A 57,671-nucleotide genomic window follows, 5' to 3' on the forward strand; every position below is an offset into this window, starting at 1 on the left:
CCCCCACGCAATCCCAGCCCAATGTTCTCCATCTCACCCGGCATCAACAACGAGACTCTGTTGGCGCACGCCTGCGAATCGTTGGCCTCGGCGAGTGTCATGACCAATGACTTTGCTACGTTTCTGGAAGGCAGTCAGCGCAATACGGCATTGGCGATCGCACAGATCATCATGCTGGCTGAACTGGCGGTGAATCGTGTGCTGGATAACCTCGATCCGCAGGATTAATCGCGGAAACTGTGGCGAGGGAGCTTGCTCCCGTTCGGCGGCGTAGCCGTCGTAAACCATGACATTCGGTGTACCAGATCCACCGGGAACGCAGGTTTTGGGGCCGCTTCGCAACCCAGCGGGAGCAAGCTCCCTCGCCACAATGGATATGTGTCTCGCTTATGTACTCTCCCGCACCTTCAACTCAAACCCCATGTCCTGCACCGGCTTGGCCACAGTGTTGCCGGCCATCAGCGTCAGCATCTGCTCCGCCGCGCGGCGGCCGATGGCTTCGCGCGGGGTGTTGATGCTGCTCAGGCGTGGGACCATGTGTTCGGACATGGGCAAGTCGTTGAAGCCGAGGATCGCCACCTGTTCGGGGATCTTGATCCCATTGCGCATGGCTTCGAGCAAGGCGCCCTGGGCCAGGTCGTCGTTACCGAAGAAGATCGCATCGACATCCGGATGACTGGCCAGCAGTTGCAGGAACAGCTCACCGCCGAGGCCGACGGAGGATGAGCGGGGGGTCAGCACTTCCAGGTCCGGGTCATACAAGCCGGCCTTTTGCAGGGCTTTGCGAAAGCCTTCGCCGCGCAACAAGGTGCGCTGATCCAGTTGCGCGCCGATGTAGGCCAGGCGCTTGCGGCCGCGAGACAGCAAGTGTTCGGCAGCCGTTTCGCCGGCCGCCAGTTGCGAAAAACCAACGCAATTGAGCCCGGCCGCGCTGTCCAGTTCCATCATGTACACGCAAGGAATGTTGCTGGCTTCGATCATCCGCCGCGAACTTTCGGTGCGGTCGAAACCGGTCAGCAACAAGCCGCGCGGCTGATAGGCCATGTAGTTGCGCAACAGGTTTTCTTCTTCATCGCGCGAATAATGGAAGTTGCCGATCAGCACTTCGAAACCCTTGGGGCGCAAAACCTGATGAATGGCTTCCAGGGTATCGATGAACAGCAAATTGGATAATGAAGGCACCAACACCACCACCGAATGGCTCTGGGCCGAGGCCAGGGCACGGGCGGCGGGGTTGACCACATAGTTGAGTTCCAGCGCCGCTTTCTGCACTTTTTCCACCAGTTCGGTGGCCACGGTGCTGACGCCCCGCAAGGCGCGGGAGGCGGTGATCGGGCTGACGCCGGCCAGTCGGGCAACTTCGTTCAGGGTAGGGCGGCCAGTGGTGCGGGTATTTTTATCGTTCTTGGTTGTGTTCATCGACGGCTTGCCAAACAAAATTCAAGGCACTAAGGTAGCGCTGTCTCGATGCAGCTGCAAATGCGTGAGCGAGGGTTCGCCTGATCCTTGCTTTTTGGTGTCGGGACCTAACCTGCTGCAACCCATAAAATGACAAGAAAGGCGTCGGCAACTTCTGCTTTTGGTCTAGTGTCATAACTGGCAAAGGTAGCGCTGTCTGCGCGCTGAGGTGTTACATGAATCATCCCATCACCGCCCTGGTCATCATGGGCGTTGCCGGTTGCGGCAAGACGTGCGTCAGCGAGGCCTTGTGCCACTTGAGCGGCGCCACTGCCATTGAAGGCGACTCTTTTCACCCTGCCGCCAACATCGAAAAGATGAGCGCGGGTATTCCCCTGAACGATGAAGACCGTGCCGGCTGGCTCGACAGCCTGTGCGATGAACTGCGCCGTGTCGACGCCATGGGCCAGCGCCCGGTGCTGACCTGTTCGGCGCTCAAGCACGTCTATCGCGAACGTCTGCGCAGTGCCTTGCCGCGCCTGGGCTTCGTGTTCCTTGAGTTGACCCCCGAAGTCGCCGCCGACCGTGTGTCCCATCGGCCAGGCCACTTCATGCCGTCGACCCTGATCGACAGCCAGTTCGCCACCCTCGAATCGCCGGTCGGCGAGCCGTTGACCCTGGCGCTGGATGCTTCGACCCATAGCGTCGAACAACTGGCAGCCCAGGCTCATGTCTGGTGGCAGGCGCATGGCCTGAAGCAGGCGGTATGACTGTGTTTGCAAAGACAGCGCTGTCCTCACGACTTCTGATCAACCCGCTTTAATAACAACAACAACCAGGAGACACCCCTAATGTTTGGCATGTCCCACGAGACGTTCCTGCTGCTCGATGCAGTGGTTACGGTGATCGGGCTTATCGTCCTGATCACCAAGTTCAAGTTGCACCCATTCCTCGCACTGATCATCGCCGCAGCCTTCCTCGGGCTGACCTCCGGCATGCCGATCGGCACCATCATCAAGGCGTTCCAGGACGGCTTCGGTGGCGTGCTTGGCTTTGTCGGCATCATCCTCGCGCTGGGCACGATGCTCGGCAAAATGATGGCCGAATCAGGCGGTGCGGATCAGATTGCGCAGACGTTGATCCGCGCCTTCGGCAAGGACAAGGTGCAGTGGGCGATGATGTTCGCCGCGTTCCTGGTCGGCATTCCGCTGTTCTTCGAAATCGGCTTCGTGCTGCTGATTCCGCTGGTGTTCATCGTGGCCCGCCGCACCGGCGTGTCGATCATCAAGATCGGTATCCCGCTGCTGGCCGGTCTGTCCGCCGTTCACGGCCTGGTGCCGCCGCACCCGGGTCCGTTGCTGGCCATCGGCGTGTTCGGTGCCGACATCGGCAAGACCATTCTGTACGGCCTGATCGTTGCGCTGCCAACCGCCATCATCGCTGGCCCGATCTTCGGTACGTTCATTGCCAAGCACATTCCCGGTCATCCGAACCAGGAGCTGGTGGATCAACTGGCACGCGAAACCGATTCGGCTGAACTGCCGAGCTTCGGCATCACGCTGGTGACCGTGCTACTGCCGGTGTTCCTGATGCTGCTGAAAACCTTTGCCGACGTGGTGCTGCCCGATGGCAACATCTTCCGCGCTTTCATGGACCTGATCGGTCACCCGATTTCGGCGTTGCTGCTGGCATTGCTGCTGTCGCTGTATACCTTCGGCTACAAGCAGGGCATCGGTTCCAGCCAAATGATGAAATGGCTGGATGCGAGCCTCGCGCCGACCGCCGCGATCATCCTGATCATCGGTGCCGGTGGTGGCTTCAAGCAGATGCTGGTGACCAGCGGCGTGGGTGACGTGATTGGCCACATGGCGGTGAACGCACAGATCTCGCCGATCCTGCTGGCCTGGCTGGTGGCGGCGGTGATCCGTATCGCGACCGGTTCGGCGACTGTGGCGACCATCACTGGCGCCGGCATCGTGGTGCCGGTGGTGGGGATGATTCCGGGTGTGAACCGTGAGCTGCTGGTGCTGGCCACCGGTGCAGGTTCCCTGATCCTGTCCCACGTCAACGACGCCGGTTTCTGGCTGGTCAAGCAGTACTTCAACATGACCGTGGCCGAAACCTTCAAGACCTGGACCGCGATGGAAACCATCCTCTCCGTGGTTGGCCTGTGCTTCATCCTGCTGTTGTCGCTGTTCGTCTAAGCGATTCGACAGACACAAAAAAACCGCAGCGATGCGGTTTTTTTGTGGGTGAAATAGATCTCTGTCAGTGGATGCATTTTGTGGCGAGGGAGCTTGCTCCCGCTCGGCTGCGAAGCAGTCGTAAACCCGTCAACCGCATCTCTATGGCGAAATGAGGTGCCCGGATTGGGGGCCGCTTCGCAGCCCAGCGGGAGCAAGCTCCCTCGCCACAGGAATGTTGTTGCCACAGGTTTTTGTGTCAGGCGTTGGATTTGTTGACTAGCCCATCCGCCCTGAACATCCCGCGAATCCCGCGCACGGCCTGACGAATCCGGTCCTGGTTTTCGATCAGGGCAAAGCGCACATGATCGTCGCCGTACTCGCCAAACCCGACGCCCGGCGAGACACACACCTTGGCTTCGGCCAGCAGTTTCTTGGCAAACTCCAGCGAGCCCAGGTGCGCATAAGCCTCGGGAATCTTGGCCCAGACGTACATCGAGGCTTTCGGGTTTTCCACCATCCAGCCCAGTTCATGCAGGCCTTTGACCAGCACGTTACGCCGCTGCCGATACTGCTCGGCGATGTCGCGCACGCATTGTTGGTCGCCTTCAAGCGCTGCGATGGCCGCGACTTGCAGCGGGGTGAACGTGCCGTAGTCGTGGTAGCTCTTGATTCGCGCCAGAGCGTTGACCAGTTCCGGGTTGCCGACCATGAAGCCAATGCGCCAACCGGCCATGTTGTAGCTCTTGGACAGGGTGAAAAACTCCACCGCAATGTCCTTGGCCCCCGGCACCTGCATGATCGACGGGGCTTTCCAGCCGTCGTAGACAATGTCGGCGTAGGCCAGGTCGTGCACCACCAGCACATCGTACTGCTTGGCGAGGGCAATGACTCGCTCGAAGAAATCCAGCTCCACGCACTGGGCGGTGGGGTTGGACGGGAAGCCGAGGATCATCATCTTCGGCTTGGGGATCGAGCCGCGAATGGCCCGCTCCAGTTCAGCGAAGAAATCCACGCCCGGCACCAGTGGCACCGACCGCACTTGGGCGCCGGCAATCACCGCGCCGTAGATGTGAATCGGGTAGCTCGGGTTCGGCACCAGTACGGTGTCGCCTTGGTCGAGGGTGGCCAGCATCAAGTGCGCCAGGCCTTCCTTGGAGCCGATGGTGACAATGGCCTCGCTTTCCGGGTCGATGTCGACCGCGTAGCGATCCTTGTACCAGTTGGAAATCGCCCGGCGCAGGCGCGGAATGCCCTTGGAGGTGGAGTAACCGTGGGTGTCTTCGCGCTGGGCGACCTGCACAAGTTTTTCGACGATGTGCGGCGGCGTGGCGCCGTCGGGGTTGCCCATGCTCAAGTCGATGATGTCTTCGCCACGACGACGGGCGGCCATCTTCAGCTCGGCGGTGATGTTGAAAACGTAAGGGGGGAGTCGATCTATGCGCGCAAAGCGGCGCGGCGAACCTTGTTCGGCCATTGTTGCCTCGGATAACGTAAGCGCCCGGAACCGTCCGAGCGACGCAGGTCTGCGGTGACCTGTGGCGGAATGTAAGGGCAGCTGTGGCAGACTGTCCAGCCTCAATGTAAACAAATTTGTCCGAAGGATAGGGTTCGATGGAATTTACCAGCGGCTTCTTGCTGAGCCTCTCGCTGTGCCTGGATATCGGTGTGGCCAACATCGCGATGATCACCCTGGCCATGCAGCGCGGCTATTTCCAGGGCTTTGCCCTGGGGCTCGGGACCTGCGTCGGCGACCTGATCTACGCGGTACTGGCGCTGGCCGGCATGACCGTGTTGCTGCAGTACGAAAGCGTGCGTTGGGTGTTGTGGATCGGAGGCTCGGCGCTGCTGGTGTACTTCGCAGCGAAGATGATCTATTCGGCGATTCACCACGAGGCGCTGCTGGCCGAGACGGCGGAGGTCGGGAACAATTCCCACCGCAAGGAGTTTTTCCGCGGGATTTTCCTGGCCATGTCTTCGCCCAGCGCGATTCTCTGGTTCGCCGCGGTGGGCGGCACCTTGATCGCCCGTTCCGGTGGCGGTGGCCCGCTCAGCTCGGCACTGTTTCTCGGCGGTTTCCTCTGTGCCGGGCTGCTCTGGTCGGCCGGGCTGTGCTTCGCCGCGAGCCATGGCGGCAAGTTGCTGGGGGACAAGCTGCTGCGTTATTCCTACATGGCATCGGCGGCGATCTTCTGCTATTTCGCGGTCTATGTGATTCTATCGGGTTACAACGAGTTCGTTGGCGCCGCTGCCGTCGAGCAATTGCACGCACTGTAATTGGGCGAATCGGGTTTGGCTTCTATACTCCCAGCCGAACCCATTTTTATGCGTCAGGAGTCGAGTCATGGATGAGTTAGCACGCGTCGAACTGACGCAACCGCGCTTCGAACACGGGCACTTCCTGCTGATTGCAGGGCTGGGCGGACAATTTACCCAGCAAACCACCCAAGGCATTCCCGATCTCTGGGAAAAATTCATCCCGCATATGGGCCACATTCCTGGCCAAAAAGGCGAAGTCACCTACGGCGTCTGCTGCAATTTCGACGGCAAGGGCGGCTTCGACTACATCGCTGGCGTCGAGATCAGCAAGCTCGACGACTTGCCGGAAACCTACCGCTGGGTAGAAGTTCAGCCGCAGCAGTACGTGGTGTTTGAACACAAGGGACCGCTGGACACCCTGCCGCAAACCTTCCAGTACATCCATGGCACGTGGCTGCCGCAGTCCGGCCATGAGCTATTGGCGGCCCCGGAGTTCGAGCGCTACAGCGAAGACTTCAACCCCAAGCTCAACACCGGCAAGCTGGAAATCTGGCTGCCGATCAAGGCGTGATACGTGTATCGAGAGGCGGATCAGCCGATTCGTCTCTCGATGTCCCACGGCGGCTGATTTATCATCCCCAGCCTTTCCCACGCTGATTCCGAGCTGCCATGAACACCGTCATCCGCAACGTCACCCCCGCCGACCTGGACCGCTGCTTTGCCATCGAAACCCTTGCCTATGAAGGGGACGAAGCCGCGACCCGCGAGAAGATCGCCACCCGCATCGCCACCTGGCCCGAGGGTTTTATCGTCGCGGAAGTGGACGGGGTTGTCGCCGGATTCATCAATTCCGGTGCGGCGTTCCAGGTGGAAATGTCGGACGAGGCGTTCAAGGAACTGATCGGCCACGACCCGGCCGGGCCGCACGTGGTGATCATGTCGGTGGTGGTGCACCCGGATTATCAGGGCCAAGGCCTGGCCAAGCGCCTGATGGGCGAGTTCATCGAGCGCATGCGTGGGATGGGCAAGGTCACCATCAACCTGATGTGCAAGGAGCGGCATATTCCGTTGTATGCCGGTTTCGGCTTTGCCTACGTCAAGCCTTCGGCGTCCGACCATGGCGGCATGGCGTGGCATGAGATGGTGCTCGAACTCTGATCCGACGTAGATCCCCTGTAGGAGCGAGCCTGCTCGCGAAGGTGTGTCAGCATAAGTGGTGTCGACTGACACTCCATCGCGAGCAGGCTCGCTCCTACAGGGGGCGGTGTTGTATCAGTAATGTCTGCAAAAAACTAACGCGCAGTCAAAACACCAACCCCATCCGCCGCTCATAACCGATCCGGCCCTTGTACGCCTCGCCGCTGTCGACAAAGCCAAACCTGGCGTACAGGGCGATCGCAGCCTCGTTGTCGGCATCTACCGACAGCTCCAGCCCCCTGATTTCCGGCCAGGCCAAGCGTGCCGCTTCGGGCAATGCCTGCAGGCAGGCCTTGCCGTAGCCCTTGCCCTGGGCACGTTGGTCGACTTGCAGGGCATGCAGCGTGGCGCTGTGCTCATCGGCCCAGGCCGGCAACACCGGCGGGCGCTTGAGCAGCAGGAAAGCGACAGGCACATCTTCGGCCAGCAGGGCGAAACCCTTGACTCCGGGGCCGGGCTTGGACAACAAGGTGTGCAAGGCGCCGTGGATGTCACCCGAGAACTTGATCTGTTCCGAATGCACTTCAATAGCCTCGACCTGCTGGCGTTGCAGCACATTCAGGCTTTCATAAGGCACAAGTCGGGCTGTCACTGGCGTGTCCTGTTTCCAACTGAAAATGAGCCTCGGATTCTAGCGAGTTTGGCTTTATGGTTTATTTTTATTTCGTCTGTCGATTTGCCGGATCGCCGGACGACTAAGGGTGTCTTCCAATAAAAACCACGGAGAACCACCATGAATGCGCAAACCCAGATCCAGAACCTGATCGAAACCTATCGTCAGGCCATGATGGCCAAGGACGTAGATAAAATCATGACCCTGTATGCCGACGACATCGTCTCCTTCGACGCGGTCAAGGCCTTGCAATTCAAGGGCAAAGAGGCGTACCGCGCGCATTGGGAAGATTGCATGAAAATGTGCCCTGGCCCGCACATTTTCGAGTTCCAGGACGTCCGCATCGAGGCGTCCCAGGAGATCGCCTTCGCCCATTGGCTGGCCCATTGCGGCGGCACCAACGACAAGGGCGAAACCCAGGCCTGCTGGATGCGCGGCAGTGCGTGCTATCGCCAGGAAGACGGGTTGTGGCAGATCGTCCATGAGCACTGGTCGGCGCCGTTCGACATGATGAGCGGCACCGTCCTGTTCGATCTGAAACCCTGATCGATGTTATTTGTCGGGGCGCCGCGCCAAATGGCCAATCCACGGCCATAGTTGATCCGTTCGAATCAGGAGACGTTCATGAAGTATTTATGCCTGGTCTACAGCGATGAGCACCTGCTGCATTCGCTGCCGGAAAGCCCGAAGGACGAAGAGTGCATGGCCTATGCCGAGTCGATCCAGGGCAGTGGCCGGATGGTCGCCGCCGAGGCGCTGGAGTCGGTACAGACCGCCACTACGGTGCGCATGCGCAACGGCAAGATGTCGATCACCGATGGCCCGTTTGCTGAAACCAAGGAGCAGTTGGCCGGTTTCTACCTGATCGATGCCAGGGACCTCAACGAAGCCATCCAGGTCGCCGGGAACATTCCGGCGGCCCGGGTCGGCAGTGTCGAAGTGCGCCCCGTTCGGCAGTTGAATCCTTAAGATGCCGGGGCTGCCGGTTCAGGCGCAGGTCGAGCGGGTCTATCGCGAAGACTCGCGGCGGATTCTTGCGACTCTGATTCGCTTGCTGGGGGATTTCGACCTCGCCGAAGAGGCCTTGCACGAGGCGTTTTTCATCGCGGTCGAACGCTGGCAGCGTGATGGCGTGCCGGACAATCCGCGGGCCTGGCTGGTGTCCACCGGGCGCTTCAAGGCCATCGATGCCTTGCGCCGGCGCGCGCGTTTTACCGCGTCGCAGCCCTTGTTGATCGCGCAACTGGAGGCGCTGGAACAGGCCAACTGGAGTGATGAGGACGTGGAAGACGATCGCCTGCGGCTGATCTTCACTTGCTGCCACCCGGCCCTGGCGGCCGACGCGCAAGTGCCGCTGACGCTGCGGGAAGTCTGCGACCTGACCACGGAAGAGATCGCCCGGGCCTTTCTCTCGGCCCCGGCCACCATCGCCCAGCGCATCGTGCGCGCCAAGGCGAAGATTCGCGACGCGAAAATCCCTTATCAAGTGCCGACACTCGCCGAGTTACCCGAGCGTTTGGACAGCGTATTGCGGGTGATTTACCTGGTGTTCAACGAGGGGTACTCGGCGTCCATCGGGGCCGAACTGATCCGCGAGGATTTGACCCGCGAAGCGATCCGTCTCGGCCGGTTGCTGGTGGAACTGCTGCCGGAGCCGGAGGTGATGGGCTTGCTGGCGTTGATGCTGCTGCACGAGTCGCGCCGCCCGGCCAGGACCTCGGCGAGCGGCGAGCTGATTGTGCTGGACGAGCAGGACCGTTCGCTGTGGGATGCCGGGTTGATCAGTGAAGGCTGCACGCTGGTCGAGCGGGCGCTGACCATGGGACGATTCGGGCCCTATTGCCTGCAAGCGGCGATCGCGGCGGTACACGCCGAAGCCCCGACGGCGGGGGAAACCGATTGGCCGCAGATTGTCGGTCTGTATGACGTCCTGCTGCGGGCGGTGCCGTCGCCGGTGATCGAGTTGAATCGTGCGGCGGCGATTTCGCAACGCGATGGTCCACTGGCGGGTCTGACGTTGGTCGACGCCATTCTGGAGCGGGGAGAACTGCTCGACTACCACCTGGCGCATTCGGCGCGGGCGCAGTTCTGTCGGCAACTGGGCCGCAAGCAAGAGGCGCGGGCGGCGTGGGAACGGGCGCTGGCGTTGACCCGACAGGAGCCGGAGCGGCGGTTTATCGAAGAGCGGCTCAAGGCACTGGATTGATGCGGCCGTACTGGCCTCATCGCGAGCAAGCTCGCTCCGAAAGGGATTGATGGCGTACTCGATACCTGTGGGAGCGAGCCTGCGCGCGAATGGCCGCGCCGCTATTCCAGCATCTTGCCCAGCAACCAGCTCCCCGCCGGCCCCGGCGGATTCAGACGCGACCACAACGCATCCACCGACACCGTTTTCGGCCAGCCGCGCACCACCAGTTCCCGCAACGTGTCGGGCCCGAACCGCTCGACCAGCCAGCGGGGCAACGGCGCCCAGCCGAATCCGCCCTGGGCCATTTCCAGCAGCATCAGATAACTCGGCGCCGACCAGACGCGGCCCTTCGCCCGACTTTCATAGGGATTGATGATGGTGGCCAGACGCAGCTCGCGGTGCTGCTGCAGTACGTCCCGGTCGACATAGTCCACTGTCGCCAAGGGATGTGTCGGGGACACGAACAAGGCGATTTCCGTACGCTCGTCCACTGTCGAGCTGACCAGGTCCGGCGGGTAGCTGTCCTGCATTTCGGCAAAGGCAATCTGCGCTCGTCCGCTTTGCACCAGCGACATCAGGTCATCGCATTCGGCGATCAGGCATTCGAGCTCCAGGTCCGGATAACGTTGCTCGAAGGCACTGAGGGCGGCTTCGAAGCGGTCCGACTGATAGGTGTCGGACAGCGCCACCGTCAGCTTCGCTTCCACCCCTTGCGACAGCTGGCTGGCGGCTATTTCCAGGCGACTGGTGGCGGCCAGGATGTCTTCGGCCCGTTGCAGCATGACGTGCCCGGCCGGGGTCAGGCCGGGTTTGCGGCTGCTGCGGTCGAACAGGGTCAGGTTCAGGTCGATTTCCAGGCTGGCCACCGCCGCGCTGATGGTCGACTGACTGCGGCCCAATTTGCGCGCCGCGGCGGAAAACGAGCCTTGGGTCGCGGCTTCGACAAATGCCAGCAACACTTCGTGAGAGGCCATAAACTATCGCCTTGATCGATGGTTATTGGTTATGAAGTATCGGTGTGATGACGGATCATGGCAACCACACAGTCACTCAAGGGAATTCGGCCATGAGCGCCAACAAATCCATTACTGAACGTATTTTTCAAGCCATCGGCTTCGAACTGCTGGCCATCCTGATCTGTACCCCGTTGCTGGCCTGGATCATGAAGAAACCGATGATGGAAATGGGCATGGTCACCGTCCTCATCGCCGGCCTGGCCCTGGCCTGGAACGTGGTCTTCAACGGTATGTTCGATCGGCTGCTCAAGCGCCTCGCCATCGCACACAACGCCTGGGTCCGCGTGGTGCATGCGCTGTTGTTCGAAGGCGGGCTGGTCGCCCTCGGCGTGCCGCTGATCGCCTGGTGGCTGAATGTCAGCCTGTGGCAGGCGTTCCTGCTGGATATCGGTGTGTTGCTGTTCTTCCTGCCGTACACCTACGTCTACCACTGGGCGTATGACGTGGTTCGGGAGCGGATGCTGGTGACTCGCGAGGTTTGCTAAGTACCGTTTTTGTGGCGAGGGCGCTAGCTTCCTCGCCACAGGGGTTAGCAGACGTTAATAATCCTGCTGCTTGCGAAACGCCCAGCGCCCGGCGATCACGGTAAAGGTCGCGACCAGCGCCACCAGGATCCAGAAACCCTCCGGATCACCGGCCAGCGGAATACCACCGACGTTCATGCCGAAGAAACCGGCGATGATGTTGATCGGCAGCGCCAGCACTGTCACCACCGTCAGGGTGAACAGCGTGCGGTTGGTCTGTTCGTTGATGTTGGCGGCGATCTCTTCCTGCAACAGCTTGATCCGCTCACCCAGCGCCGTGAGGTCGTTGATGATCAGCGCAAACTCCTCGGTGGATTTGCGCAGCTCCTTCACGTCTTCCTTTTGCAGCCATTGCGGCGGCCGGTTGAGCAGGCGCAGCAACGAGCCCGGTTCCAGCGCCAGCAGCCGTTGCAATCGCACCAGCACCCGGCGATTGGCGCCCAGTTCGGCGCGGTTGGTCGACAACCGCGAGGACAGCAATTGGTCTTCGATCTGGTCCACGCTCTGGCTGGTCTTGCGCACGATCTGGGTCAGCACTTCACCCTGGTCGCGCAGCAAGTGCACCAACAGCTCCAACGGGGAGCGAAAGCACTCCCGGGCCTTCACCGACGAGCGCAATTTGTCCACCGAGTGCAGCGGTTGCAGGCGTGCGCTGATGATCAATTGGCTGCGGGCGCACACCCACAGGGTCGATACATCCGAGGAGACAATGTTGCTGAGGTTGAACACCACGTCGTTGACCACCGCCAGCAGCGCGGAGTCGACATGCTCGATGCGCGTCGAGCGCGAGCCTTCGTGCAGCGCTTCGAAAAATTCCTCGGGCAATTCCAGATGGCTTTTCATCCAGCGCTCGCACGCGGCGTGGGCGAGGTTCAGGTGCAGCCAGAGAAATTGCTCGTCGCTTTCCGGTTGTTGCAGGTACTGCAAGGCCTCGGCGGAATTGATTTCCCGACCGGCCTCACCTGGGCGAAAACTGAAACCGTAAAGCAGGCCGAACAGATCCGTGTCGCGATGGCTTTGATCGATGCTGTGGTTCATGAGGACTCGCAAGGGGAGGCGCCTGTCACGTGTTTTACAGGTTCACTTGAGCGGCATCATCGCAAGCGGGGGTGACGCTTTTGTGACGCTACACATGGCTGCGTACCGGGTTGCTTACCGAGTCGGTACACAGTCGATCTCAAGTGCGGGCATGGGGGTGATGATGACGTGGTGAACATCAGCCCTATTGGAGTCAGACCATGGTCAGGATCTGGACCTGAATCCCGAAAACGCAAAAGCCGCACGATGTTCCCATCGTGCGGCTTTTGTCTGTTTCGGGATTACTTGTCCTGTTTGTTTTCCAGGACCTTGCCGTTGGAGGCATCGATTTCCACATCCCACTCGACGTTCTTGGCGTCACGCAGTTCGATTTCGTACTCGTAACCGTTGAAGTGGTTGTCCAGCTCGGTCTTGGTAATCGTTGCACCCGGGTGCAGATCCAGCGCGATCTTGTTCAGGTCTTCCAGTGGCTTGATCTTGCCGTCCTTGACCAGTTGCGGGATCTGATCGACCCGCACATCGGCTTGGGCCAGGCCGGCGGTGAGCGTCAGGGTTGCAGCGGTAAACAAAGCAGTCAGAGTCTTCATGGGCTTCTTTCCTTGGGTGATTCGTTCAAGTGAGATCAGGTTACCTTGTGTAACTTAATCCACCCTTAAAACCCCCGACATGTCCTGCATCAACCCTCTGAGGGAGTGAGCCTGCTCGCGATGCAGGCACCTCGGTGTCATGCCAGGCAAGGCTCAATAGCCGTTGTTCTTCAACACTTGATCGACACTCGCCGCCGGGCGTTTATAGAACTTCAACAACTCACTGGCACGATTGGTGAAGATGCCGTCGACACCGGCGTCCATGACTTTCCGGTAGTCCACCGCATCGTCGATGGTGTAGACGTGCACCAGCAGGCCCTGGTCGTGGGTGTACCGGTTCATCCAGGGTTGCACCAGATCCGAGTAACTCTGGTCGCCACCCTGGGTCAGAGCGGCGGACGGGCCAGTGCCAATGGCGCCCTGGGCCTTGGCGTAGTCGACCCAGTTCTGGAATTCGGCTTTGTCCTTCGGTTGCTGTCTGGCGTAGTAAGCGGCTTTATCCTTTTCGCCGGACTCGGCAAATGTCACCTTGGACTTGGGCTCGATACTGCCTTCGCCGACCCACAACAGCAGGATTTTCGGCACCTTCGGCATCTCCTTTTGCAGCAGTTCGAGGCTGCTCTTCTCGAAGGTCTGCAGGACCACCTTGCCTTTGCCCTGGCCGACCGCCAGCTCGCTTTTTGCCAGTTTCGAAGCGGTCGGGCTCAGCCAGCCCCGGTCCTGAAGTTTTTCCCTGAGGTCGTGTTCGATGCCGGGGAACTGCTTGGGCTCCTTGGTCTCGATGTACAGGCCGGGCTTGTGCAGGCTGTTGCCCTCGGCGATGTCGATGATTTCATCAAGGGTCAGAATCTTCAGGCCCGCGAAGGCCTGACGTGCGCGATCCGGGTACGCGGCATTGAACCAGCTGCCCGCGTCCAGGGTTTTCAGTTCGGCCATGGTGAACGCATTGGCGGGGCTGTCCTTGCGCTCGGGGAATTTTGTCGCGACGTCGGTGGTGCGTTGCAGATTGTTGTCGTGCAGGGCAAACAGCACGCCATCCTTGCTGCGCTGCAGGTCCAGTTCCAGGTAGTCGGCGCCCAGGTCGCGGGCAGTCTTGTAGGCGGCGGCGGTGGATTCCGGCGCATCAAACGACGCGCCACGGTGGGCGATCACCGCTGGATGCGGAATGCCCAAACGGGTCGCGAGTGCCGAGGGGGCGGGTTCGCTGGCGGCCTGTGCGTGACCGAGGCCGAGCAACAGGCTCAGTAACAGGGCGCTTTTGGTAAAGGTTGCGGGCATGGTCGAGATCCTTTCGCAATAAGTGAGCGGTCCCTTTTAACAACTCATCTTTGCAGGCGCTATCGTCAGACCGACATAAACCTGTCTAAAGCTGATTTTCGTCAGCGTTTTTGTGCGCCCGTTTGCAGTACGCTGGGGCCCTGCAATTTCCCCGGCAGAGGGAAACGCAGGCCCTGCGTGCAAACCAATGATCACCATTGCGGGGTTTACCATGCGCATCACTTCCCAGCTCATCTGCCAGGCTGCCGACCAACTCAAAGGCTTCGTCGGCCTCAACCGCAAGACCGGGCACTACATCGTGCGCTTCAGCGAAGACTCGTTTGGCATGGACGTGGCGGACGACGGCATCATCCCGACCAGCGAATTCGTCTGGGCCGCGGGGCCCGAGCAGACCATGATGCTCAAGCGCGAATTGATTCAGTTGCTGCTGGACCAGAACATCGATGACCGGATCAACATCACCGAGCCTTTGCGGGTGTACATGAACCGGCGTGAAGTGCCGGAGATTTCGGCGGTTCGCAGTTTGGTTCGGGGCTGAGTTTTTGCACTGACTGTTCTGGCCTCTTCGCGGGCTTGCCCGCGAAGACGGCCTAAATAACACCCCATCATTTACAGACTGAACCCGTAAGCCCGCTCAACCCGGCACACCCGCGTATGACACCGCGCATACCAGGTCGAGCGCCCACGCTCGCGAATCGCACTGTGCTCAGGATGAAGCTTCCACGCCAGAATCGCCGCTTCACTGGCCCAGTACGACACCGTAATCCCAAGCCCATCCTCGCCCCGAGCCGATTCCACGCCGAGAAACCCCGGCTGTTCACGGGCCAGTTCCAGCATCCGTGCGGCCGCTTCGGCGTAACCCTGGTCACCCTCGGTGCGCAGTGAGGTGAAGATCACTGCGTAATAAGGCGCAGCTGGTGTATCGGCGATCATGACGAGTGCCCCGCACAGGCTTCGACAAAGGCGCCAACCAACGGCGGCAAGACGCCTTTGAGCGCAGCCCGCTCGGGCTGGAACAAGGTCGCGACAAAAAACGGATGACCGCTGAGTTCGACCGCGCGCAGTCCGTGTTCCGAATCGTGGCCGACGGCGTGAAGTTCGCGCTTGAGCAGCTCCCCCTCGAATTGCGGGTTCACACCATAACGACAGCGATAGCCTTCCCGAATCTCGGTGTTTTCGTACGCCTGGGCGAGCATCGAACCCTCAAGCAAATGAATCGTATCGACCGCTTCCACCAGCGCGCACGACAGCGGCGTCAGCAGTGCCCGTGCTGCATCGGGATTTGTCTCGCCGTGTTCGGCATCCGACCAGCCCAGCACGTTGCGCGCATATTCCAGCACCGCGTGTTGAAAACCACCGCAGGTGCCGAGGAAAGGTCGCCGCTGTTCGCGAGCAAAGCGAATCGCCAGCAATGCACCGTCCATGCTCCGGTAAGGGCTGGCCGGCACACACCAGAAACCGTCGAATGTGTGCAACGGTGTCTCGGCGTGGATTTCATCGGTGGCCAGCCATTGCCATTGCACGTTCAGGCCACTGTGTTCAGCGGCCTGTTCGAGGGCGACGGGAATGGCCTGGTGGGCGGTGACTTGCGGGTCGTAGTCGCCGATCAGGGCGATGCGAATCGGGCGGGTTTCCATGTGGGGCCTCTGCACTTGTTGATTGCTGGTGCCCACTATAGATTGGCGTTCACGCACTCAATATTGGCGTTTTCCCAAGTGATCAATGCAGCAACGCACTATCGACTGGACTACCCCGACCTGGCCCTGATCCTCGCGCTGGTGCGCGGCGGCTCTCTGGCCCGGGCTGCGCAACTGCTGAAGGTGGATGTCTCGACGGTGTTTCGAGCGGTGCGCCGGCTGGAGGCTGCGCTGGGTCAGCAACTGTTCGAAAAAAGCCGCGCCGGTTACCTGCCCACCACCCTGGCGCAGTCCCTGGCGGAACAGGCCGAGCGCGCTGAGCAGGCGCTGGAGGCGGCGCGCATCGGTGTGGAGCAGGGCGGTGAAGTGATCAGCGGCGTCGTGCGCCTGACCTGTACCGATTCGGTCCTGCAAGGTTTGCTGTTGCCGGCGCTGGCGCAGTTCATGCCGAACTATCCTGCGCTGACCCTCGAACTCAGCACATCCAATGATTTTGCCAACCTCAGCCGTCGAGATGCCGATATCGCCCTGCGCCTGACCCGCACGCCACCGGAGCATCTGGTGGGACGGCGGCTGGCGGATATTTCCTACCGCGTGTGCGCCAGCGAGCGATACCTGCAATCGGTCAATAGCACTGACCTGGCCTTATTGACCTGGATCGCCCCGGATGACTTCCTGCCTGATCACCCGACCGTTACCTGGCGTCGCCAAGCCTTGCCGGGCGTAACGCCGGGCTATCGCTGCAACAGCATGCTGTCGGTGACCGAGTTGGTCAGGGCGGGGCTGGGTGTAGCGGCGTTGCCGGACTTTTTGATCGGCGACGGATTACAGCCGCTGAGCGAACCGTTGCATGGATACGACACCGCGCTGTGGCTGCTGACCCGTCCCGACTGCCGCGCCTTGCGCTCGGTGGTCACCTTGTTCGATGAGTTGGGGCGGGCGCTGAAACTGCCGTGAAACTGTTCAGGTCTTGGGCTCATCCTTGCGCACGAAGTGCTGGTGCATTTCCGTGGTCAGGTTTTCGATGCGCTCGGTGAGGGCCTTGGTCATCTCCGTGAGCCGGGTGTTCTGCTCAAGCAACTCCAGCAGTTGCGCGGTGTTTTTCGCGGCTTGTGCCTGTCGCTCACTGTTGGCGGTCGCCAGCGCTTCGCGGTGCTGCGCATCGGCATCGGATTGGGCTTTGTCCCGTGCGGCCTGACGCGTCTGGGCCAACAGAATCAATGGCGCGGCATAGGCCGATTGCAGGCTGAAGGCCAGGTTGAGCAGGATGAACGGGTACACATCGAAGTGGGTGAAACCGGACACGTTGAGGCATACCCAGGCGACCACGATCAGCGTTTGTGCACCGAGAAAAGTCGGTGTGCCGAAGAACCGCGCAAAGGCTTCGGCGCGCAGGGCAAACTTGTCATTGCCAAAGGTCGGTGCCAGGTGGGCATGAGGGCGATGGAAACGCAGGTGATCGACGTGGGGGGCGGTTTCGTGGCTGGTGGTCATGATGCTCTCTGTCTGGCGCTGGGACTGAAGCTCACTATAGCCTCAGCGCCGGTTTCATTCTGAAACACATCGCACATTCAAATCAGAGCCATCAATCCGTCGCCACCACCGTCGAACTGGTCATTTATTGCAACTGATAGCAGGCCAGAAACATGTCCAGCGCGGACTCGGCCACCTGGTGTTGTTCTTCCGGTGACAAGCCAGGCTTGCCCATGGAAATCTGCGGCCAGAAGGCAAACGACTTGAGCAGCCCCTGCACCTGTTGTGCGGCAAAATCAGGGGCAATGGCTTTCAACCGACCATCGGCCTGAGCGGCACGAATCCAAACCGTCAGCCCTTCTTCGCGTTCGCCCATTCGCGCCACCATATCCTGCGCCCGCTCCGGGGAATGAATCGTCGCCGCTATCGCCACCCGCGCCAGGTCGAGAAAATTGTCATCGCCCAACATTTGCAGCTTGGCCATGAGCAATCCGCGCAATTGCTCGCGCAATGGCAGGTCGGGACGGTAGGCCGTTTCCTGTTCTGCCGTCACCCGGATCCATAACTGATTGAGGATCTCGGCGAACAACTCTTCTTTGCTGGGAAAGTGGTTGTACACCGTGCGCTTCGACACCCCGGCAGTGGCAGCAATCTTGTCCATGCTGGTGATCTCGAAACCGTTGTCACGGAATTCGTTGATCGCGGCTTGAATGATCGCTTGGCGTTTTCGGTCGGTGAGGCGCTGTGGAGCTGTCATAAGTACGCTTCGGCAGGGAGAAGGGGGAATTACACTCAGCAGTTTACTTGTCATCGACTTTGATGCAACCTAGAAACTACACTGTGCAGTGTAATGTTTTGTTAATCCTGCCCAGCAAAAATAGAAAGTCCGGCTGATGCGTGCGTGCCTTGGCCATTTATCGTCCCAAAGCGGAAAATCGCGTCATGCGCGGTTTTTCTGGAGTCATTCAGTTATGGCCAATTCAAACTCCCCGGCGGACAACGCCTCCACACCTGAAGCGTCCCGACAGGCTCAAGGGCAGTATCAAAACTTCACACCGGTTCAACGTTTAAGCTTTGGCAAAACCATGGGCATCCTGTGGAACGCGCTGTTCCACAAACCGCAAAACACCCGCCCAAGTGCACCCGTCCCGGTGCAAGCCCTGACTCAAGCCGCGCTGATCGCTGCGCCGAACCACAGTGTCTATCGCCTGGGCCACTCCACAGTGTTGCTCAAGCTGCGCGACAAATTCTGGATCACCGACCCGGTCTTCGCCGAGCGTGCCTCGCCCGTGCAATGGGCCGGCCCCAAGCGATTCCACCAGCCACCGATCAGCCTGGAACAATTGCCACCGATCGAAGCGGTGATCCTGTCCCACGACCACTACGACCACCTGGATTACCAGGCTGTGCTGAAGCTCGCGGACAAGACCAAACACTTCCTTACCCCATTGGGCGTAGGCGACACCCTGATCAAGTGGGGCATCGACGCCAGCAAAGTCCGCCAACTGGATTGGTGGCAAGGCACGGAAGTCGATGGCATCCAGTTCATCGCCACCCCGTCGCAGCACTTTTCCGGCCGTGGCCTGTTCGACAGCAACAGCACCCTCTGGGCCTCGTGGGTGATGATCGACGGCGACACACGCATTTTCTTCAGCGGTGACAGCGGCTACTTCGACGGCTTCAAACGCATCGGCGAACAGTACGGCCCATTCGACCTGACCCTGATGGAAACCGGTGCCTACAACGTCGACTGGCCGCACGTGCACATGCAACCCGAACAAACCCTGCAAGCCCACCTCGACCTCAAGGGCCGCTGGCTACTGCCGATCCACAACGGCACCTTCGACCTGTCGATGCACGCCTGGTACGAACCCTTCGATCGCATCCTGGCCCTGGCCTGGGAACGCAACGTGTCGATCACCACACCGCAGATGGGAGAAGCGTTCAACTTGATGCATCCTCGGCGTGGTGGGGCGTGGTGGCTGGCGGTGGAAGGGGAGAGTGATCGGGTGGTGGTGCAGAACGCGTAAAGTTGTGGTCTCGGCCGGTCTGCGGACCGGCTTGGGAGCTCAACTAAATCAGTTAGCCACGCTAGTTCTTTAACTGCTCAAGGAACCCCGAGATCTTTTCCACGCTCAGGTCGCGAAACTTCCCTCGCAGTATTTCGTTTAGTTCTTCGGCAGACAATCCGAGCTTCTGCGCAGCATCAGTCTTACTCAATCGACCGCTTTCCAGCAGAAGGCCGATCTTCATAACGCATTCAGATTTGGCTCGCATATCACCAGCATCGGGAATGCCCAGTGCCTGATAAACGCAGTTTTCGCCATCGTCGATTTCGTTCATCTGTTGATCCTCACTCCACCATCGCAAAATCCGCCCGACCAACCGGATTCGGCGTCGACCCCTTCACATTCATCCCTCGACCCGGCGCAAACCCCGGGAAGAACACCAACCCTTCCGATTCGAAGCGATAGGCCAGCGCCAGGCGCGTGACATCCAGCACCTCCTGGCGTGCCTCGAAGCGTTGAATGGCATCCACCGAGACCCGGGATTCGCGCGACAGCTCTTGCACACTCCAGCCCAGCATCGCTCGGGCCTGGGCGCAGTGGGCCGGGGTGAATTGGAAGAGGGCGATACGTTCCAGGGTGATTTTCATCGCTTGAGAGGCCATGGTGTTCTCCGGGCTCGAGAGTGTTGGTCAAAATATACTGTGTTTTTGTACAGTTGTTTTGAGCCCGGATCAAACGCATTTTTTGATTTTTCTTTTCAGCCAGACGAACGGTGACTGTCCCGGTGCGTGGGGAAACTGTCGAAGTCGCCAGGGAATCACAACTTGATTTGAGGGTTGGTAAAGGCAGTTTTTTTCGTAAGAATAGGGGCGCACTGTTCAGGTTTTCATGCAGGAGAATCTCATGCCGATCCTCGAAAGCGACTGGAAGAAGTTCAAGGAACTGCGCAAGATTGCGCTCGACCGTTTCTGCCAAGGTGTGCTCGCCGATGCCAAGGCTATTGCGCAACATGGTGCATTATCAGCTCATGCTCGCTATGGCATGCTTTACGGCCTGATCCATGATCGAAACAGGGATATGGCGCAGGTGTTCGACGATAACAGCCAATCCCGCTCCAGTGCGCTCCACGGCTTGAGTCTAATGGTTATGCATGACTTGCTGACTGAGGCAGAACTATCAGTGCTCAGTGAAGATGCCCTGAGCTACATAAAAGGGGTTGTCCGTCGTCCCTATGAACTCGAATGGGTCGACGAGATCGTCCCGCAGGACTGACCAACCTTTACCAGAGAACCAGGGATGCTGATTTTCAACTGTACCGAAGCGGCCAGCAAATTCTTCAGTCGTGTGCACAAGGGCAAGAAAATCACCAGTGTGGAAAGTCCACCATCGCCCGTCATTGAAGACAATGAGCCTGATGAGTCCGCCGAACAGTGGCTGGTCCACGCCGTCACTGTTCAACGCAAACATGTGCTGTTCGCCATTCACATCCCGACTCGTTACTGCATGATCTTCGCCGATGCAAAAAAGGCCGACGCCGAGGGGGTTGTTCAACGTTTTGCTGATCGCTGGATTAACGGCCTGATACGCCATGCAGGGCAGTTCGATATCCTTCAGTGGGTCGATGACGAGCCGATGATGGAGCGCTTTCAGGAAAGCAGCAGCCAGTTCCGCCTGTACCGACGCAGCCATCGCAGCGCGCAAAAACACATTGATGAAATCGCCTGGATTTTTCAGGATGTGCCGCTGAACGGGGCTCTTTACCCCCGGACGAGTTCTCGGCATGCCGCTTTGATGGCGATATGAATGACTGCCCAAGAAACAGCAAAGGCCATAAAGATTATTACTTCCCGGACTCGGAAATGATGGCCCACTGGTTACGTCGATACTGCGGCCTCGACGAATCAGGCGTCCAGACTGCACTGGATCGACGTATGGAGGTGAAACGGGAAACCTGGGCATTGCAAAGGCAACTCGACGCGCAATGAACCAACGCTGCGTTTCGTATTACTTGCCCGCCAACCCCGGCGCTTCCCGCACAATAAAGTGATCCAGATTTTCAATGTTGGCGCTGAACACCCCGAACGTCTGCTCGGGTTTTTTCTTGCTCGGCACCTGCTTCAGTTCGGGCGTCACGCCATAAAAGAAGCAGTACAACTCCCGCCCGCTCTCGATGGCGTGCTTGATCTCCTCCAGGAACGCCTTGCGCTTGCGGTAGCTGTCGATGAGTTTCTTGCTCAGGTAGACATTGACCGAGTAAGGCTTTTTCTCGAACCAGACCTTCTTCTCGAAGTCGATGCGAAAGCTCTGGGTGTAGTCCTTGATCTCTTTGACCTTGCCCCAGTAAATCAGCCCCTTGTTGTCTTGCAGGTACTCGATCTTCTTGAAAAACGACCCGTAAGGCGCGGTGTGCTCGCCAATCTTCAGTGACACGCGCTTGAGCAAGTCCTTGTCGTCGAAATTCGACACGAAACACTCCACCGGATGGGCGAAGACGCTGGTCTTGTCCGGGGCCGATTCCCTACTCGGTTGTTCGATATTGCTAGCCGCCTTACGCGCCAATGGCTCATCCCGAACCTCATCGGCAATCACCACCGGGCTGGACGGCTTACGCACATACTCACGCCGAGTCAGTAACAATTCCGACGGGAAATTTTCCTCGCGGCTGTCATCCGTTTCCGCCTCGTCCACACCCGACGCCGGCGTCTTCAAGCTGACATAAGGACACCCCTCGACATGCCGCGTACTCGGCAGGTTCTTGAAGTGCGGCGTGCGCACATAGTTCACATTCTTGGCGTTGAACGTGCCCAGCTCATTGGTGGCATCGAACGCCAGGCGACAGGCATCGTTGGGGCACTGGAAGTGTTCCCTGGCGGAGTCGAAATCCATCGTCTCGTCGAAATTCAGATCCCGCACGTCGTAGATCGACAACTTGTCGTTGAGGCTGAGGCAATAGGCGAGGTCGAATTTCATGTCGGCTTCCAAATCCTTTAGATGAACAGCTTCCAGTGATGGCGCATTCGAAGCAATAGCTACACTGAGATCACTTCGATATCCCGGAGTTTGCACAGTCCATCAAAGAGCGCGGTTCATGAGCCAAACAGATGCTTCGCCCCCGCTCCCGGAGCCGGGCCGGATAGCCCGCCGGGATGAACAGACCGGTTGGCGCCGTTGGCTACCGGGGCTGGGCATGCTGCGCGAATACCAATGGGCATGGTTGCGTTACGACCTCGTGGCCGGCCTGGTGCTGACCACGATGCTGGTGCCCGTCGGTATCGCCTATGCGGTGGCATCGGGTGTGCCCGGCATTTATGGCCTCTACGCGACCATCGTTCCGCTGCTGTTCTATGCCTTGTTCGGCCCCAGCCGCATTCTGGTGATGGGGCCGGATTCTTCCCTGGTGGCGGTCATCCTTGCCGTGATCATTCCACTCTCCGGCGGCGACCCGCAGCGTGCCGTCGCCCTGGCGGGGATGATGGCGATCGTCTCGGGAGCGGTGTGTATCCTGGCCGGTATGGCGCGCCTGGGTTTTATCACCGAGCTTCTGTCCAAACCGATCCGCTACGGCTACATGAACGGCATCGCACTGACCGTATTGATCAGCCAGTTGCCCAAGCTGTTCGGCTTTTCGATCGAATCCGACGGCCCATTGAGAAACATATGGGCCATCGCCTCGGCGGTGATGGAGGGAAAAGTCAACTGGACCACCTTCACGGTGGGCGGACTCACCCTGGCGGTGATCCTGCTACTCAAGCGATGGCCGCGACTGCCGGGCATCCTGATCGCCGTGGTCGGCGCGACAGTCGCCGTGGGTGTACTCGACCTTGCGACACGCGCCGGTGTGTCGGTCCTCGGCTCGCTCCCCCAAGGCTTGCCCGGATTCGCCATCCCCTGGATCACCAGCGCCGATATCGTCCCGGTGTTGATCGGCGGGTGCGCCGTCGCACTGGTCTCGTTCGCCGACACCAGCGTGCTCTCCCGTGTCTATGCGGCGAGGACCCGAACCTACGTCAACCCGAACCAGGAAATGGTGGGCCTCGGCATTGCCAACATGGCGGCCGGTTTTTTCCAAGGCTTCCCGATCAGCAGCAGCTCGTCACGCACGCCCGTGGCCGAGGCCGCCGGCGCCAAAACCCAACTGACCGGCGTCGTCGGCGCACTGGCGGTTGCCTTGCTGCTGCTGGTGGCACCGAACCTGCTGCAACATCTACCGTCCAGCGCCTTGGCGGCGGTCGTGATCGCCTCGGCCATTGGCCTGATCGAGATCGCCGACCTGCGGCGGATCTATCGCATCCAGCGCTGGGAATGCTGGCTATCGATCGTCTGCACGGTCGGCGTGGCCGTGTTCGGCGCGATCGAGGGCATCGGCCTGGCCATCGTGATTGCGATCGTTGAATTCCTCTGGGATGCGTGGCGCCCGTACTCCGCGGTATTGGGCCGCGCCGACGGGGTCAAGGGCTACCACGACATCAAACGCTACCCCGACGCGAGCCTGATCCCCGGCCTGGTCCTGTTTCGCTGGGATGCACCCTTGTTCTTCGCCAACGCCGAGCTGTTCAGCGACCGCGTGCTGGACGCCGTGGCGGCATCGCCCACGCCCGTGCGCTGGCTGGTGGTCGCCGCAGAACCGGTCACCAGCGTCGACGTGACCTCCGCCGACATGCTGGCCGAACTGGACGATACCCTGCACGCGGCGGGTATCGAGTTGTGCATTGCCGAGATGAAAGACCCGGTCAAGGACAAACTCAAGCGGTTCGGGTTGTTTGCGCGGTTGGGGGAGACGGCGTTTTTTCCTACGATTGGGACGGCTGTGGATAGTTATGTGGCGAACTATCAGCGGGAAGATGAAGGGAACCGATTGCCGTGAAACCCACGAGATCGAAATAGAGACTTCACATCAAGGAGCGAACCATGCCGAACAACTGGCCCGCAGGGATTGAGCACGTTGTCGTGCTGATGATGGAAAACCGTTCGTTCGACCATTTGCTGGGGGATTACACAAGCATCAATCCCGCGTGTGACGGTATCAACCGCAAGGCGCCCAGCACCAACCCGCTGAAGCTGGCCAATGGCAATTCGACGGTGATCACCCAGGCCTCGGAGTTCCCGGAGAACTACAGCCTGTGGGCGCCGCCGCCCCCTCTGCCTCCGGCACTGCCGCCGAGCAACAGCGAGGGTTTTGACCTTGGCCACGAGTTCGTCAACGTGGAGAAACAACTGGGCGTCTCTTTCAAGACCAGCCCGGCCAACCCCACGCTCAATGGTTTTGCCCAGGACGCCTACGACAAGGCCCGCACCGACCTGAAGGTGTACAAAACCTGGTCGCAATCCATGGCTCAACGGGCGATGAACTACATCCCGTTCGGCGCTACGCCAGCGAAGGATACGCTGCCGGCCATCCACGGATTGGCGCGCAATTTCACCGTGTGTGACCGCTGGTTTTCTTCGGTGCCAGGCCCGACCTGGCCGAACCGTTTTTTTGCCATGCTCGGCAGTTGCAATGGTCATCTGCTGATGCCCTCCACCGGCACGGTACTGGCAGGCATCAAAAGCCTGATCGCACAGTTCGGTGGCGAGAGTATTTTTTCGCTGCTGCGCAACAATGGCCACGACGCGCGCATTTATTCCGATGGCGCCGTGCCGCTGGCGGCGCTGGTCAAGGGTGGTTTGCAGCACCTGAGCATCGAGGATTTCAAGTCGGACGTCGCCGGCAACAAACTCCCCGAACTGTCCTGGATCGAGCCGAGCTATGGCCTGCTCAACGGAAAACTCGGGCCAAACGTGTCCCATCATCCACCTGAAGATTTGCGCTTTGGCGATCAATTTGTCGGTGAGGTGTTCAATGCCTTGTCGGCCAATACCGCTGTCTGGAGCAAAACCTTGTTCGTGCTGTTGTACGACGAACATGGCGGCTTCCATGACCACGTGGTGCCGCCAACTTGCGTGGCGACCGGTTCAACGGTCGATGTGCCCTGGAAGAACCCCTTCACCCGCCTCGGTGTGCGTGTACCGGCGATCCTGGCTTCGCCGTGGCTCAAGCCGGGTTTGATCCCCTGGACGGGCGATGTCCAGGCGCAGCACTACGATCACACCAGTTTGCTGGCCTTTCTTTGCGATCATTTCAAATTGCCCCGCAGTGCCCTCGGCCCACGGGTGGTCGCCGCGCAGCACTTCGGCAATGCAGCCATCTGGCGTGCCGCGCCGAGCGTTACGGCTGCGCCGACATTGGCAGCCACCGTGGTGCCGAGTCGCGCCGGGTTGCCATTGATCGAGTCCGAACTGGCGACCCAAAGTCGACAGGTGGTGGACAGCGCCACCGGTTACCTCGACGGACTCGATCCAGAGCAGATCTGGAAGAGCAGCGCCCAATGGGTCAGCGGTTTTCTCGGCAATCGCAGCCGCGCCTTGGCTGATCCGGGGCAGGCGGCACTCACGCCTGCCGCGCCCAGTGCGGACAGCCTGGAGGCGAAACTGCGGCGCCTGCAGGATCTGATGGTCACCGCCCAAGGGCAAACGGTTCCTCCGATTGCGGCGCCGGCCAGCAAAGCCTTGGTCGAGCCGGGAGCGGATGTCGCGCCAACACGGCTGCGCGTCCTGTGCCTGCCCGGCGTTGGGTTCAGCCGGGCAACGGGCGGGCAAGGCGGTATCGATGCGAACTGGCAGGAACAATGGCGCACCTTGATCCGTACTCAACTGGCACAGAGCGGGCGCCTCATCGATGACCAGGACATCGACTTTCTTTCCTTCGATGAGCAACTCAAGGAAGGACCGGACTTCGCCCAGATCACCCGAGGCCTGGCGATGCTGAGGGCCGACGCCAGGGGCAAGGCCGACGAGAACTTCGGCAGTTGGGGCCTGCCGGTCAACCAGATGTTGCGCACCACGGTGGGCGCCCTCGTGCAATGGATCGAAGACGCCGACTTGCGCACGGAGTTGACTCAACATCTGCTGGCAAAGATCGAGGCATTCAATCCACAGATCATCTTCGCCCAAGGCTTGGGCAGCCTGATCGGCTACGACGCCCTGCGCCGTTCGGTGGCGAAAAAAGGATCGGCACTCAAGCGCATCGATGGCCGAGTGTTCGTCAGCTTCGGCTCACCGATCGCACTGCCGCTGGTGATGCGCGAGGTGTGGGGCGGGCGGGTCCTGCGCCTGAGTGAAAACGGCCGAGGCATCCGCCGCTGGTTCCACCTCCATAACCCCAACGACGGCTTGCTGACCCGGCCGATCACCTCGCCGGATTCCGCGCGAGTCGACCTGCAAACCGAATTCACCTTGCCATTGCGCGATGACCTGCTCGACCTCAATCACGCCGCCCAGGCCTACTTGTCGTCACCCACCAGCCAGACCGGCCTGTGGCCGCAACTGGCCCGCGACGTGGTGGCGGCACGGGCACTGGAAGTGCCTGCGTTCCTGTCCCGCAGCGGCCAACGCAAACGCCGCGCCCTGGTGGTCGGCATCAACGATTACCTCGACCCGAGCGCACGCCTCGACGGCTGCATCAACGACACCTACCTGATCAGCCGCATGCTCCAGGAAAGCGGCTACGACGCCGGCGACATCCGTTTGCTGCACGACGCCCGAGCGACCCGGGCCAACTTCGTCGAGCGCCTCGAATGGCTGGTGGAAGGCGCCCGTGCCGGGGACGAGCGCGTGTTGTTCTACTCCGGCCACGGCACCCAGTTACCGGTCTACAGCAGCAGCGGCGAAGCCGATTGCATGGACGAAACCCTGGTACTCCACGACTTCGACTGGGACGACGACAGCACCCACTTCACCGACAAACTGTTCCGCCAGTTCTACAGCCACCTGCCATTCGACCCGGACGGCCACGGCGCCAAACTCACCGTCATGTTCGACTGCTGCTACGCCGGCGGCATGACCCGCGGCAACGGCCGCGTGCGCGGCATCACCCCACCCAGCGACATCCGCCACCGCATGCTGCGCTGGGACCCCTACGCCGGCGACTGGGACCGCCGCGTCTACGCCGTCGACACCGACCGCCGCGACTTCAGCGAACAAGACAACAAAACCCGCGGCCTCACCCGAACCCGCACCACCCAAGGCGCCGCCACGGGCCTGCGCCCCGAGAAAAAAGCCCAACTGCTGCGCCAAGGCAAACTCTACGGCCACCACGGCCCGTACATGCCCCTGATGCTCTACGCCGCGCGGGAGAACGAAAAAGCCAATGAGTATGAGGTGGGGTCGAATAGCTATGGCGCGTTCACTTATGCCCTTGTTGAGCAGCTACGCAAATTGCACCAGGAGGATGCGACGTTGGGGTTTGATCAATTGATCGAGCGGGTGGGGAGTGTGTTGAGCGCGAGGTCGTTGGGGCAAACACCGGAGATTGTTGGGCCGAGCGGGGTGAGGGCGGCAGTGTGTCCTTGGCGGATTAGTGGGTTGGGGAAATGATGTTCTAGCTTTATTGCAGGCAAAGAAAAGGGCCGCTGGAAAAATCCAGCGGCCCTTTTAGCATCGAAACTCTAAAGCCTGCCCCAGATCCCCTGTGGGAGCGAGCCTGCTCGCGATTCGCAAGACCAACGCAGCAACCAAGCCAGCCACCAACCTTGTGGCGAGGGGGCTTGCCCCCGTTGGGCTGCGAAGCGGCCCTAAATACTGCAACTTGGGAGCATCAGACAAACCGAATTGTAAGGATTGACGACTGCTCGCCTCAAAAACTGGCTGTCTGAAACTCGGACAACCAGTTTTTTGAGAGGGTGAACAATCAATACCCACGCATCACTCGTGAAGCCTTCCGCCACCACGATTCACGCCGATTGAATGGATCATCCGCCAGAACACACGGCATATCCCGCAACCGAATCCAGGGTTCATTCTGCCAGTGCAGCATACCGAGTGACATTTGAGGCCAGTCCAGCACACTCAGCGTTGGCCGCTCCACCATGCGCAATGGTCGCGCATCACGCAGCGCAGGCACCACCTGATGAGTCAGCCACTCTCGCAGCAATCGATTCTCAGGGCAGTAGTGATAAATCAACAACGCATACACACCTGACTCACTCACCATCAAGCGCTCTTTAGCAGCGCCATAGAGCTCAACCAGCATCATTTGCCTCTGGTCCGCATCGAGCTTGCGTGTCGCGCGTTCATCAAGGTATTTGCCCATCAGCCGTCCGAGATCATATGCACAGAACCAGGCCTGGTTCTCCAAAAGAAGGGCATGCAGGTGGACGTTGTGACGAGTGAAAAGGGTGGGTTTGAGTGATTCAGGCATGGTGGGCCTCCTGAAGCGGAAGCGCGTGGTCGGATCTGTGGGTACGGCGTTTCACCTTCATCGTGAAGGTCGGATGGTCAGGCATTTCCTTTACCTCTGGCTGCTTTCTTAGGGCATTCGTTAAGGGTGTCGGGAGCTAAGAAACCCACCAGAGACGGGCCGGACATATTCCCCTTTCGGGTCTTGTATTCGCCCACTCCCGACATAACGGGGATTTTCTCGCAGGCGTAGAGAAACCGCAGACGAAAAAAAGCCGCATGACTGTCGGGTGCGGAGAACCGCTCTGGTTTAAGGCGTTTCTTAGGCGCCGAATCGAAAGCCTAGAGGCTCAGTGCCGCAGGGTCAACCTTTCAAAATTGGACATGATTATTCAATCGAATATATCTGGAGCCTAAGCACTCAAACCGAATATCTTCCGGATTTCAGTGCGTAGGAACTCTCTGTTTTTGGTGTGGCATTCCCAGATGATCGCCACTCTCCATCCCCGCGTGTGTAGCGCCTGCAGTGCATCAGCATCTCGCTCCACGTTCTTCGCCAGTTTTGGCAGCCAAAAGTCCAGCCTGCTCTTGGGCGTGTACGCATATTTGCAGTCAGGGTGTCTGTGCCAAAAGCAGCCATGGACGAATATACATAGTCGGTGTTTGGGGAACACCAAGTCAGGTTTTCCCGGCAGATCCTTCCTATGTAGGCGATAGCGAAGCCCCATTTCATGACACACCGACCGCACGACCATTTCAGGCTGAGTGTTTTTGCCCTTGATCATGGACATGATCTTGGAACGGTGTTCTGGGGAGACTATGTCTGCACTCATTCAATGTATGCGTCCGGGCTTGTCCATTAACTCAACTTTTTGATCGAGACTCTCGACACGGCATCAACTGTGCCACCAAGGCACGCAAACAGATAAGCACAGTGCAACAGTACCGCACCGGACACTGCGACCACTCGCATCAGCGTACCGACACACGGTGTCTCTGGCTCAAGATTCTCTCGAACCATGGTCAGTTTTTACTCTGGACCTGCGTCGGCGCCGCTCTTCCTTTACGTGTTTATGACAAGTGGATATTGTGAATGGCGTTGCGCCACTGCAAGCTGCTTCAGTGACAGATCGACATAAGTGTTTTTTGAAAGGTCCCCCGCCACCTTCAATCACTTTCTCGTTGAGGTCATCTTATTGCCACCTTTAAGTGGGGGCTTGAGTTTGTAAGTGGAACATGGACAAGGAGTCGGCCCTGAAAATAGATAGATGTAGAAAACTCATTTCTCGAATCATAGTTGCGGAAGCCACTTATGAGGCGGGCGCATGGGCATGTGGACAGTGCCGTGGTTAAACTGAATCCATTGCTCCGCATGGCGACCATTGCCGGTGTCGAGGTCGCGGTCAAACTCCACATTGCGCGGGGTGACGACCTCGACGCTCGCGACGGGGGAGGTGCTACTCCGCTGATGCTTGCCTCCGCCCGAAAGAAAAAGGGCATTGTGCGGCTGCTTTTGGACGCCGGAGCAAAGCCTGAGTTGCTCGACCCCGAAGGTAGGAACGCTCTCGCATACGCGGAGATGGGTGAGTGTCCCCAATGTATCGCTCTGTTGAGAGATGCTCTTGGTTTTTCCGACCAAGTAAATGAAAACGACGTCAACGATGAAGACTCGCCTCAGTCTGACGTGAAAGCGGTGGAGTCCTTTCATCCCACCTTATTGAGTGAATCGTCATGTCACGATGTGGAGGATGAAACAGCTGAGGTGGCATCTCAGTTCGATGAAAAAGTAGTTGTGTCCGACGCCCACCCAGTTCTTGTGCCCGCTATCTGCGAGGAGCAGCCTTGCATCCGAGCTGTCGAGCATATCGTCGTGGCCGCCGAGGCGGAGGCGCACTCAAATCTGATCGACCTTGACGACGAGCCACTCGATTTTGGATTCGAAGGTCACTGGGTGGCGGAGTCCGAAGCGGTTGCCCCAGAGGGGGACATAACCGTAGCTGAAGAAATCAGCGCACTTCAAGGAGCGATAGGTCGACACAAGGCGATCGACACTGATGTGGAATGGGACGATGTCGATCTGTTTCTTCCAGAAAGGGCGCTTCCCTTAGCGAGTGATGATGGCGAGGGCATCCGTGGCTTGCTCTTCCAGGGACTACGCGAGGGTACAGTATCTGAGACAGCTCTTATCGATGTATGTCGAGACGCTGACATCACCCGCAATGAAGAAGCTGAACGTCTTCTGACTTTCGTTTTAGGCGATCTCGGCGTTGTGATCGATGAGTGGACGGGGTTGGCCGAGCAGTCGGATCTTCTCGAGCCGACAACTGATGAAGAGTTGAGGTTGTCAGAGGCCTTGGAGTTCGTAGAAGACCTGGCATCAGGTCGCAACGAGCCGCTGAGATTTTACGCAAAGGGGTTGCAAAAAGACCTACTCCTGGCAGCAGAGGAAATCGCTTTAGGTCGAGAGATGGAGGATGCAAGGGGCCAGGCACTGGATGCTCTCTCTTGCTGGCCCTCTGGCCTTAGTGCCGTTTTTGAGGCCGCCGACAGGGTAGCCAGCGGAGAGGCAGGTCATGAGGCATTCACCTCTCGACATGATCTTGTTGGCGAGGGCGGAGGTGACGAGAGCGCCAGTGAGGTGTCGTCCGGTGATGAGGCCGAGTACGAGGAAGACAAATTCGGACTCGATACGGACGCAGCAGCCTTTGTATCTGCAGTTTCAGCTGCGCGCTCTGCCGGCAATGACTCCGTGAAGGTCCGTGATGCGCTTGCGGCCGCCAATCTTTTCCGAGGTTTTCTGCTCGAGCTTTCGAGGAAGGCTGATTGCGATTCCGCAGGTGCAGACTTCTCCTCTGCAATTCGACGCCAAGAAGCTGCGCGGGAAAGGATGACTCTCTCAAACCTTCGCCTGGTGCTTTCTATAGCGAAGAAATATCGCTGGTCTGAGCTTCCTTTTGATGATCTTGTGCAGGAAGGCAACATCGGACTTATTAAGGCTGTCGAACGCTTCGACTGGCGCAGAGGTTTCAGATTTTCTACTTATGCGACGTGGTGGATTCGTCAGCAAATCTCGCGCGCAATCGCTGATAAGGAACGAGTAGTCCGTGTTCCAGTTCACATGCAGAGCTTGGCAAGGAACATTCTGCGTGAGCGGGATGAGTTCGAGACTGAGTTGGGGCGTCCTGAAAGCGAGCGCGAGACATCACATCGAACGGGAATAGCCCTAGATAAGCTCAAGCTTCTTTTGACCGTGTTCGAGAAAATCGGCAGCTTGGACGAACACTTTGCCGGGTCCTCGACATCCTTGCTCGATTTTCTCTTAGAGGTGGAGTCATCAGACCCGGCGATTGCCGCAGAAGTCGCTTCCCTGCGGGAGATTTTGCTCGACATGATTGGAGAACTTGACGAACGTTCTGCTGAGGTCATCACCCTTCGTTTTGGTTTGGGCCAAGAGGATGCCATGACGTTGGAGGAAATTGGGCTCCGATTCGATGTCACCCGTGAACGGATTCGACAAATCGAGTCGAAGGCACTCAAAAAACTATGCCATCCAATCAGAAAGGAAAAGTTGGCCTTGTACGTGGGCGACTACTTCGAGGTCAAACAGCCTCTATCTCCGGAGGTTCAGTCAGAGGAGACCAGGGGGCGAGGTACTAAGCATCTTGATGGGGGCGAGCCTCATCAATCGGTATCTGAGGAGTTAAAGATCGTTCATCAGGTCTTAAGTAAGCCTGCTTTTTCCGAGTCTCCGGTGGAGGCAAGTGCTGCTCGTCACGAGGGGCAGTTATCCGATCTTCTGGATGAGGCAAGGGCTCTTGGCCTTAGCGTTGAGGAGATGCATTCGGATGATTGCCGGATTCACGTAATGCTGCCAGCACAGCCGGATGTTCAGGTTCGTAAAGTTGCTCGCAAGATGGTTGATATCGGCTTCACACTTCTTTCTGGAACTACTTACGTCAAATGAGCGAACGCACTAGGTATGCCCCGCCGCGAGCCGGCGCGATGCTGGAAGCCCTACGAGGCCTCGGATATTCGACTGCCGCAGCTTTAGCTGATGTGATTGACAATGGTGTTTCTGCCGGAGCATCAGAAATTCATGTGACGTTCGCTTGGGATGGTGAGAGAAGTCGGATTTCCATCTTGGACAACGGGCGAGGCATGGATGACTCTGAGTTAGAGGCCGCAATGACTCTAGGGGCTAAGAATCCCCTCGATGACCGTGCGCCTAGTGATCTCGGTCGATTTGGGATGGGCTTAAAAACCGCTTCCTTCTCTCAATGTCGCTGTCTCACCGTTGCGTCTAGACGGAAGAATGGTCCAGTTTCCTGCCTGCGTTGGGATCTCGATGCCATTGCGGCATCGACGGATGTTGGCTGGAGGATGTTTGAAGGGGCGGCCCGAGGCTCTGAAGCTTTCGTTAAGCCAGCCGATACACTTCACTCCGGGACAATAGTCCTCTGGGAGCAGTTGGATCGAATTGTCACGCCTGGCTATACCCTCGACCACTTTGCCGACTTGGTAGACGATGTGGAGCTACGTCTGGCAATGGTTTTCCATCGCCTGTTAGAAGGGGCGAGCCCGACTTTCCGGCTGTTCCTCAACGACAAGTTGGTAAGTCCGTGGGATCCATTTATGACGGGGCACCCTGCGAAGCCTTGGCATTCTCCAGTCGCCCGAATCATCACGCCATCAGGCCTCGTGGAGGCCCAATGTCATGTTCTACCACACAAAGATCGGCTTTCCGAAGAGGAATTCCGTAGGGCGGGGGGAGCAGAAGGGTGGACCTCTCAACAAGGATTTTACGTATATCGGAACCATCGTTTGCTTCTGGCAGGTGGGTGGCTTGGGATTGGGCAGGGACGCGCATGGAACCGAGAGGAGCCTCACCGGCTTGCCAGGATCAGGTTGGACATCCCTAATACTGCCGACTCCGCTTGGAAGATCGACGTCAAGAAGTCCACCGCTCGACCTCCCGTAACCGTGCGTCCATGGCTTACGAAGTTGGCCGAGGATACGAGAGAAAGAGCCAGAAGAGTCTTTGCTTATCGTGGTACGCCAATACCCGGGCCGGGAGGGCTCAAGATTGAGCACCAGGCATGGCGTGTCGATAGGCTCAAGGATGGTGTTCGGTACCGCATCGACGAGAGGCATCCGGCGGTTGCTGCGGTAATTGAGGCGGTTGGCGGTAATGCTGACCTTGTTCGGGCCATGCTACGTGTCGTTGAAGAAACAGTGCCAGTCCAGCGGATATGGCTCGACACAGCCGAGAACAAAGAGACACCGCGCACAGGGTTTGAGGGGGAGCCCAACGCGGCCGTGATAGAAGTTGCAAGCGTACTATTTAATGACTTGATCGAGCGCAAAGGGCTAAGTGTCGAAGAGGCTCGCAAGGCGATGCTTAGGACCGAGCCATTTCAAAAGTACCCAACACTGGTTGCCAAATTAGGGGAGAGCAGATGACCTCAGCGGAAGAGACGGCAGCGCAAGTGGAACTGCTGGAAAATGTTATCGCTACTGCCCAGCGGCTGGTGAAGTCCGAGAAGGATAAGTCCAAAATTACCCCGACCTTCATTGCCGAGAAGGTCCGGCTTGCGACGTCGATGTTCGCTGGCGACTCATCGCATATTGTGGATCAGGGGAAGGTCGTCGTCACGCTGATCCAGCGTTTCAGCCACTGGATCGGCAAATCGACCACGCTAAAAGACAATGCGGGCCACTTTGACTGGCTCACTGCGGCGCGCAAACGCGATTGGCACTACTGGCGACGTTACGGGGACTTTTTGGAGTCCAAGCTTTCCGACACGGTAGTTGAGGGGCTTGATGAGGCCACCGACGACATCCTCGGCCTGCTAGAAGATCCGCAGCGGGGAGATGACTGGGATCGCCGAGGACTTGTTGTCGGACATGTGCAGTCCGGTAAGACTAGTAACTACTCTGGGCTCATTTGCAAGGCGGCCGACGCGGGCTACAAGATCATCATCGTGCTCGCGGGTATGCACAACAACCTGCGCTCGCAGACCCAGATGCGTCTAGAGGAAAGCTTCCTAGGCTACGAGACAACGATCGACCGCGATCCGGGCATGCCCATCGGCGTGGCCGAGTTCGGCGAGGACTTGAAGACCAACTCTGCGACCACGCGCGCGGAAAATGGCGATTTCAACAAAGCCATCGCCAAGCACTTCCACGGCATCTCGCCTGAAGAGCGACCCTGGCTCTTCGTGGTCAAGAAGCAGAAGACTGTATTAACCGCCCTGTTGGACTGGATACAGAAGCGCGTGGCCGACAGCACTGACGCGAGCGGCGGACGCAAGCTCGTTACAAAGCTGCCTTTACTGATGATCGACGACGAGGCGGATAACGCCTCCGTCGATACGGGTGAGCAGATGTTCAACGACGATGGTACGCCAGACGAGGAGCATCAGCCCAAGACTATCAACAGTCTCATCCGCCAATTGCTGCACGCTTTCGCGCGCAAGGCCTATGTCGGTTACACGGCTACACCCTTCGCAAACATCTTCATCCATCACAAGGGCGCGACGGCCAAAGAAGGTCCGGACCTCTTCCCAAGGTCTTTCATCATCAACCTAGCCGCCCCTTCCAACTATGTGGGTCCCGCCCGCATGTTTGGCAAGATGACTAAGGAGGGACGCAAGGGCGCGCTTCCCCTCTCGCGGAACATCGCAGATCACTACGATCCTGAGAACGACTCAGGATGGATGCCACCTAAGCACAAGAAGACGCACATCCCGACCCACAACGGACAAGAGATCATTCCGCCTTCACTGCACGAGGCAATATGCGCTTTCGTCCTAGCATGCGCGGTTCGAGAGCTACGCGGACAAGAGGGGGAACACAACTCCATGTTGGTTCACGTCACCCGCTACGTAGACGTGCAGAGCCATGTGCGCGAACAGATCGAGACGGCCGTGCGCCGCATTCGTCAGAAAATCACCCGTGGTATCGGTGCCGAGCAGCAGCTAGATCAGTTGCGCAAGCTCTGGGATGACGATTTCATTCCTATCCGCGACCAAGTCGCGGAACTCTCGCCGGCCGAGGATCGTCCGCCAACCATGCCGAGCTGGGACGAAATCCTTGCAGTTTTGCCAGACGTGCTGGATGACATTGAGGTCCGCTCGATCAACGGCACGGCCAAGGACGCGCTCGACTATGCGACACCTGGCGCGGTACTCAAGGTGATCGCAGTCGGTGGTGACAAGCTTGCCCGAGGCCTAACGCTGGAGGGGCTGTGTGTGAGTTACTTTGTGCGCACGACAAAGATGTATGACACGCTCATGCAAATGGGGCGCTGGTTCGGATATCGTCCAGGCTACCTCGACCTGTGTCGCCTCTACACGTCTCCCGATCTGGTGAAGTGGTTCGGTCACATTGCCGATGCTTCGGAGGAGTTGCGGGAAGAGTTCGACTTCATGGCCGAAGCCAAGCTGACGCCGGAGCAATATGGGCTCAAAGTGATGTCGCATGAGGTGCTCACTGTCACCTCTCCCTTGAAGATGCGCAACGCGCAGACGCTCTCGTTGACTTACAGTGGGACTCGGCCGCAGACCATCCTCTTCCATCGCGACGCCAAAATTCAGCAACAGAATCTCGATGCTACCGACGCTCTGATCGGGTCGCTCGGCACTCCGTGGGAAGACTCGCCGAAGTATGCTCGCAATGGCGATCCGGACTCTTGGCCAAATGCGCGTCTCTGGAAAGACGTGGGTGTGTCCAAGGTGCTAGCGTTTCTCGGCGCATACACGACCCATCCGAATGCCACCAGCGCCAAGGCCGCGGTGCTGTCAGAGTTCATCGTCAAGATGGTCGACACCGGGCAATTGACGAAGTGGAGTGTCGCGCTGCTCGGTGGTGGTAATGGCGCTGGAGATCCGCACGTCTTCCCCGGTGGCGATCCTTCGGAGAGCTATTCGATTCGCAAGACCGAGGATTCTGTCGATCCTGAGAAGGTTGATCCAAAAAATTTCGCCATTGGCGTGCTCACCGATCCAAAAGACGAAGGCATCGACCTCAGCGACGACGCTTGGCGCGAGGCATTGGCCCTTACTCGTGCGGCTTGGAAGCCTGAACCTTCGCGCGGTCGGACCTCGCTGCCGAACTTCCCAAGTGGCAAGGGCATCCGCGAAACCCGTGGAAAGCTTGGCGGGGACGCGGACTGCGGATTGCTTCTGCTCTACCCACTCACGCCTTACTTCTACAAGGAAAAGACGCCTGAGCGGCTCATCGTTCCTGATTGGAGCAAACCCATTATGGCCTTCGCCATCGCATTCCCCAGCAGCGACAACCCAATCAGCGTGGAATACGAAGTTAACCTCCTCTACTGGATGCAAGAATATGGCCCGTCCGAATGAAGAGTTCTTGCTAGCTTGGTCGTCACTGTCCGGAAATGACACCATACCAGGTTGGCAGGCTATCTCCCTTTCTCCCGCTGGCCCCGTCGAGGTGCAGGCAGGGCGGCGCTCGCCAGCCAACGTCGAGGCGATATTGTTCTTCTTCCCGACTGCTAAGTTGGCTCGCGCAGAAAAATTGCCCGAGGGGCAGGGCTTCTTGATCGAGAGGGCCGATCCGGAAAATTATGGAGGGCTTAGGTTAGCGCTTACTCGTAAAGAAGCAGGAAGTACTGAGCTTTTCGCTGCGATGGTTTGCGATGTAGTCGGCGCTTTAGACGACAGCGCCGCTACTGGCGTTGACGAAACCAAGTTGTTGCGGGTTTTAATTGGGCGAGTAGTTGCTTGGAAACAGTTCATGTCGCGTGGTGCGAACCCTCTCAGTCCCGAGGCAGAGCTCGGCCTGGCGGGCGAACTCAACTTCATGATTGCACTTTTGGAATCAGGAATACCGGCTGAGGAGGTGCTCCGGGGCTGGATTGGGCCCGATGACGCTCCGCAAGATTTTCTGTTGGGCGACGGTGCGGTTGAAGTCAAGGCTACGATGTCCTCGTCTGGTTTCCCTGTGAAAATAGCCTCCCTTGAGCAGTTGGACGACTCCGTAGCATCGCCTCTCTTTCTCGCGGCCGTGCGTTTTTCGCGCGGGGATAGTGGGCTCACTCTTCCCGAGATGGTCGCGGAAACTGAGGTACGACTAAGTGGAGAACCAGGAATGGTCAACTTCCTTAGAGAGAGGCTCATGGTCTCAGGTTACTTCGACGGCCACTGGAGTCATTACACCCGAAAATTCGAATCGAAGGAGAGGCGGATTTTCTCTGTATCTGAAGGCTTCCCGAGGTTAACGCCGGGAACGGTTCCCGCCGGAGTCATACGGGCCCTCTACGAAATCAATTTGGACCACGCCGGAGACTTCCTCTCGGACCTCGACGCGGCTCTTAAACTACTAGGAGTAACTGGATGACGCTTGATGACTTTTTCGCAGAAACCAGGGGTGAAATAGCGAACCAGATGTCTGACGGCGCCACATTTGGTGAGCTCGTATTCTCCGAAGTGGTGATGCAGCACCTCGTTGATGCGGGTATGACTTTCGACCCAGTTGTTTGCCACTTTCAGGGGAAGGTCGGAAATGCGAATTTGCGCTTGAGCGGTTATGCCATGTCTGAAGACGCTGATCAACTTGACCTATTCGTAAGTCTGTACGAAGGCTTCGAAAGCCTGAGCCCGATCCCCGATCAAGACGTCAAGACAGCGGCGGCCCAATGTGTTCGCTTCTTGGAGCTCTGTGCAGCTGGCCGCATTGCCGAAAAGCTTGATCCGTCAAGTGACGTCCATTCCCTGGCGCTGACGATTCGAGAAATTTACGACGGGCTTGAACAGGTACGTGTTTATGTACTTACGGACGGTATAGCCAAGTCGAAGAGCTTCAAAGCCCGAGACGTTGGTGGAAAGCACGTGAAGCTTGAAGTCATGGATATTGAGCGACTTTTTCGCCATCGTTCTGAAGGTAAGCCACGTGATGAGCTTGTCGTTGACTTCAATGAGGTGTCAGGTTCTCCACTGCCGTGCGTTTTCGTTCCAGGCGAAACAGGGGACTATGACTATGCACTTACCGCAATCCCGGGTGAGGCGCTTCGGTTCGTTTATGAAAAATTTGGACCTCGCCTGCTTGAGGCCAATGTGCGCTCATTCTTAAGCGTGAAGGCCAAGGGCGTGAATGCGGGACTCCAGAATACTTTGCGGAGTGCCCCGGAAAGATTCATGGCCTATAACAACGGAATAGTATTAGTCGCTGATGAGATGCGACTGGATCGTACCGCAGATGGATCGCCAGGCATCGCTTGGTTGCGTGGCATGCAAATCGTTAATGGTGGCCAAACTACAGCTTCAATTTTCTTCGCCAAGAAAAAATATGCAGAAACGGATTTGAGAAAAGTTCGCGTTCCGGCCAAAATTATTGTTATGAAAGAGCAAGATCCTGTAAAAGAGGAGGCTCTTGTCTCCGATATTTCGCGCTATGCCAACAGTCAAAATGCTGTTCGGCAATCAGATCTATCAGCCAACAAACCATTCCATGTTGATATTGAGCGGTTATCGCTTTCGGTTTATTGCCCTGATGGCATGGGTCGATGGTTCTACGAGAGGGCTGCGGGCAGTTACAACACTCTACTTTCACGTGAAGGTGTAACTCCAGCTAAGCTTCGCGCCCTGAGGGAGTCTGTGCCAACCTCGAGGAAAATAACAAAAACTGAGTTGGCAAAGTACTCCGCTGCGTGGGATGGCCAAGCTGATGTTGTCAGTCTTGGCGCACAGAAGTGCTTTGACCGGTTCATGTCTGGTATGACTGACGTTGAAGCTAAAGGTACAGTTTTTGCTCCGGATGTTTCTTATTTTAAGGCTATTGTCTCGAAAGCTCTGTTATTCAAGGCAGTCCACAAGACTGCGCGACCATTAGTGCCTGCCTTTCTCGCGAACGTTGCGGCTTACACTGTTGCATTAATTTCTCAAATTTATGGCAAGTCCTTTAACCACGAGCGTGTCTGGAGTAGACAGGGTATTTCTCCTCAGCTTGTTAAGCAGATCGAAATTTGGGCTCGGGAGGTCAATGATCGTCTTCATGAGACAGCAAATGGGAGGATGATCTCTGAATGGGCAAAGCGTCCAGAGTGTCTAGAGGCAATGTTCTCTCGACCGTTCTCTCCTCCCTTGGCAGATATTCCTGAGGCGCTCTGACATCCCATGACCCAGACAGAAAGCTCAAAACTATGGCGCAGGCTTAGTAAGTCGCGAGTTTTCATTGGCTGAGGTTGGCTGAAAATTCGCCGGATAGTTTCGGGGCGGGAGGGCTGTCTGCCCCCCCTTAAACTATCCGGCGCAGATTGCGTTGCTCGATAGTCTGTCTTGTTCGATCAAATGCCAAGTGACGCTTGGCGGTTTTTCCCTGAACGATAGGAATCGATGATTTCAGCGACAACAGCTGCGATCTTTCTAGCAAGAAGCGGCGGGACTGCGTTTCCGATTTGTGTGTACTGCTGTGTTCTATTTCCCTCGAAGAAGTAATTGTCAGGAAAAGTCTGCAGTCGCGCGGCTTCGCGAACAGTCAAACTGCGGCACTGGCTTGGGTCCGGATGAATGTAGTAATGACCATCTTTAGCTATGTGGGCGACAACTGTGGTAGACGGACCATCTTCCATTTGGACTCTGAAACGGTCACTAAAGGGAACGGAATCGGAAGACACGTTTTCATGAGCTGGCAAGAGTTGGGCAGGGAATTGGTGTATTTTTGGTGAGGTGCCGTTCAACCGTGCGTAGCTTGCTGCAAAAATATACCTATGCAAGTCAGAGCGCATATGGCTCCGAGCCTCATGCTGTAGCACCCCATTCAGTCTGGGGTCGAGAAACCACTCACGTTGCTTGGCACTCATTTCTGGAACTACTTTCCAGGGTATGAATCCACTACCATTAGATTTCAGCCGCTGCGCTTTAACCGCCGCATCCTTCATGGTATCTATTAAATCCCCCCAGCCAGCCACATAAGGCCGTAAAAGCATAGAGCTGGCCTCATCCAAGGCAGAGAGCCAGGCTTCGAGGGAATCTCCTCCCCTTGAAATTTTGCTCCGTATTGGAGGGAGTCCTGATAAAGCCTGCCCAACTGTGAAAACCGTTTTGCTGGGTTCCATTACAAGCTTTTGCGGACGCTCCAATAGAGCAGGGCAGCTCGAGGCAACGTCAGAGCGAACCCCAAGCAGGATAACCCTGTGTCGAGCCTGAGGAAGACCGTGACGTTCCGCTTGAATGACAAAGTCATGTGGATCTGGTTTCTCCACATCTTTAGGGACGACTAAGGAACGGATGTTGTACGAAAGATCGTCACCAGGAGTCGAGAGGTCCTCGAGAATTTGCTGGAAAATGTTCGAGCCGCTGTGCTTCGAGGACAGTATGCCTTTCACGTTCTCCATGACGAAGATCGTCGGTTTGAACTCGCGAATAATCCGCAGATACTCTTTGTAGAGAAAGTGCTTCTCGTCGCTTTCAAACTCCTCTTGGCTCTCGCGTGTTCGACGGGCACGTCCTGCTACTGAGTATGCTTGGCACGGCGGGCCGCCAATGAGTACCCATTCATCTGCGCCTGTCAGGGCTTCCCTGATCCAATTGTCGACTTCATCGGGCGAAATTTTACCAAGCTCTGCGAGCTTAGCTTCTTGTGCAGCCTCCACTGCTTCTGCCGGTACGTCCGGATGCTTGAAAAGCTCTTCACGAGTGATTTCGCCCCGGACGTATTGGTAGTAAGCCTCCGGTGCTTCGCCTTTTGGAAAAGCGCGAAACAATGCGCGGAGGGATAAAGTCGCGTGAGCGACAGGATCTTTCTCGATCGAGACACGTAGCTGAAACTTACGCACTCCCTTCTCAGGGCCACCGATTGAAGAGAATCCCTCCCCTAGTCCGCCCGGGCCGGCAAAGAGGTCGATGACCGGGATAGAATCCTTATATTTCATTGATTTAGTCGATGCGCCTAATACGAAAATAAAAAAAGCGCACTGTAGCGCTCAGGTGAGTTGCGGCCCAGAAGTGACACGCTCCATATGCGATAAATGGTAACGGTTCACTAGGTACCGGGCAAGAAATGAACTTTAAGTAGAGGTGGTGAATTCCACCGAATGTAGGTACGCGGCAAGGCTTCCGGCCCAGTTCATTTTGTAGCAAAGGCCTCAACGGTCGGGCTGTCAAAACGGTTAGGTGTTTTGGGTGGCCATTGAGGTGGAAATCGCTGTAAGTGTTGTAGGTATTTTCTAAGCGTGAGGGGGGGGGGGATATCCATGGCCGAACAAAAAAAGCCCCGATCAGATCGGGGCTTTTTGGTTTTCGATTTGTCGATTCAAGTCGTCAAATCGCGGCTAGCTTGGGAATCAATCCCAGCTCAAAGCCCCACCAGTCTGATACTCAATAACCCGAGTCTCAAAGAAATTCTTCTCTTTCTTCAAGTCCATGATCTCGCTCATCCACGGGAACGGGTTAGTCGTCCCTGGATATTCTTCCTTCAAACCGATCTGCGACAGGCGACGGTTAGCGATGAACTTGAGGTAGTCCTCCATCATCGCCGCGTTCATGCCCAGCACGCCGCGAGGCATGGTGTCACGAGCGTATTCGATCTCCAGCTGAGTACCCTGCAGGATCATCTGCGAAGCTTCTTCCTTCATTTCGGCGTCCCACAGGTGTGGGTTTTCGATTTTGATCTGGTTGATCACGTCGATGCCGAAGTTCAGGTGCATGGATTCGTCGCGCAGGATGTATTGGAACTGCTCGGCGACGCCGGTCATTTTGTTGCGGCGGCCCATGGAGAGGATCTGGGTGAAGCCGCAGTAGAAGAAGATGCCTTCCAGAACGCAGTAGTAGGCGATCAGGTTGCGCAGCAGTTCTTTGTCGGTTTCGACGGTGCCGGTTTCGAACTTCGGATCGGAGATCGAGCGGGTGTATTTCAGGCCCCAGGTGGCTTTTTTCGCGACCGATGGGATCTCGTGGTACATGTTGAAGATTTCGCCTTCATCCATGGCCAGCGATTCGATGCAGTACTGGTAGGCGTGGGTGTGGATCGCCTCTTCGAAGGCCTGGCGCAGGATGTACTGGCGGCATTCCGGGTTGGTGATCAGGCGGTACACGGCCAGGACCAGGTTGTTGGCAACCAGGGAGTCGGCGGTGGAGAAGAAGCCGAGGTTGCGCATCACGATGCGGCGCTCGTCGTCGGTCAGGCCTTCCGGGTTTTTCCAGAGGGCGATGTCGGCGGTCATGTTGACTTCTTGCGGCATCCAGTGGTTTGCGCAGCCGTCCAGGTACTTCTGCCAGGCCCAGTCGTACTTGAAAGGTACGAGTTGGTTGAGGTCGGCGCGGCAGTTGATCATGCGCTTTTCGTCAACGGCGACACGGGCGGAGGCGCCTTCGAGTTCGGCGAGGCCTTCGGCGACGTCGAGGGAGTCCAGGGCGGCTTTGGCGCGGGCAACGGCGGCGGAGTCAGCGGCGGTTACGGCACGGGCTTCCAGGGCGGCGGCACCGCCGGCGCTGTCGAGACGGTCCATGTTGGCTTCGGTGGCGTGGCCAGCGTTAGTGCCCTTGACTGCTACTTCCGTGTCTTCTTTGTCGAATTCGTCCCAGCTCAGCATGACGTGTCGTCTCCTGCGTGAGGGCCAGTGTGCCCGTGTGAAATTGGATAGGTCGGTTTTTCACACGGCCTTACTGGCCGCGTTGGATCTAAAGGAATCGTTTTTTGCGGCAGCTATACGCAGGCATCAAACAGAATTTTGTACGGGGTTCCGAGAGCCACTGATGGGCGCAGCAAGCGTTGATCGCTTGTGCGGGGCTTCAGACTGGCTTTTCGTCCCTGTAAGGGAATATTGCAGGCCCGTTTAAGGCCGCATTATAGGGAAGTTTTGCGTGCTGTGGTGCGGCGAAATGGCTCACGGATCGGTCGACGGGGGCCGTTTTTCGGTCGGAGTGAGGGTTTACAGGGCTTTGGAGGGCATTGGTGGGGGAAGATTTTTTTTCCTGATTTTTTGCCCCGGTTTATTTTTGTTCAAGAAATAACCAAAAAAGGCTTTTTTCACTACATCTTGTGTTTCGGTGGGGTTTTCTCAGGCTCCAGACACAACTAAGCCCGACCGAAGTCGGGCTGTGAAGTCACGCTGGCGGATCAGCTTAGGTGAGCGGCACCGACGTGATCAGCGCCATCGGCAGCGAGGCGGGCGGCGCCAGTGTGGTCAGCACCATCGGAAGCGACAGCTGCTTCGCTGGTGTAAGCAGCCGAGCCGGTGCGGTCGTAACCATCGGCGGCGAAGGTGTTGGCTGCCAGGACGGAGAGGGTCAGGGCGAGGATCAGTTGGGTTTTCATGGTCGTTGCTCCAGTTGCGTAAGTGTTGTTTGTCTTGGGTTGCAGTTGATACTGCTCCGACTATTTCGATTAAAAAGTGCAAATAAATGCTTAAAGCAATCGATCTGGTCGATCATTAAGGTTCGGCGCTTCATCTGCCTGATCGCGGCGGGTGGGTCGAACCTTATTGGGGGAGGGGTGAAGCAGGAGGTCAGCCGTTAGAGCAACCGTTGCCCATCGCGCTGTAACGCAGGATATGCCGTTGGCCGTGGGAATCTTCGTATTCCATTTTCATTGGCACGACTTCACACACGTTCGGGGCTTCGCTCATGGAGATCACTTTGGCGATGTCCAGATTCATCGAGTAAGTGTATTCCTCGATGGGCGGTTGTTGCTCGGCGACATCAGTCGGGACCTCGCCGGCCATGGCGGTCAGGCACACGCTGCTGAGGGCCAGAACCAATAAAGCTTTCATTTAATATTTACCTTTTAGAGGTCGAAAGGGGGCACGCAATCCTTTTGAGATTGCGTGTGGAACTTCAGTACCAGGGTGTTTTGATTAACTGCCTTCGTGGGGGCTGCAACTTGGTTAATCAGGTTGCCTTGTTGGCGTGGCTGATTTTAGGTGTGCGCGCCTCGTCCATATAGCCGTGGATTTGATAAACACTTTTGACAGATCCTGTAACAATCCCCGATCTGTGCGGGTGTCAGCCTTGAAGTGGGTGTCCTTTAGTGCCCCATCGCGAGCAAGCTCGCTCCCACAGGTACCGCGGCGGTAGTGGGTTTGAAGGTTTTTCACGACATTTTGTAGGGGCTTGTTACTACCATCGTCGAATGGTTCTATAGGCCCGGCCCCGCTAAAACGTGGTCATACAAAAACAACTATTCCACCGAGGTAAGAAAGATGAGTGCGGCTTCCCTGTATCCCGTTCGTCCCGAGGTTCTGGCTAACACGCTGACCGACGAGGCGACCTACAAGGCCATGTACCAGCAGTCGGTCGTCAACCCGGACGGCTTCTGGCGCGAGCAAGCCAAGCGCCTCGACTGGATCAAGCCTTTCACCACGGTGAAGCAGACTTCCTTCGACGATCACCATGTCGACATCAAATGGTTCGCCGACGGCACCCTGAACGTTTCCTACAACTGCCTCGACCGCCATCTGGCCGAGCGCGGTGATCAGGTTGCGATCATCTGGGAGGGCGATGACCCTGCCGAAAGCCGCAACATCACCTACCGCGAGCTGCACGAGCAAGTCTGCAAGTTCGCCAACGCCCTGCGTGGTCAGGACGTGCACCGCGGCGACGTGGTGACTATCTATATGCCGATGATCCCCGAAGCCGTGGTCGCCATGCTGGCCTGTACCCGGATCGGCGCGATTCACTCGGTGGTGTTCGGCGGTTTCTCGCCGGAAGCCCTGGCCGGTCGCATCATCGACTGCAAATCCAAAGTGGTGATCACCGCTGACGAAGGTATTCGTGCCGGCAAGAGGATCCCGCTCAAGGCCAACGTCGACGACGCCCTGACCAATCCGGAAACCAGCAGCATTCAGAAAGTCATCGTGTGCAAGCGCACCGGTGGCGATATCAAGTGGAACCAGCATCGCGACATCTGGTTCGAGGACCTGATGAAAGTGGCGGGCACCGTTTGCGCGCCGAAAGAGATGGGCGCCGAAGAAGCGCTGTTCATCCTTTATACCTCCGGCTCCACCGGCAAGCCGAAGGGCGTGCAGCACACCACCGGCGGTTACCTGCTGTACGCAGCCATGACCCATGAGCGCGTGTTCGACTACCGCCCGGGTGAAATCTATTGGTGCACCGCCGACGTCGGCTGGGTCACCGGCCACAGCTATATCGTCTACGGTCCGCTGGCTAACGGCGCGACCACGCTGCTGTTCGAAGGCGTGCCGAACTACCCGGACATCACCCGGGTGGCGAAGATCGTCGACAAGCACAAGGTCAACATCCTCTACACTGCACCGACCGCGATCCGCGCCATGATGGCCTCGGGCACCGCCGCCGTTGAAGGTGCTGATGGCAGCAGCCTGCGCCTGTTGGGTTCGGTGGGCGAGCCGATCAACCCGGAAGCCTGGGACTGGTACTACAAGAATGTCGGCAAGTCCCGTTGCCCGATCGTCGACACCTGGTGGCAGACCGAAACCGGCGGCAACATGATGAGCCCGCTACCGGGTGCTCATGCGCTCAAGCCAGGTTCTGCGGCGCGTCCGTTCTTCGGCGTGGTGCCGGCACTGGTGGATAACCTGGGCAACATCGTCGAAGGCGAGGCCGAGGGCAACCTGGTGATTCTCGATTCGTGGCCAGGCCAGGCGCGCACGCTGTTTGGCGACCATGACCGCTTCGTCGACACCTACTTCAAGACCTTCCGTGGCATGTACTTCACCGGTGACGGCGCCCGTCGCGATGCCGATGGTTACTACTGGATCACCGGTCGCGTGGACGACGTGCTCAACGTGTCCGGCCACCGCATGGGCACCGCCGAGATCGAAAGCGCGATGGTCGCTCACCCGAAAGTCGCCGAAGCGGCTGTGGTCGGTGTGCCGCACGACATCAAGGGGCAGGGCATCTATGTCTATGTCACCCTTAAAAACGGCGAAGAGCCGAACGAGCAGTTGCGCCTGGAACTGAAAAACTGGGTGCGCAAGGAAATCGGCCCGATTGCTTCGCCGGATGTGATCCAGTGGGCGCCGGGGTTGCCGAAGACTCGCTCGGGCAAGATCATGCGCCGGATTCTGCGCAAGATTGCCACGGCTGAATATGATGGGTTGGGTGATATCTCCACCCTGGCTGATCCGAGTGTGGTGCAGCATTTGATTGATACCCACAAGACGATGAATGTCGCGTAAGCGGCGGTTCTGAATCACTGAAAAGCCCCGTCAGGTGTTGAGCCTGGCGGGGCTTTTTTGTGCCTGGGTTTTTGTGTTGGCTGGGCGGGCCTCTTCGCGGGCAAGCCCGCTCCCACAGGTTTTGTGGTGTGCTTCAGATCGCCTATACACCGCAAATCCCTGTAGGAGCGGGCTTGCCCGCGAAGGCGATCTGTCTGACACCCAATAAACAACAGCCAATAAATATCGGCTTCAGCCGTAGGACGATTCCTACTGTTACCCGTATTCTTTCAGGTTACTGAATGTGTAACCGCATCACGCCAATACGGGGCATTGGGAAACGCCTGGGCTCAAATCCGTGCCCGAAATGCGCCTCAAAAAAGTAAGCCACTACACTGCGCTTGCCGGATTAGAAGGGTTTGCCAATAATAGGCCCGCAATTTGCAACATAGATCGGTTCAATGTCTTTTGCTCCTGCATGATTTTGCAGGGCTGTCAACGCGCTAAAACGGCTTTCTCGGTGCTTCTGTAATTAGTTGTCGCATTGAAGAAATATCGGCCTCGGGCCTGTCGTTAGAATGCCGATCACTCGCTCGTCGTTGTCTGTGTCGAAATTTCGCACACGCAATGTAGGACGCAGCACTGCTTTCCGGTTCCACTCACTCGCATATTGGGCTGTTGCTCACTCTGCCGTTTTTGCCCTTTACCGATGGAGTCCCAAGATGAAGAAACTCGTGCTGCTTGGCGCCCTGGCACTGTCCGTGCTGTCCATGCCAACCTTCGCCGATGAAAAACCTCTGAAAATCGGTATCGAGGCGGCTTACCCTCCGTTCGCTTCCAAAGCGCCGGACGGCAGCATCGTTGGTTTCGACTACGACATCGGCAATGCACTGTGTGAAGAAATGAAGGTCAAGTGCGTTTGGGTCGAGCAAGAGTTCGACGGCCTGATCCCGGCACTGAAAGTGCGCAAGATCGACGCGATCCTGTCGTCCATGTCGATCACTGAAGATCGCAAGAAGTCCGTGGACTTCACCAACAAGTACTACAACACCCCGGCTCGCCTGGTCATGAAGGAAGGCACTCAGGTCAGCGAAGGCCTGACCGAGCTCAAGGGCAAGAACATCGGCGTGCAGCGTGGTTCGATCCACGAGCGTTTCGCCCGCGAAGTCCTGGCCCCGCTGGGTGCCGAGATCAAGCCTTACGGTTCGCAGAACGAAATTTACCTCGACGTGGCTGCCGGCCGCCTCGACGGCACCGTGGCAGACGCTACGCTTTTGGATGACGGTTTCCTGAAAACCGACGCCGGTAAAGGTTTCGCCTTCGTCGGCCCTGCGTTCACCGACGTCAAATACTTCGGTGACGGCGTAGGTATCGCGGTTCGCAAGGGCGACAAGGAAGATCTGGACAAGCTCAACAACGCTATCGCGGCCATTCGTGCGAACGGCAAGTACAAGCAAATCCAGGACAAGTACTTCGCCTTCGATATCTACGGCAAGTAACACGTCTCTGCGACAAGTCCGAAATGGCGCAAGCAACAGGATCTCTGAGGTTTGCGCCATTTTTTCATCCCAACTTTCGAGGACCTGAATCATGTTGAAAGGCTACGGGGCTGTCATCCTCGATGGCGCTTGGCTGACGCTTCAGCTCGCCTTGTCGTCCATGGCCATGGCCATCGTTCTGGGCCTGATCGGCGTGGCACTGCGTCTGTCGCCGGTGCGCTGGCTGGCCTGGCTGGGCGACCTGTATTCCACGGTAATCCGCGGTATTCCCGACCTGGTGCTGATCCTGCTGATTTTCTACGGCGGCCAAGACCTGCTCAACCGCGTCGCGCCGCTGCTCGGCTTTGACGAGTACATCGACCTGAACCCGTTGGCGGCCGGTATCGGCACCTTGGGCTTCATCTTCGGTGCGTACCTGTCGGAAACCTTCCGTGGCGCCTTCATGGCGATCCCCAAGGGGCAGGCCGAAGCCGGCATGGCTTACGGCATGAGCAGTGTCCAGGTGTTCTTCCGGGTGTTGGTGCCGCAGATGATTCGTCTGGCGATTCCGGGTTTCACCAACAACTGGCTGGTATTGACCAAGGCTACCGCGCTGATTTCGGTAGTGGGTCTGCAAGACATGATGTTCAAGGCCAAGCAGGCGGCCGATGCCACCCGCGAGCCTTTCACCTTCTTCCTCGCAGTGGCGGCGATGTACCTGGTGATCACCAGTGTGTCGTTGCTGGCATTGCGTCACCTTGAGAAGCGCTACTCGGTAGGCGTAAGGGCGGCTGATCTATGATCTTCGACTACAACGTCATTTGGGAGGCCTTGCCGCTGTACTTCGGCGGCCTGGTGACCACCCTCAAACTGCTCGCGCTGTCGCTGTTCTTCGGCTTGCTGTGCGCATTGCCGCTGGGCTTGATGCGCGTCTCGAAGAACGCGGTCGTCAACATGTCGGCCTGGCTCTTCACCTACGTGATCCGCGGCACGCCGATGCTGGTGCAGCTGTTCTTGATCTACTACGGTCTGGCGCAGTTCGAAGCGGTGCGTGAAAGCTTCCTCTGGCCGTGGCTGTCCAGCGCAACGTTCTGTGCGTGCCTGGCGTTCGCGATCAACACCAGCGCCTACACCGCCGAAATCATCGCCGGCAGCCTGCGCGCCACGCCGAACGGCGAGATCGAAGCGGCCAGGGCCATGGGCATGTCGCGGGTCAAGATGTACAAGCGCATCCTGCTGCCGTCGGCCCTGCGCCGCGCGCTGCCGCAGTACAGCAACGAAGTGATCATGATGCTGCAGACCACCAGTCTGGCGTCCATCGTGACCCTGATCGACATCACCGGTGCCGCGCGCACGGTCAACGCCCAGTTCTACCTGCCGTTCGAGGCGTACATCACCGCCGGCGTGTTCTACCTGTGCCTGACCTTTATCCTGGTGAAGCTGTTCAAGATGGCCGAGCGCCGCTGGTTGGGCTACCTGGCCCCGCGCAAGCACTGAATACCACTGACTGACTGTTTTTGTGAGAACCGACAGCATGTACAAACTTGAAGTCCAAGACCTGCATAAACGCTATGGCAGTCACGAAGTGCTCAAGGGCGTGTCCCTGAAAGCGGCAGCCGGCGATGTGATCAGCATCATCGGTTCCAGTGGCTCCGGCAAAAGTACTTTCCTGCGCTGCATCAACCTGCTGGAGCAGCCGCACGCGGGCAAGATCCTGCTCAACAACGAAGAACTGAAGCTGGTGGCCAACAAGGACGGCGCGCTGAAGGCGGCCGACCCGAAGCAGCTGCAACGCATGCGTTCGCGCCTGTCGATGGTGTTCCAGCATTTCAACCTGTGGTCGCACATGACCGCGCTGGAAAACATCATGGAAGCGCCGGTGCATGTGCTGGGCATGTCCAAGGCTGAAGCACGCGAGAAAGCCGAACACTACCTGAACAAGGTGGGCGTGGCTCATCGCAAGGATGCTTACCCTGGCCACATGTCCGGCGGCGAGCAGCAGCGCGTGGCGATTGCTCGTGCGCTGGCGATGGAACCTGAGGTGATGCTGTTCGACGAACCAACCTCGGCCCTTGACCCGGAGCTGGTCGGCGACGTGTTGAAAGTCATGCAGGCCCTGGCCCAGGAAGGCCGGACCATGGTCGTGGTGACCCACGAAATGGGCTTCGCCCGTGAAGTGTCGAACCAACTGGTGTTCCTGCACAAAGGAGTGGTCGAAGAAAGCGGCAACCCGCGCGAAGTGCTGGTGAACCCGCAATCCGAGCGTTTGCAGCAATTCCTCTCGGGTAGCCTGAAGTAATCGCTCCCGTTACGCACCAAATTAGGCCATGCTGCGCAGCGCGCGCCAGATGGTCTAATTTGGTTGCAGCCGCTTCTGGCTTTTAACACTGTTTTCGCTTCGGATTGCCCACCATGACTGCCCATCGAATTGGTTTCCTGATTTGGCCCAGCACTAAAGCACTGACGCTTGCGCTGGCTGAGGAGGCCTTGCGTGTTGCCCAGCGTGTGCATCCGGACGTGGTTTACGAACTGTCGTTCCTGCAGGCCGAACCGCCAGCCGAAAGCGCCTGGCAATTGCCGGGTGAGGCGTGGACTGGCAAGCTCGAGAACTTCCAGAAACTGTTCCTGCTCGCAGACGAACCACCGACCGCACTGGCGCCGGCGCTCAGCAGTGCGCTCAAACAACTGGTGCGTTCCGGTTGCGTGATTGGCGGTCTGTCGGCCGGGGTTTACCCGCTGGCACAGCTGGGCTTGCTCGACGGTTATCGCGCGGCCGTGCACTGGCGCTGGCAGGACGATTTCGCCGAGCGCTTTCCGAAGGTCATTGCCACCAGCCACCTGTTCGACTGGGATCGCGATCGCCTGACGGCGTGCGGTGGCATGTCAGTGCTCGACCTTTTGCTGGCGGTGCTGGCCCGCGACCATGGTGCGGAACTGGCCGGTGCGGTGTCCGAAGAACTGGTGGTCGAGCGCATTCGCGAGGGCGGCGAACGCCAGCGCATTCCGTTGCAGAATCGCCTCGGCTCCAGCCATCCGAAGCTCACACAAGCCGTGTTGCTCATGGAAGCCAACATTGAAGAACCGCTGACCACCGACGAAATCGCCCAGCACGTGTGCGTGTCCCGTCGGCAACTGGAGCGCATCTTCAAGCAATACCTCAACCGTGTGCCGAGCCAGTATTACCTGGAACTGCGCCTGAACAAGGCCCGGCAGATGTTGATGCAAACCAGCAAGTCGATCATCCAGATCGGCCTGTCCTGTGGCTTCTCCTCGGGGCCGCACTTCTCCAGCGCCTATCGCAATTTCTTCGGTGCCACGCCGCGGGAAGATCGCAACCAGCGGCGCAGCAGCAGCCCGTTCGAATTGTCATCGGTGCCGCCGGAGCGCGGTTGATCCGCGCCTGATCCCGATCAATCTTCCGGTTCGGACGCCTCGGACGTCGACACCTCCAATTCTGCCCGTTCGATTACTTCCTGAACTCCGAAATCGACGCTAGTCAGCCTGAAGTACTCAAGCAGAATTTGCAGGCTTTCCTCAGAGAACGGATTACCCCGCAGGCTGATGCTTTCGGCGACCTCCAGCGGCAGTTCGAGGAGGTCGGCGGGTATCTGACTGATCGCGTTGCCGCTCAGGTCTACGGTTTCCAGGCTCTTGAGCTGCATCAGTCCGGCGGGTAATTCGCTGAGCCCGCAGTTGTCCAGTTGCAGGGTCGCCAGGTCCGTCATCTGGCTGATATCCGGAGCCAGCCCCAGCGGATTGTTTCTCAAGTCGATGAATTCCAGGCGGGCCATCTCGGCCAGGTTCAGGACCGACTGCGGAGTCAGGGTGATGTTGCAGTCGAGGAGGTTGAGCGACTTCAAGTCGCTCATCCGGAAGATTGCCTCCGGGATATCGCCCAGCCTGAAGTCGTTGATAACGAGGGTCTTGAGTTTGGGGAAGCGCTCCAGGAACCCTGTGACGCCTGTGGTCAGGCCGCTCTCGCTACTCAGGTAAACCAGGGAAACATGGCTGAAATCTGCGCTCAGTGTCGGCAGGTTACCGGTAATCCGCGTCTCCAGACTCAGGTCATAAGTAGTTGCTTGCAGCGATTCGTTGAAATCATCCAGATCGGTTTCTCGGCGCCAGCAGCGCAGTACGGACTCTCTGAATGCGTCCCGCGTCGAATGTTCGATCAGCAGTTGCTGGGCAGTGAACGGTTGATTGCTGTGAGGGTGGACGGCTGGAATATTGCCGGTCCAGGCCGACAGGTCGTTTTCAAAGGTGGTGAGTTCGGCTTCCAGACGGGTCAATGCGATTCGCCCCTCGTCCAGTGTGCCGGGTAAAAGGAACACGAATTTGCTGGCATCCTCCTGGTCCAGCATGGGGTACAGCGTTTGCACGCGGTGGATATCTGCTTCTTCGGCAAAGATACCGAAGTCCTGACGGGTTTGCTGGAAGTGCTGTTTGAGGCGTTCACGGGTTGCGCTTGAAAACGGATTGTTGCCCAGGTCGATGCCCTCCTGGGTGCGTTGTTGCAGTGTGAACAGTGCGCTGGGTAGTTCTTTGATCTGGTTGTCATTGAACAGGGCGGTGCGCAGGCGCGGACGAGTCAACAAGTCACTCGGTAGATCAGAGATGCCCGTCTGCGATAAATCGATGTAGTTCAAATCGGGCATGCTGCCGACATCGGGTGTCAGGCCCAAGGGGTTCTTGTACAAGTCCATTGTGGTCAACCGATGCAGTCCCGCGAGCCCGACCTGGCTTTCGGGGCTGAGGGTGATCGCGCAATTGCTCAGGATGAGCTCTTCGAGTTGCAGCGATGGAAGGGTGTCCGGCAAGCGGCCAAGGTTGAAGTCGCGCAGTTTCAGGAAGCGTAGCCCGGTAAAACTGCGCAGAAACTCGTGCATGCCCCGCGTGGCGCTACCGCCATCCATCCTTAGCATTCTGACGCCGCTGAAGTCGGTGCCCAGGGTCGGCAATTGGCCGATGATGGGTTGGAAGAAGTTGAGGTCGACTGTTTCAAGCGCGGTCTCGGGGTGGGTCCATTGCTGTTGCCAACAGTCGGCCAGATGGATAGTGAATTGACGGCGGACCTGCTGTTGCTCCCCGAACTGCTCGGGCGTGATCCTGATTTGCGTGTCCGGAATGAACAGCGGAATTTCATCGCGCCAGGACGAAAGCGTCTCCAGCAGTTGCGCGTTTTGAGTCATCAGCCGACTCAGCTCCGCTCGTGGTCCACTGGGATGCTGCTGCAAGCGTTCGACGAAGGCGTCGAGCTCTTCGGCGGATAGATGGGGAAACAGTGTCTGCGCCCGACTTTGCAAAGTAGGTGTGTTGCGTGGCATTTGACGATACCCGTCACCGCCACCGAGCAAGCGCATGACCTTTGGGTCGTAAGTGGGTTTGAGGTCGGGGTGTTGAGCCAGCAGCGCGCGCAATGCATCACGGCTCAAGGCGTGCTGGCGAATCAGCTGCTTGAGCCGTTCACCTTCACCGATATTCAGATTCAAGGCGGTGCGTTCGCTGTCCGGCATGGCCTGTAGCAGGCAGGTGTAAAGCGAGCCCATGCCGCTGAGTTCTTCACCGTCATGATCGAAGGCCTGATACGAGCCTTCTTCTCTGAGCACCAGCACTTTACGCAGGGGCGCATCGATACGGCCAAGGTTGTCGATCAGCGCGCCTTCATGGGCGTACTGGCGGATTTCCAGTCGTAGCTCTGTCGTCCAGCCCGGCAGTTTTTCCAGGGTATGCAAGGCCAGCCGGTCAGTGTCGAGGTTGTTTTCGGTCGATGGCAAATCAAGCCCCTCGTAGGCGCGTGTCACGCGCACTTGTAATCTGGCTTCCCGGCTCAGCTCGGCCAGGCGAGGGGCAAGGGTTGAGCTTTTCAGCTGTTGCATTTCCAGATCGCTTGCTGTGTCCACAATCGCTTGTGCAACGCTGCGCGGCAGTCCGGGCTCGGCATCCATCACCACTTGTACGGCTGCGCGAGCGCCACGTTCGAGTCGGCGATAACGCTGATCGAACAGGCTTTGCCGGTTCTGTTCGGCAAGCCGCGCGAGTATCTGGCGCAACCGCTGCGCCCGGTTTTCCAGGCCAGGGGAGGGGTGACCGAATTCTTCACCCATCAGCGTTCTGGCTTCGCTGTCCGACAGGGCCAGGAGAAAGGTTTTCAGCAGGTCGCCGTCGGTGAGGCGGGCGGTATCGATTTGCACGACGGGCACATCGGGCGCCGGGCTTTGCCAAAGGGTTTGCGCATTTTCGTCGATCAGTCGCAGGCCTTTGTTTGCCGGCCAGTAGCCGTTTTCATTGAGCAGTTCCAGCTGTGTCACCGGATCCGCCTTGAGGAAGTGTTCCGGCTGGTCACTGCCGATCTGATCGATAAAGGCTTGTATGTCCTGATCGATCCCGAAGCGTTTGAGTGTGTCGGCCAATAGCGGCGGCACCTGTCCGGCATTTACATGCATCTTGCGCAGGACATCTTCGTGGCTGCCGCTGATGCTGAGGATGCGCCCGCGGGTGCTGGCCGAAAAACGCTGCATGTCCGGGCCGACACGGTGCAATACGGCGGCCTGGTCCCAACTCAACGGCTGGTCGAGTTCGGTTTGCCAGGCACCGCTGCCGTTGTGTCGCAGTTGTGGTTTGTAGGCGTCAGGGCGGGTGGGGTGGTTGATGCGGTACTGGCCGGTTAGCGGATCCTTGCTCACGGCGTAGTGCTTGTTTTCCAGGGACAGCAGGCTTTTGCCCTGATGTGGGTGCAGCCCCAGCTCATCCGGTTTTGCATCCTTGGGTAAAACACCAGGGTGTTCATAGCCGATCAGGTTCGGCTGCCAGTAGCGGGTATCGCCGTTCGGCCGCTTTATCGTATTGAAGCGGTCGATGAATTCAACGATCTCCCGGGGCAATACCGAGCGAAATTCGCCGGCGGCGATCGCACCCCCAGCGGCAAAGGTCCCTAGTTGCACCGCGGACTCCACCACGCCCATCAAGTGCCCGAAGGCTTCGCGACTCTGCCCCTCGGCCCAGTCGACCACGCTTTCGAAGGTTTCGTCGAGCAACTGGTAGGCCATGTAGCCCAGCATCAGTTCACCGAGAAACGGCACGAATGGCAGTGCCACGAACGCGGCGATGTTCAGCAGTGCTGAGGCAATTTCCGTGAAGGAGTCCCACAGCGCCCAGCGGGCTTTCTGGTCGACCGTTGCAGTGGACACCGCGATCACTCGCGCATCGTTGAGGATCTTGTTGAGCTGGCTCTGGTAGAGGTGAGTCCACAGTTCTCCTGTGACAGGCGTTGCCACGATCTGCAGATTCGCACGGGGGTTGGGTAGTTCCCGCCAGGTCGGACGAGAATCGCCTGGCTGGACCGGTTGCCAGGTGATCGGGGCAAGCAGGTGGTTCAACTGTGCGAAAAAGTAACCGCGATCCTCATGGTTAATGAAGCGGCTGAAAAACTGTTGATAGGCGGGGTCGCATAGGCGCCGGCCCAGTTCCTCGGCGAAGGCCGCAGACGAGGGGTATTCCTTGATCGGCTGTTCGGGGTCGCCCGGTATATAAGCCACCACGCGAACCACTTCCCGGGCGCGCTCCAGGTCCGGGGCAAACAGCAGGATGCCGGTCAGGCACGCGTTGAGGATCGTCAGGTCATGACAGCGCCATGGCTGCTTGTGCAGGCGCAGATGTGGCAGGTTGTCGAGCAGGCCGAGAATCAGGCTGTGAGTGCCGCTGCCCAGGAGGTTTTGCATCTGCGCCAGGTGTAATGCAGCGGTGATTGCGGATTTCTGGCTGTCGCGGATTTTCCCTTGCAGCAGCGCCGAGTCCACCGGGTTGCCGATACTCAGATTGTCTTCCAGACAGGTTTTATAGCGCTGGCCAATGTCCAGCTCCCGGCACATGCCGGTAAATACCGTGACAGGCATTTCTTCCAGGATCTGCGGCAAGGTCAGGAATTGCCCGTTGGAAGACGGCGCGGTGATGTACGTCGAGGCAGGCTCGAACGCATCTGCAAGGGTCTCGGCACTTTCGAAGTTGTGCAATGCCGCGTCCAGCAGCGATACCGTCCAGGTGCGCGCAGCGCCGGACTTCAGCCGTAACCACGGCAGGTGATCAGGTAGGTAGAGGCGCAAAAACGTTTCGCGCACATTCAGATCCAGGCCGAAGCGGCGCTTGAGTTCGGCCTTGAGCAGCGGTTCGGCGAAATCCGCGGGGTTCTGCAGGTTGGCCAGCGCCTTGTCGACCTGGTTCTGGCTGGCGACCTGGCGGGCGATCAATCGGGCGAGTTCCGTGTGCTGAGGTTTCGACGCCGCCCGTAGTCCGGCGGGCAGGGCGGGGGTGATGTTGCGTAGCGCCTCGCGTCTGTGGGGCGCCGTCTGACGGAGCCAAGAGGGGATGACATTCTGCAGATGCTGGAAATGAGCGTCCGGCCTGAAAGCGTCGGAAGCAACAGTGGCAGTAGATTCGGTAATCATGGGGTCAGTGGCCGTTGGATTTGAAAGGCCACTAGGAAAACCCGCGAAGCTGGACGCTGTGCGGTACATATTTACCGCACTCGGACCATTGGCAAGAGTTACAACGCAGCAAGCCTGCCGCAAACGCCCGCCTCCAGTTAAACTGCGCCTTTGCGACCCTATATGTCGCATTGCCGTAAACCCGGGAAAATCCGGGGTTTGCGCTATAAGAAGTTGTCGCTTGGCGGCAAGGCCGGGCTGAAAACTGTCCTTACAATCCTCACCAAGCTCGCCAGTTTCAGGCGAGTGTTTTCTCTTCAGGAGACTCCGATGTCCGTTGAGCACGCTGCGGTACAACGCGCCGATTTCGATCAGGTAATGGTTCCCAACTATGCGCCTGCCGCATTCATTCCTGTGCGTGGCGCCGGTTCCCGCGTTTGGGACCAGTCCGGCCGCGAGCTGATCGACTTCGCGGGCGGGATTGCCGTCAACGTCTTGGGTCACGCACATCCGGCGCTGGTCGGTGCCTTGACCGAGCAGGCGAACAAGCTGTGGCACGTGTCCAACGTGTTCACCAATGAGCCGGCCCTGCGCCTGGCCCACAAGTTGGTCGACGCCACCTTTGCCGACCGCGCCTTCTTCTGCAACTCCGGCGCCGAAGCCAACGAGGCCGCCTTCAAGCTGGCCCGTCGTGTCGGTTTCGACCGTTTCGGCAGCGAGAAGTACGAGATCATCGCCGCGCTCAACAGCTTCCACGGCCGTACCCTGTTCACCGTGAACGTCGGTGGCCAGTCGAAGTACTCCGACGGTTTCGGCCCGAAAATCACCGGCATCACCCACGTGCCGTACAACGATCTGGCTGCGCTGAAAGCCGCCATTTCCGACAAGACTTGCGCCGTGGTACTGGAACCGATCCAGGGCGAAAGCGGTGTGATCCCGGCTGAACTGGAATACCTGCAAGGTGCCCGCGAGCTCTGCACCGCGCACAACGCGCTGCTGATCTTCGACGAAGTGCAGACCGGCATGGGCCGTACCGGCCATCTGTTCGCCTACCAGCATTACG

Annotated in this window: 48 protein-coding genes and 2 pseudogenes (1 of these 50 running past the window's edge); 29 read left to right on the plus strand and 21 right to left on the minus strand. The window is 58.3% G+C overall.

Annotated elements, in window-relative coordinates:
* Window positions 1-228: DUF6124 family protein (locus tag KGA96_RS07110; RefSeq protein ID WP_223512081.1), on the plus strand; the 228-nt coding region annotated here is incomplete at its 5' end.
* 159 nt (window positions 229-387) lie between these two features.
* Here the strand turns inward: KGA96_RS07110 and KGA96_RS07115 are convergent.
* Complete coding sequence (locus KGA96_RS07115; protein WP_046042275.1) at window positions 388-1,419, minus strand: LacI family DNA-binding transcriptional regulator; 1,032 nt, start codon at window positions 1,417-1,419, stop codon at window positions 388-390.
* A 215-nt stretch (window positions 1,420-1,634) separates the two neighbouring features.
* Between KGA96_RS07115 and KGA96_RS07120 the strand changes: the two genes are divergently transcribed.
* Together KGA96_RS07120 and KGA96_RS07125 are read left to right on the plus strand one after the other, a co-directional pair.
* The gene (locus tag KGA96_RS07120) at window positions 1,635-2,168 is read left to right on the plus strand and encodes a gluconokinase (protein WP_046042276.1); all 534 of its coding nucleotides are present in this window, start codon (window positions 1,635-1,637) and stop codon (window positions 2,166-2,168) included.
* Window positions 2,169-2,249: 81 nt separating this feature from the next.
* A complete protein-coding gene (locus KGA96_RS07125; RefSeq protein ID WP_046042277.1) occupies window positions 2,250-3,602 on the plus strand; it encodes a GntP family permease in 1,353 nt (450 codons plus the stop codon).
* A 238-nt stretch (window positions 3,603-3,840) separates the two neighbouring features.
* Here the strand turns inward: KGA96_RS07125 and alaC are convergent, their stop codons facing one another.
* On the minus strand, window positions 3,841-5,058 hold the full coding sequence (gene alaC / locus KGA96_RS07130; protein ID WP_046042278.1) for an alanine transaminase: 1,218 nt from the start codon (window positions 5,056-5,058) through the stop codon (window positions 3,841-3,843).
* Window positions 5,059-5,195: 137 nt separating this feature from the next.
* On the opposite strand from alaC, the gene KGA96_RS07135 reads away from it, so the two are divergent.
* The 3 genes from KGA96_RS07135 to KGA96_RS07145 all read left to right on the plus strand — a co-directional run bounded on the left by KGA96_RS07135 (window position 5,196) and on the right by KGA96_RS07145 (window position 6,998).
* Window positions 5,196-5,858 (plus strand): LysE family translocator, encoded by a 663-nt coding sequence (locus tag KGA96_RS07135; protein ID WP_046042279.1) that lies wholly within the window; start codon window positions 5,196-5,198, stop codon window positions 5,856-5,858.
* Between the two features lie 67 nt (window positions 5,859-5,925).
* The gene (locus KGA96_RS07140; protein WP_046042280.1) at window positions 5,926-6,411 is read left to right on the plus strand and encodes a GyrI-like domain-containing protein; all 486 of its coding nucleotides are present in this window, start codon (window positions 5,926-5,928) and stop codon (window positions 6,409-6,411) included.
* A 98-nt stretch (window positions 6,412-6,509) separates the two neighbouring features.
* The gene (locus KGA96_RS07145; protein WP_046042281.1) at window positions 6,510-6,998 is read left to right on the plus strand and encodes a GNAT family N-acetyltransferase; all 489 of its coding nucleotides are present in this window, start codon (window positions 6,510-6,512) and stop codon (window positions 6,996-6,998) included.
* 145 nt (window positions 6,999-7,143) lie between these two features.
* Here KGA96_RS07145 and KGA96_RS07150 read toward each other — a convergent pair whose 3' ends face one another.
* Window positions 7,144-7,629 (minus strand): GNAT family N-acetyltransferase, encoded by a 486-nt coding sequence (locus KGA96_RS07150; protein WP_223466537.1) that lies wholly within the window; start codon window positions 7,627-7,629, stop codon window positions 7,144-7,146.
* Between the two features lie 141 nt (window positions 7,630-7,770).
* Between KGA96_RS07150 and KGA96_RS07155 the strand changes: the two genes are divergently transcribed.
* From KGA96_RS07155 to KGA96_RS07165, 3 genes are all read left to right on the plus strand, one after another.
* The gene (locus tag KGA96_RS07155) at window positions 7,771-8,196 is read left to right on the plus strand and encodes a YybH family protein (RefSeq protein WP_223512099.1); all 426 of its coding nucleotides are present in this window, start codon (window positions 7,771-7,773) and stop codon (window positions 8,194-8,196) included.
* Window positions 8,197-8,274: 78 nt separating this feature from the next.
* Window positions 8,275-8,619: a YciI family protein gene (locus KGA96_RS07160; protein ID WP_046042284.1), complete on the plus strand. Its 345-nt coding sequence runs from the start codon at window positions 8,275-8,277 to the stop codon at window positions 8,617-8,619.
* A gap of 1 nt (window position 8,620) precedes the next feature.
* Window positions 8,621-9,856 carry an RNA polymerase sigma factor gene (locus KGA96_RS07165; protein ID WP_046042285.1) on the plus strand — a complete coding sequence of 412 codons (1,236 nt, stop codon included), beginning with the start codon at window positions 8,621-8,623 and terminating at the stop codon, window positions 9,854-9,856.
* Window positions 9,857-9,957: 101 nt separating this feature from the next.
* On the opposite strand, the gene KGA96_RS07170 is transcribed toward KGA96_RS07165, so the two are convergent.
* The gene (locus KGA96_RS07170; protein ID WP_223466538.1) at window positions 9,958-10,812 is read right to left on the minus strand and encodes a LysR family transcriptional regulator; all 855 of its coding nucleotides are present in this window, start codon (window positions 10,810-10,812) and stop codon (window positions 9,958-9,960) included.
* Between the two features lie 92 nt (window positions 10,813-10,904).
* Between KGA96_RS07170 and KGA96_RS07175 the strand changes: the two genes are divergently transcribed.
* Complete coding sequence (locus KGA96_RS07175; protein WP_046042287.1) at window positions 10,905-11,339, plus strand: multidrug/biocide efflux PACE transporter; 435 nt, start codon at window positions 10,905-10,907, stop codon at window positions 11,337-11,339.
* A gap of 54 nt (window positions 11,340-11,393) precedes the next feature.
* On the opposite strand, the gene KGA96_RS07180 is transcribed toward KGA96_RS07175, so the two are convergent.
* The 3 genes from KGA96_RS07180 to KGA96_RS07190 form a co-directional block, all read right to left on the minus strand.
* Entirely contained in the window at window positions 11,394-12,416 is a 1,023-nt protein-coding gene (locus tag KGA96_RS07180) for a transporter (RefSeq protein WP_046042288.1), read from the minus strand.
* A 281-nt stretch (window positions 12,417-12,697) separates the two neighbouring features.
* Window positions 12,698-13,003: a PepSY domain-containing protein gene (locus KGA96_RS07185; protein ID WP_046042291.1), complete on the minus strand. Its 306-nt coding sequence runs from the start codon at window positions 13,001-13,003 to the stop codon at window positions 12,698-12,700.
* 153 nt (window positions 13,004-13,156) lie between these two features.
* Window positions 13,157-14,281 (minus strand): glycerophosphodiester phosphodiesterase, encoded by a 1,125-nt coding sequence (locus tag KGA96_RS07190; protein WP_223512101.1) that lies wholly within the window; start codon window positions 14,279-14,281, stop codon window positions 13,157-13,159.
* Between the two features lie 211 nt (window positions 14,282-14,492).
* On the opposite strand from KGA96_RS07190, the gene KGA96_RS07195 reads away from it, so the two are divergent.
* Complete coding sequence (locus tag KGA96_RS07195; protein ID WP_046042374.1) at window positions 14,493-14,819, plus strand: DUF2025 family protein; 327 nt, start codon at window positions 14,493-14,495, stop codon at window positions 14,817-14,819.
* Between the two features lie 71 nt (window positions 14,820-14,890).
* Here the strand turns inward: KGA96_RS07195 and KGA96_RS07200 are convergent, their stop codons facing one another.
* Entirely contained in the window at window positions 14,891-15,214 is a 324-nt protein-coding gene (locus tag KGA96_RS07200) for an antibiotic biosynthesis monooxygenase family protein (protein WP_046042295.1), read from the minus strand.
* Complete coding sequence (locus KGA96_RS07205) at window positions 15,211-15,918, minus strand: CTP synthase (RefSeq protein WP_046042297.1); 708 nt, start codon at window positions 15,916-15,918, stop codon at window positions 15,211-15,213. Before KGA96_RS07205 ends, KGA96_RS07200 begins: the two co-directional genes overlap by 4 nt.
* 15 nt (window positions 15,919-15,933) lie before the next feature.
* Between KGA96_RS07205 and KGA96_RS07210 the strand changes: the two genes are divergently transcribed.
* Window positions 15,934-16,875, plus strand: a complete 942-nt coding sequence (locus KGA96_RS07210; protein ID WP_223466540.1) for a LysR family transcriptional regulator — start codon at window positions 15,934-15,936, stop codon at window positions 16,873-16,875.
* Between the two features lie 6 nt (window positions 16,876-16,881).
* On the opposite strand, the gene KGA96_RS07215 is transcribed toward KGA96_RS07210, so the two are convergent.
* Window positions 16,882-17,412, minus strand: a complete 531-nt coding sequence (locus KGA96_RS07215; protein WP_046042298.1) for a DUF1003 domain-containing protein — start codon at window positions 17,410-17,412, stop codon at window positions 16,882-16,884.
* A gap of 124 nt (window positions 17,413-17,536) precedes the next feature.
* Window positions 17,537-18,148, minus strand: coding sequence for a TetR/AcrR family transcriptional regulator (locus KGA96_RS07220; protein ID WP_046042299.1), 612 nt, complete (start codon window positions 18,146-18,148; stop codon window positions 17,537-17,539).
* Between the two features lie 214 nt (window positions 18,149-18,362).
* On the opposite strand from KGA96_RS07220, the gene KGA96_RS07225 reads away from it, so the two are divergent.
* Window positions 18,363-19,421: an MBL fold metallo-hydrolase gene (locus KGA96_RS07225; protein ID WP_046042300.1), complete on the plus strand. Its 1,059-nt coding sequence runs from the start codon at window positions 18,363-18,365 to the stop codon at window positions 19,419-19,421.
* Window positions 19,422-19,482: 61 nt separating this feature from the next.
* On the opposite strand, the gene KGA96_RS07230 is transcribed toward KGA96_RS07225, so the two are convergent.
* A complete protein-coding gene (locus KGA96_RS07230; RefSeq protein ID WP_080925349.1) occupies window positions 19,483-19,734 on the minus strand; it encodes an XRE family transcriptional regulator in 252 nt (83 codons plus the stop codon).
* A gap of 10 nt (window positions 19,735-19,744) precedes the next feature.
* A complete protein-coding gene (locus KGA96_RS07235; RefSeq protein ID WP_046042301.1) occupies window positions 19,745-20,062 on the minus strand; it encodes an XRE family transcriptional regulator in 318 nt (105 codons plus the stop codon).
* A gap of 241 nt (window positions 20,063-20,303) precedes the next feature.
* On the opposite strand from KGA96_RS07235, the gene KGA96_RS07240 reads away from it, so the two are divergent.
* Together KGA96_RS07240 and KGA96_RS07245 are read left to right on the plus strand one after the other, a co-directional pair.
* A complete protein-coding gene (locus KGA96_RS07240; RefSeq protein ID WP_223466542.1) occupies window positions 20,304-20,672 on the plus strand; it encodes a hypothetical protein in 369 nt (122 codons plus the stop codon).
* 24 nt (window positions 20,673-20,696) lie between these two features.
* Window positions 20,697-21,385: pseudogene (locus KGA96_RS07245) on the plus strand (DUF6933 domain-containing protein).
* Between the two features lie 19 nt (window positions 21,386-21,404).
* On the opposite strand, the gene KGA96_RS07250 reads toward KGA96_RS07245, so the two are convergent.
* A complete protein-coding gene (locus tag KGA96_RS07250) occupies window positions 21,405-22,370 on the minus strand; it encodes a hypothetical protein (protein ID WP_223512103.1) in 966 nt (321 codons plus the stop codon).
* Window positions 22,371-22,488: 118 nt separating this feature from the next.
* Here KGA96_RS07250 and KGA96_RS07255 point away from each other — a divergent pair, with 118 nt between their 5' ends.
* Complete coding sequence (locus KGA96_RS07255) at window positions 22,489-24,264, plus strand: SulP family inorganic anion transporter (RefSeq protein WP_223512105.1); 1,776 nt, start codon at window positions 22,489-22,491, stop codon at window positions 24,262-24,264.
* A 44-nt stretch (window positions 24,265-24,308) separates the two neighbouring features.
* The gene (locus KGA96_RS07260; RefSeq protein WP_223512107.1) at window positions 24,309-27,812 is read left to right on the plus strand and encodes an alkaline phosphatase family protein; all 3,504 of its coding nucleotides are present in this window, start codon (window positions 24,309-24,311) and stop codon (window positions 27,810-27,812) included.
* A 313-nt stretch (window positions 27,813-28,125) separates the two neighbouring features.
* Here KGA96_RS07260 and KGA96_RS07265 read toward each other — a convergent pair whose 3' ends face one another.
* Together KGA96_RS07265 and KGA96_RS07270 are read right to left on the minus strand one after the other, a co-directional pair.
* Window positions 28,126-28,635 (minus strand): Bro-N domain-containing protein, encoded by a 510-nt coding sequence (locus tag KGA96_RS07265; protein WP_223512116.1) that lies wholly within the window; start codon window positions 28,633-28,635, stop codon window positions 28,126-28,128.
* Window positions 28,636-29,026: 391 nt separating this feature from the next.
* On the minus strand, window positions 29,027-29,446 hold the full coding sequence (locus KGA96_RS07270; protein WP_223512125.1) for a very short patch repair endonuclease: 420 nt from the start codon (window positions 29,444-29,446) through the stop codon (window positions 29,027-29,029).
* A gap of 512 nt (window positions 29,447-29,958) precedes the next feature.
* Here KGA96_RS07270 and KGA96_RS07275 point away from each other — a divergent pair.
* Genes KGA96_RS07275 through KGA96_RS07295 form a run of 5 tightly spaced genes read left to right on the plus strand, consistent with a single transcriptional unit; the run spans window position 29,959 to window position 39,745 of the window.
* Window positions 29,959-32,577 (plus strand): sigma-70 family RNA polymerase sigma factor, encoded by a 2,619-nt coding sequence (locus KGA96_RS07275; protein ID WP_223512127.1) that lies wholly within the window; start codon window positions 29,959-29,961, stop codon window positions 32,575-32,577.
* Window positions 32,578-32,615: 38 nt separating this feature from the next.
* Window positions 32,616-34,073, plus strand: a complete 1,458-nt coding sequence (locus KGA96_RS07280) for an ATP-binding protein (RefSeq protein WP_223512129.1) — start codon at window positions 32,616-32,618, stop codon at window positions 34,071-34,073.
* Complete coding sequence (locus tag KGA96_RS07285) at window positions 34,070-36,979, plus strand: Z1 domain-containing protein (RefSeq protein ID WP_223512131.1); 2,910 nt, start codon at window positions 34,070-34,072, stop codon at window positions 36,977-36,979. The genes KGA96_RS07280 and KGA96_RS07285 overlap by 4 nt, the downstream gene beginning before the upstream one ends.
* Window positions 36,963-37,976 (plus strand): PD-(D/E)XK motif protein, encoded by a 1,014-nt coding sequence (locus KGA96_RS07290; protein WP_223512133.1) that lies wholly within the window; start codon window positions 36,963-36,965, stop codon window positions 37,974-37,976. The genes KGA96_RS07285 and KGA96_RS07290 overlap by 17 nt, the downstream gene beginning before the upstream one ends.
* On the plus strand, window positions 37,973-39,745 hold the full coding sequence (locus tag KGA96_RS07295; protein ID WP_223512142.1) for an AIPR family protein: 1,773 nt from the start codon (window positions 37,973-37,975) through the stop codon (window positions 39,743-39,745). The genes KGA96_RS07290 and KGA96_RS07295 overlap by 4 nt, the downstream gene beginning before the upstream one ends.
* 176 nt (window positions 39,746-39,921) lie before the next feature.
* On the opposite strand, the gene KGA96_RS07300 is transcribed toward KGA96_RS07295, so the two are convergent.
* The 4 genes and pseudogenes from KGA96_RS07300 to KGA96_RS07315 all read right to left on the minus strand — a co-directional run bounded on the left by KGA96_RS07300 (window position 39,922) and on the right by KGA96_RS07315 (window position 44,346).
* Window positions 39,922-41,508, minus strand: a complete 1,587-nt coding sequence (locus KGA96_RS07300; RefSeq protein ID WP_223512144.1) for a DNA cytosine methyltransferase — start codon at window positions 41,506-41,508, stop codon at window positions 39,922-39,924.
* Window positions 41,509-41,919: 411 nt separating this feature from the next.
* On the minus strand, window positions 41,920-43,167 hold the full coding sequence (locus KGA96_RS07305; protein ID WP_046042310.1) for a ribonucleotide-diphosphate reductase subunit beta: 1,248 nt from the start codon (window positions 43,165-43,167) through the stop codon (window positions 41,920-41,922).
* 530 nt (window positions 43,168-43,697) lie between these two features.
* A pseudogene (locus KGA96_RS07310) lies at window positions 43,698-43,892 on the minus strand (hypothetical protein); the annotation flags it as partial.
* A gap of 190 nt (window positions 43,893-44,082) precedes the next feature.
* Complete coding sequence (locus KGA96_RS07315; RefSeq protein ID WP_046042312.1) at window positions 44,083-44,346, minus strand: DUF2790 domain-containing protein; 264 nt, start codon at window positions 44,344-44,346, stop codon at window positions 44,083-44,085.
* A 429-nt stretch (window positions 44,347-44,775) separates the two neighbouring features.
* Here KGA96_RS07315 and acs point away from each other — a divergent pair, with 429 nt between their 5' ends.
* The 6 genes from acs to argR all read left to right on the plus strand — a co-directional run bounded on the left by acs (window position 44,776) and on the right by argR (window position 51,581).
* Window positions 44,776-46,731, plus strand: coding sequence for an acetate--CoA ligase (acs, locus tag KGA96_RS07320; protein WP_046042313.1), 1,956 nt, complete (start codon window positions 44,776-44,778; stop codon window positions 46,729-46,731).
* Between the two features lie 701 nt (window positions 46,732-47,432).
* Window positions 47,433-48,209, plus strand: a complete 777-nt coding sequence (locus KGA96_RS07325) for an ABC transporter substrate-binding protein (protein WP_046042314.1) — start codon at window positions 47,433-47,435, stop codon at window positions 48,207-48,209.
* 91 nt (window positions 48,210-48,300) lie between these two features.
* Window positions 48,301-48,990 carry an ABC transporter permease gene (locus KGA96_RS07330; RefSeq protein WP_046042315.1) on the plus strand — a complete coding sequence of 230 codons (690 nt, stop codon included), beginning with the start codon at window positions 48,301-48,303 and terminating at the stop codon, window positions 48,988-48,990.
* Window positions 48,987-49,685 (plus strand): ABC transporter permease, encoded by a 699-nt coding sequence (locus KGA96_RS07335; RefSeq protein ID WP_223512146.1) that lies wholly within the window; start codon window positions 48,987-48,989, stop codon window positions 49,683-49,685. Before KGA96_RS07330 ends, KGA96_RS07335 begins: the two co-directional genes overlap by 4 nt.
* Before the next feature lie 37 nt (window positions 49,686-49,722).
* Window positions 49,723-50,487 (plus strand): ABC transporter ATP-binding protein, encoded by a 765-nt coding sequence (locus KGA96_RS07340; protein WP_046042317.1) that lies wholly within the window; start codon window positions 49,723-49,725, stop codon window positions 50,485-50,487.
* Between the two features lie 113 nt (window positions 50,488-50,600).
* Complete coding sequence (argR, locus tag KGA96_RS07345; RefSeq protein ID WP_046042318.1) at window positions 50,601-51,581, plus strand: transcriptional regulator ArgR; 981 nt, start codon at window positions 50,601-50,603, stop codon at window positions 51,579-51,581.
* Between the two features lie 17 nt (window positions 51,582-51,598).
* Here the strand turns inward: argR and KGA96_RS07350 are convergent, their stop codons facing one another.
* On the minus strand, window positions 51,599-56,431 hold the full coding sequence (locus KGA96_RS07350) for a dermonecrotic toxin domain-containing protein (RefSeq protein ID WP_411741584.1): 4,833 nt from the start codon (window positions 56,429-56,431) through the stop codon (window positions 51,599-51,601).
* Between the two features lie 507 nt (window positions 56,432-56,938).
* Here KGA96_RS07350 and KGA96_RS07355 point away from each other — a divergent pair.
* Window positions 56,939-57,671, plus strand: the 5' portion of a protein-coding gene (locus tag KGA96_RS07355; RefSeq protein WP_046042321.1) for an aspartate aminotransferase family protein. Its footprint extends 488 nt past the window's final position; only the first 733 of its 1,221 coding nucleotides appear in the window; it begins with the start codon at window positions 56,939-56,941; its stop codon lies off the right edge, out of view.

This window comes from Pseudomonas sp. GL-R-26, from assembly GCF_019947365.1.
In the GTDB taxonomy this organism is placed as follows: domain Bacteria; phylum Pseudomonadota; class Gammaproteobacteria; order Pseudomonadales; family Pseudomonadaceae; genus Aquipseudomonas.

Excerpts from the sequence above, each read along its gene's own strand:
- KGA96_RS07335 (WP_223512146.1), top strand. The coding sequence starts at position 48,987 with ATGATCTTCGACTACAACGTCATTTGGGAGGCCTTGCCGCTGTACTTC.
- KGA96_RS07280 (WP_223512129.1), top strand. The coding sequence starts at position 32,616 with ATGCTGGAAGCCCTACGAGGCCTCGGATATTCGACTGCCGCAGCTTTA.
- KGA96_RS07190 (WP_223512101.1), bottom strand. The coding sequence starts at position 14,281 with ATGCCCGCAACCTTTACCAAAAGCGCCCTGTTACTGAGCCTGTTGCTC.
- alaC (WP_046042278.1), bottom strand. The coding sequence starts at position 5,058 with ATGGCCGAACAAGGTTCGCCGCGCCGCTTTGCGCGCATAGATCGACTC.
- KGA96_RS07170 (WP_223466538.1), bottom strand. The coding sequence starts at position 10,812 with ATGGCCTCTCACGAAGTGTTGCTGGCATTTGTCGAAGCCGCGACCCAA.
- KGA96_RS07115 (WP_046042275.1), bottom strand. The coding sequence starts at position 1,419 with ATGAACACAACCAAGAACGATAAAAATACCCGCACCACTGGCCGCCCT.
- KGA96_RS07205 (WP_046042297.1), bottom strand. The coding sequence starts at position 15,918 with ATGGAAACCCGCCCGATTCGCATCGCCCTGATCGGCGACTACGACCCG.
- KGA96_RS07250 (WP_223512103.1), bottom strand. The coding sequence starts at position 22,370 with ATGAAATTCGACCTCGCCTATTGCCTCAGCCTCAACGACAAGTTGTCG.
- KGA96_RS07295 (WP_223512142.1), top strand. The coding sequence starts at position 37,973 with ATGACGCTTGATGACTTTTTCGCAGAAACCAGGGGTGAAATAGCGAAC.
- KGA96_RS07185 (WP_046042291.1), bottom strand. The coding sequence starts at position 13,003 with ATGAAGACTCTGACTGCTTTGTTTACCGCTGCAACCCTGACGCTCACC.
- KGA96_RS07135 (WP_046042279.1), top strand. The coding sequence starts at position 5,196 with ATGGAATTTACCAGCGGCTTCTTGCTGAGCCTCTCGCTGTGCCTGGAT.
- KGA96_RS07165 (WP_046042285.1), top strand. The coding sequence starts at position 8,621 with ATGCCGGGGCTGCCGGTTCAGGCGCAGGTCGAGCGGGTCTATCGCGAA.
- KGA96_RS07315 (WP_046042312.1), bottom strand. The coding sequence starts at position 44,346 with ATGAAAGCTTTATTGGTTCTGGCCCTCAGCAGCGTGTGCCTGACCGCC.
- KGA96_RS07300 (WP_223512144.1), bottom strand. The coding sequence starts at position 41,508 with ATGAAATATAAGGATTCTATCCCGGTCATCGACCTCTTTGCCGGCCCG.
- KGA96_RS07180 (WP_046042288.1), bottom strand. The coding sequence starts at position 12,416 with ATGAACCACAGCATCGATCAAAGCCATCGCGACACGGATCTGTTCGGC.
- argR (WP_046042318.1), top strand. The coding sequence starts at position 50,601 with ATGACTGCCCATCGAATTGGTTTCCTGATTTGGCCCAGCACTAAAGCA.
- KGA96_RS07140 (WP_046042280.1), top strand. The coding sequence starts at position 5,926 with ATGGATGAGTTAGCACGCGTCGAACTGACGCAACCGCGCTTCGAACAC.
- KGA96_RS07325 (WP_046042314.1), top strand. The coding sequence starts at position 47,433 with ATGAAGAAACTCGTGCTGCTTGGCGCCCTGGCACTGTCCGTGCTGTCC.
- KGA96_RS07305 (WP_046042310.1), bottom strand. The coding sequence starts at position 43,167 with ATGCTGAGCTGGGACGAATTCGACAAAGAAGACACGGAAGTAGCAGTC.
- KGA96_RS07125 (WP_046042277.1), top strand. The coding sequence starts at position 2,250 with ATGTTTGGCATGTCCCACGAGACGTTCCTGCTGCTCGATGCAGTGGTT.
- KGA96_RS07240 (WP_223466542.1), top strand. The coding sequence starts at position 20,304 with ATGCCGATCCTCGAAAGCGACTGGAAGAAGTTCAAGGAACTGCGCAAG.
- KGA96_RS07230 (WP_080925349.1), bottom strand. The coding sequence starts at position 19,734 with ATGAACGAAATCGACGATGGCGAAAACTGCGTTTATCAGGCACTGGGC.
- KGA96_RS07265 (WP_223512116.1), bottom strand. The coding sequence starts at position 28,635 with ATGCCTGAATCACTCAAACCCACCCTTTTCACTCGTCACAACGTCCAC.
- KGA96_RS07155 (WP_223512099.1), top strand. The coding sequence starts at position 7,771 with ATGAATGCGCAAACCCAGATCCAGAACCTGATCGAAACCTATCGTCAG.
- KGA96_RS07285 (WP_223512131.1), top strand. The coding sequence starts at position 34,070 with ATGACCTCAGCGGAAGAGACGGCAGCGCAAGTGGAACTGCTGGAAAAT.
- KGA96_RS07340 (WP_046042317.1), top strand. The coding sequence starts at position 49,723 with ATGTACAAACTTGAAGTCCAAGACCTGCATAAACGCTATGGCAGTCAC.
- KGA96_RS07195 (WP_046042374.1), top strand. The coding sequence starts at position 14,493 with ATGCGCATCACTTCCCAGCTCATCTGCCAGGCTGCCGACCAACTCAAA.
- KGA96_RS07225 (WP_046042300.1), top strand. The coding sequence starts at position 18,363 with ATGGCCAATTCAAACTCCCCGGCGGACAACGCCTCCACACCTGAAGCG.
- KGA96_RS07260 (WP_223512107.1), top strand. The coding sequence starts at position 24,309 with ATGCCGAACAACTGGCCCGCAGGGATTGAGCACGTTGTCGTGCTGATG.
- KGA96_RS07290 (WP_223512133.1), top strand. The coding sequence starts at position 36,963 with ATGGCCCGTCCGAATGAAGAGTTCTTGCTAGCTTGGTCGTCACTGTCC.
- KGA96_RS07200 (WP_046042295.1), bottom strand. The coding sequence starts at position 15,214 with ATGATCGCCGATACACCAGCTGCGCCTTATTACGCAGTGATCTTCACC.
- KGA96_RS07175 (WP_046042287.1), top strand. The coding sequence starts at position 10,905 with ATGAGCGCCAACAAATCCATTACTGAACGTATTTTTCAAGCCATCGGC.
- KGA96_RS07235 (WP_046042301.1), bottom strand. The coding sequence starts at position 20,062 with ATGGCCTCTCAAGCGATGAAAATCACCCTGGAACGTATCGCCCTCTTC.
- KGA96_RS07215 (WP_046042298.1), bottom strand. The coding sequence starts at position 17,412 with ATGACCACCAGCCACGAAACCGCCCCCCACGTCGATCACCTGCGTTTC.
- KGA96_RS07160 (WP_046042284.1), top strand. The coding sequence starts at position 8,275 with ATGAAGTATTTATGCCTGGTCTACAGCGATGAGCACCTGCTGCATTCG.
- KGA96_RS07270 (WP_223512125.1), bottom strand. The coding sequence starts at position 29,446 with ATGAGTGCAGACATAGTCTCCCCAGAACACCGTTCCAAGATCATGTCC.
- KGA96_RS07120 (WP_046042276.1), top strand. The coding sequence starts at position 1,635 with ATGAATCATCCCATCACCGCCCTGGTCATCATGGGCGTTGCCGGTTGC.
- KGA96_RS07255 (WP_223512105.1), top strand. The coding sequence starts at position 22,489 with ATGAGCCAAACAGATGCTTCGCCCCCGCTCCCGGAGCCGGGCCGGATA.
- KGA96_RS07145 (WP_046042281.1), top strand. The coding sequence starts at position 6,510 with ATGAACACCGTCATCCGCAACGTCACCCCCGCCGACCTGGACCGCTGC.
- acs (WP_046042313.1), top strand. The coding sequence starts at position 44,776 with ATGAGTGCGGCTTCCCTGTATCCCGTTCGTCCCGAGGTTCTGGCTAAC.
- KGA96_RS07220 (WP_046042299.1), bottom strand. The coding sequence starts at position 18,148 with ATGACAGCTCCACAGCGCCTCACCGACCGAAAACGCCAAGCGATCATT.
- KGA96_RS07330 (WP_046042315.1), top strand. The coding sequence starts at position 48,301 with ATGTTGAAAGGCTACGGGGCTGTCATCCTCGATGGCGCTTGGCTGACG.